Here is a 57,671-nt window from a genome sequence, read left to right as displayed (position 1 = left end):
GAGCAAGGTGTTGCGGATTTCTTTGCCACAACAACCGGTTGGGACGCGCCTATCCTGCATGACCGCACCGATCCGCAATACCCGCGTCATCGCGTGCTGACCAAAGACGAAACCGCGCTGGTGGATCACCACCTCGCCGCTCTGGACGCAAAGTACACCAGCTAAAAGGCCCGCCGCCATGCCCTCTATGATCTGGCACGACGACCAAACAGAGGACGGCAAGCAGGCCAACCGCAAGCTGCTAAGACAGCTTGATCAGTGGATCGCGGCAGACGACAAAGCGGCCTTGCTCGAAGCAATCGAAAACTGGCCCACCGCTGACACCTTGGCCGCCCTCACCCGCCTGCGCCCTGCTCGTGCCCGCGTGATGTTTGACTGGATCCCGGATGCGCTTGGCCTCAAGGTCATGGCCGAACTCGACCCGGATCTGCGCGCCGTTTTGTTCTCGGAAACCTCGCTCACCACCTTCTCCAACATCATCGCCATGATGGATGTGGATGAAGCCGTCGACACGCTGCTCGAACTGCCGCGCAGTTTCGCCGCACAACTCCTCGCGGCGCACCCAAAGGCCGAGGCCATCGCTGCCGTTTTGCAAGCCCGCGATGACAGCGCCGCCACCGTCATGCGCCTCGGCGTTTTGATGGCCCCGGCAGATTGGACCGTGGCGCAGCTCACTCAAGACATCCGTGCCCGCAGCCAGAACCTCGCCAAAATCGATATGATGTTTGTGGTGGACACCGCCCGCAAACCGCTGGGCTTCCTGCGCTTTCGTGAAGTACTCGCCGCGAGCGACACCGTGATCCTGCGCGACATCCTGCATCCGGAGCTTCTGTTGGTCAGCGCCGACTGGGATCGCGAAGACGTCCTCTCCATGGCCCGCGCCAAGAACCTGCACGCCATCGGGGTGATCGACAGCAGCGGCAAACTTGTCGGCGGCATCTCCCCGCGCGAACTGGCGGAAATTGTCCGCGAAGAGGCCGAAGAAGACATGCTGCGCATGGGTTCAGTCTCTCCAGCCACGACACAGTTTGACAGCCCCCTCACCATCTTGCGCCGACGTCTGCCTTGGCTGCTTGGCGGCCTCGGCGGCGCGGGCTTTGCTGCCGGTGTGATTGGCTCCTTTGAGGACGCGCTGGCCCAAGCCGCTGTGCTCGCCAGCTTCATCCCTGTGGTTATGGCCACCGCCGGTAACGCGGGCATTCAGGCCTCCACCGTGTCTGTGCAGTCCCTCACCTCCGGTGTGAACTGGAAGGGTGACTTTGGCGGCCGCATCCTGCGCGAGCTTTTGGGCGCCATGCTCAACGGGCTCTCAATCGGCAGCATCGCCGCGCTCATGGTTCTGCTGGTCAGCCTGTTCATCCCGCTGCACGCACCAGTCTATCTGGCCCTCACCGCGCTCTGTGCACTTACGCTTGTGACCACCATCGCAGGCACCATCGGCGCCGTTATTCCTTTTGTTTTGAAATCCCTACGGCTCGATCCCGCCGTGGCAACCGGCATTTTCATCACCACGACCAACGACGTGTTTGGGGTGCTGATCTTCTTCCTAGTCGCCTCGGTGCTGTATCTCTGAGCTACACAGCCAGATCGCTCAACGCACATTCAGGCAAATACCGTTCAAAATCCGGCTTCCGGCACAGCTCTCGCGCAGGCGTGGTCACCGCCGACGTCGCCGCCGTAGTGCCCCACTGCAAAGCGGTGGTCGCGTCTTTGCCCATGGCCAGCGCCAAGGCAAACGCCCCGACAAAACTGTCCCCGGCTCCTACCTTGCTGTCCACCGGCACATCCAGCCCAGAGGCATGCACACAGCCCTCCGCCGTCGCCAGAACCGACCCATCCGGCCCCCGTGCCACAATCACCGTCCGCGCTACACCCTTCGAGACCAAATCGCGCGCAAACCGTGCACTGTCTTCCCGGCTTGCCAATGGCCCACCTTCGATCTCTTCTGCTTCATCATGATCCATGCGCAGCAGCTCCAGCCCGCAGCCTTCATGCCCACACAGGTTGGCCAATGGCGCTCCGGAAATGTCACAAATCACCCTCGGCCCATCGGTCCCCAACCGCTGCATAATCCGGCGGATCACATCCACCGGCATGCCCGGCGCCAAACTTCCAGACAGCACAACAAGCCCCGACGGCGACACCATCGCGCAAAGATTATCGAGCATCAGCGCACAATCTGCCTCCCCCCAAGTTGGCCCCGGCATCACATAGCGATACTGATCCCCACTTTCGCCCTCAATCACCGCCACATTGGTGCGGGTCTCTCCCGGTGCTGGATAGGGAATGCGCGCAATGCCCTCTTCGGCCAATAAATCCCCGAGCTTCACACCGGCAGTCCCCCCAGCTGCCACAAACGCCCGCGAATGGCCGCCCAGAATGCGAATGGCGCGAGACACATTGATCCCGCCACCACCAGCACTAAAGACCGGCGCGTCGCACCGGAGCTTAGGCCCCGCGGTGACGGCAGGCGTCGCAGTGGACATGTCCACCGCCGGATTGAAAGTCACGGTCAAAATATCTTGCAACGGTCCGCCCTCCCAAAGGACTAAAACTCAAGTTACACACTTGTTCACAAACAGTGTTATCGCAAACAGGATTGGCAAAACCCTGTTTTAGATCAAACAATGCATCCTAATTTGGCGTGCGGTGCCAAACCAGTCTCATTTGCGTAGGCTCCCAAAAACCGCAACAGATATCTTGTCCACTCACCTCCATGAGGGCCACCCCATGAGCACCAACAAAACCACGCCCACAGGCATCAATCCGCGCGATTTTCTGAAGACGGTCTCCCCAGCCCGCCGCCAATCCGACGCCTTCGTCCTACTCGACCTCTTTGAACGCGTGTCGGGCTATCTCCCAGTGATGTGGGGACCGTCCATCATTGGCTTTGGCCAATACCACTACCGCTATGACAGCGGCCGCGAAGGCGACTTCCTCGCCACCGGCTTCAGCCCACGCAAAGCCAACCTCGTGCTCTACATCATGCCCGGCTATCAGGACTACAGCGCCATTCTCGACCGGCTTGGCAAACACAAGCTGGGCAAATCCTGCCTCTACATCAACACACTGGCTGACATCGATCTCACCGTACTCGAAGAGCTCATCAAAACCGGCCTCACGGATCTCAACGCCAAGTGGTCCGTAACAGATGGGCGCTCATAAAGGTTAGGAATACCCGCCTTGCTGCGACTGTCACGGCACGCTTAGATCAAAACGGCGCCTATTGTTTTCCCGCCGCCTGCATTTTTTCTAAGCATCGAGTTCCATTATGTCCTTTTACGATCCCGCGCAGTTTGAGCGCATGGGCCCTCGTGCCCGCAAAGCCTCCACCCTACTCAGCCTCTATTATCAAGCCGAATTGGCCGAAACCCTGCTGCGAGGCAAAGCTGGGCCACGCAGCTTCACCCAAGGGAATCGAAAGACCCAGGAGCAACAGGAACGCCATCCAAGCGTCTCTGCCGTCTTTGCCAAAATGGCCCAGGCCCTCTCGAAAGAGAAAAAAGCCAAGCTGGTGCAGCGCCTGCTGGAAACTGATCCCCACAGCGGCCGCCCTCTGTCAGCTGACGCCAAACGCCGTCTCAGCAAAATTGTCGACCCCGACAGCAAAACCCCGCTGTCAGAGCGTTTTCCCATCACAAAGGAACTGGCAGATATTTTGACACCTGAAGAGAACGCTCAAATCAAGACACCGGAGGATCTCCAGGCTCACAACCGAGGCATCCTCCAAGAGTTTTTTCCAGGCCAGCTTGCCACCATGCCGCAAAGCGGGACGAAAGCGGCTCCACCGGACCAAGATCAACCTTTGGACGACGCCCCCCCCACAATTCAGGACGCGCCGCCAGCAACAGTCTTTCCGGACCAAGCGATTGTAACCGGCGTCTCGGCTGTTGAATTTCTGGTGGATCGTGTCACCTGCATTCGCGAAACCCGCGGCGAAGCAGGCGCGGACGAAATTCGCTTTGCTGCTCTCGGCGCGGTAGGGCTTGTCGAAGCCTATGACGTGACAGAGGCCTCTGGCTATTTTGAGGTTCCCGGCATCCCCGCAGACCGCCAAGGTGATCAACCGGTCACCGACGAGTTTGACGCCGGCTCTTTCCGCACCTCCGACACTGCCGTGTTCGACCCGCCCATTGTCCCGATGCGTTTTGAAACCGGAACCATGTCCCTGCCCCTCGTTTTTGTGACCTTCTTTTCCATGGCAGAAACGGATCCACAGGGTGGGTTTACCGCTTATTTGTTTGAACTCGACACAGCGCTGCGAGCGGAGATAAATTATCTGACCAATGAAGCCACCATGACTGTCTATCTCGGCATGGCTAGCTTTATTGCGGCTTCTCTTATGGCCGGTTTCACCATTGGGTCGATTGGCGGTCCAATTGGCCTCTTGGTCGGCGCACTCATTGGCATTGCGGTGGGTATTCTAGGCGCCTTGGTGATCTGGCTTGGCGCAATGTTTGCCAACCGGGACGATATCTTTGACCTGCAAATCCGCGCCTTGGAGTTGTCCCCGGAAACACTCACCGGCTGGCCTTTTCACGGCAACACAACCAGCGTGCCACTGGAGTTTCGCACCCAAGGCGACGGCGGCACCTACGACGTGATCTACCGGTGGCGTTTGGTTGGACAACCTCAGATCGAGCGCAACCCTGATTTCATCCCGGATCAGGATCAGCTCTAACACTTTACGCACCTTGGTGGGCCAGTACTTAAACCGGCCCACCAAAGAGCCACATTTCTGGACAAACCGCGCAAGGTGTGGAATTGGGAACGCAACAGGAGATTCCCATGACGACCACCCGTTTTGCCCCTTCGCCAACCGGCTACATCCACGTTGGCAATCTGCGCACCGCGCTGATGAACTATCTGATCGCCCGCAAAGCTGGCGGCACCTTTGTGCTGCGCATTGACGACACCGATCCGGAGCGCAGCAAGCAGGAATATGTCGACGCCATTCAACAGGATCTCGAATGGCTTGGCCTGACCTGGGACCGCATCGAAACCCAGTCCTCCCGTCTGGACCGTTATGAAGACGCCGCACAAAAGCTGCGTGACATGGGCAGGTTCTACGAGTGCTTTGAGACCCCTACGGAGCTGGACCTAAAGCGTAAGAAACAGCTCAACATGGGCAAACCGCCGGTCTACGACCGCGCGGCCCTGAACCTGTCGGACGACGAGAAAGCCAACCTGCGCGCAGAGCGCGGCAACGGTCACTGGCGTTTCAAGCTGGATCACGAGCGCATCGAATGGACCGACGGCATCTTGGGCGACCGCTCGATTGACGCCGCCTCCGTGTCCGACCCGGTCCTGATCCGCGCCGATGGCCAATTCCTCTACACGCTGGCCTCCGTTTGCGACGACATCGACTACGGAATCACTGACGTTGTGCGCGGCTCCGACCACGTCACCAACACCGCCACTCAAATCCAGATCATCGAAGCGCTTGGCGGCGCGGTGCCAAACTTCGCGCACCACTCACTGCTGACCGGCCCACAGGGCGAAGCGCTCTCCAAACGCCTCGGCACCCTTGCCTTGCGTGATCTGCGCGAAGCGGGTGTACAGCCGATGGCGCTTTTGAGCCTAATGGCCCGTCTCGGCAGCTCCGACCCAATGGAGCTGCGCGCCAACCTCGAAGAGATCGCGGATGGTTTCGACATCACCAAATTTGGCGCAGCACCCACCAAGTTTGACGTCGAAGACCTCTACCCGCTCACCGCCAAGGTTCTGCAGGAAAAGCCTCTCGCAGAGGTGGCAGACGCCGTTGCCGCCGTTGGGCTGCCGGCCGACAAAGCAGAGCGTTTCTGGAACGTGACCCGCGACAACATCACCACGCTCAACGATCTGGGCAAATGGTGGGACCTCTACACCAATGGGGCCGAACCGGAGATCGACGACGAGGACAAAGAGTTCATCGCGGAAGCCATGAAGCTCCTGCCCGAAGGCCCGTTTGATGACGACACATGGTCCACCTGGACCGCGGCGGTGAAAGAAGCCACCGGCCGCAAAGGCCGCGGTCTGTTCATGCCGCTGCGCAAAGCGCTGACCGGTCAGAAAAACGGCCCCGACATGGCCTCCCTGATGCCACTACTGCAGGTCATCAAGGCGCGCGGTTAGGTCCCCCCAAAAACGAAAACGGCGCGTCCCAGGTTAGGACGCGCCGTTTTTTGGAGGCATGAGAACATTGCGGAGCATATAGAGCGGATGGCAGCTTTGAGGGACTTTGCAACATTTCGCTGCGGCTGCGCTAATGGCGGCTTTCGGAAATTTGTCGCGAATTACCGCCTACAGGTACTAATAAGGCAAATTATGTTAAATACGGCCTGAAATTCCAGATAACATATCAAGCCAAATTATTATCCGCAAAATTCCTTCATTTGGCTACGAGGTAAAGCTAGCCTGTGGTGAAACACCCATAGATAATTTCAGAGGTATTTTCGTCGTAGCCTCTTAATATCGCGGTTGTGTTTTCGTACGTCGCGCCCTGACCACCGAATTGCTGCGCACATATTGCACGAGCGGCTTCAACACAGTCTACACCCGCAGCTACATTTGCTCCTGTACAAAGGGATTTGATGTTTTTGAACGCGGGTACACCTCGTTGAGCGTCCCCGATGTAAGTCATATTTTGCGCCGCTGCTGGAATGGCAGAACACAATAAAAGGATGACAGAAATTGACCTAAACGGTTTCATCGAATGTTCCTTTCAAATTTCTGAAGTAATAATTCTCAGCCTATCCTCATGGATACGGGAAATTCAACCTTTACATGCATCATTTGAAGCTCGTTAATCGATATTACGAGAGATAGGATCGGCACAAGATTGATACACTAAGATCATCTAAAGCCTACCTTCGCGCACCCGCAGCACCGATGATTTTGGGCTCAAACTAGCCCTCCACTGACTGGGGTAGCGAGTCTGACGCTCATCCGCCTTCCCCCAACGACCCCTCAGCCCGCTTTCACAGCCGCCGTGACAATCACCTCAACCTTCAGCACATCCCGCGCCAATTTGGCTTCGCCACAGGCTCGCGCAGGCGCGTGGCCTTCGGGCACCCAGTCATCCCAAACCGCATTCATCTCGGCAAAATCAGCCATATCAGACAGCCAGACGATGGCCTGCAAGATATGCGCGCGATCCGATTCAGCCTCTTCCAGCAACGCATCCACGCGAGACAGGCAATCCCGCGTTTGCTCCGCAACGGTGTCCCCCGCGCCAACCTGTCCACACAGATACGCCACCTGATTATGGATGACAATTTTGGACATCCGTGTGCCCGTGTGTTTGCGCTCAATCATGTTCAAGCCCCTGCTTTATCTAGGTTAGTCGGCTGGCTCAGCTCGGATCGCGGAACCGGTTCACAATCGGATAGCGGCGATCCAGCCAAAACGCCTTCTTGCTCAACCGCGCGCCGGGCGCGGACTGGAAGCGTTTGTATTCGCTGATATAGACCAGATGCTCCACCCGCTTCACCGTCTCCCGCTCATAGCCAGCGGCGACACAATCGGCGACGGATTTGTCCTCATCCACCAACATGAACAGGATTGCATCCAACACGTCATAGGGCGGCAGGCTGTCTTCATCTTTCTGATCTGGTCGCAGCTCTGCTGACGGCGGCTTGTCGATGATATTCACCGGAATGACCTCGCCCGCAGGCCCGTTCATCCAATCCCGATGCACGCTATTGCGCCAGCGCGAGGTTTCAAACACGCGGGTTTTGTACATGTCTTTGATCGGATTATACCCACCCGCCATATCGCCATAGATCGTCGCATAACCCACCGCGACCTCAGATTTATTGCCCGTGGTCAGCAGCATCTCACCAAACTTGTTGGACAGCGCCATCAACAATAGCCCGCGCAGGCGGCTCTGAATGTTCTCTTCTGTCAGCCCCGGCTCGGTGCCTTCAAACAGCGGTGCCAGCGTGTTGGTGATCGCGGCACGTCCTTCGGCAATCGGCACATAATCGTAGTGCACGCCCAACCGCTTGGCGATGTCCTCCGCGTCATCCAGCGACTCCTGCGAGGTATACTCCGACGGCAGCATCACACAGCGCACGTTCTCTGCGCCCAGCGCATCCACCGCAATTGTGGCCACCAAGGCGCTATCAATCCCGCCTGACAGCCCCAGCAAGACCTTCTTGAAGCCCGTCTTCCCCATATAATCCCGCAGCGCTTCGACACTGACGCGGTAGTCCTGCTCTTCCCCCGCAGGCAAAAGCGCCTTTGGGCCATCCTTGCAGCGCCAGCCCGCCGCGGTGCGCTCAAATTCCACATGCGCCACCGCCTCGTCAAACACCGGCAATTGCATCGCCAATTGCCCGCCGGGGTTCAGCACAAAGGAGCCCCCGTCAAACACCTGGTCATCCTGACCGCCCACCATATTGAGGTAGACCAGCGGCAGTTCAGTCTCGATCACCCGCGCCACCATGTGGTTCATGCGGCGATCAAACTTGTCGCGGTAGTAAGGCGAGCCATTGGGCACCACGAGGATCTCCGCCCCGGTTTCCTCCAAAGTCTCCGGCACATCCTCAAACCAGGCATCTTCGCAAATTGGCGAGCCAACCCGCACCCCGTTCACATCATACGGACCGCCCATCGGCCCATGGGCAAACAGGCGTTCCTCATCAAACACCGTGTAGTTCGGCAAATGGTGCTTCAGCTGGGTATGCGCAATCTTCCCCCCCTTCAGGATGAAGTAAGCGTTATACAACGCGCCGTCCTGCACCAGCGGACCACCCACGGCCACAACCGGCCCCTCAGCACAATCGACAGCCAGTTGCTCAATCTCTGCTAATGCTGCCGCCTGCAACGCCGGCTTCAGGATCAAATCCTGCGCGTTGTAGCCCACAATAAACATTTCCGGGAACGCCACCATGTCGGACTGCGTCGCCTTGGCCTCAGCCCAGACTTCACGCACCTTGTTGGCGTTGCCCGCCAGATCCCCCATCACCGGATTGGCCTGCGCCAGTGTCAAACGGAATGTATCAGCCATCAATTTTCTTCCCGCACCGCGTTACTTGCGCAAAGATGTAGCAGACACAGCGCCAAGGAAAAGCGCAAACCACCGCCCCTAAGCCGTGCAAACCCGCCAAAACAGGTCAAACGTGCAAAACCGTTTGCTCCAAAGAAACCCTTGCCCTAAAATCAGTCAAAACACCGCAAGGTGATGGGGATGCTCCTTTGGGGCAACAGTGGGACTGGAAATTATGAGCAGAACTCAGGCACTTACCTTAGCCATCCTGTTGGCGGGCACTTCCGCCTTCGCACAGGACAGCCAGGTTCTGACAAAACAATATGACGACGGCGGTGTCTATGAGGGCACCTTCAAGAACGGGCTGCAACACGGCACCGGCATCTACCGTCTGCCCAACGGCTACGAATACGAAGGCGCCTGGGTCGAGGGTGAGATCGTTGGCGAAGGCATGGCCCGCTTCCCCAATGGCTCGGTTTATGTCGGCACCTTTGCCAAAGGCAAACCCCATGGATTTGGCAAAATCACCTTCACCGATGGCGGCACCTACGAAGGCGACTGGGCCGACGGCAAAATCACCGGGACAGGCGTGGCGATCTATGCCAACGGCGTACGTTATGAAGGCAGCTTCCAAAACGCCAACCACCACGGCAAAGGCGTGATGATCAGCCCGGCAGGCTACCGCTACGAAGGCGACTGGCTCAACGGCGTCAAAGAAGGCCTTGGCAAGATCACATATGCTGACGGCACCATCTATGACGGCGAAATCAAAGCGGGTGAACGCGCAGGCCAAGGCCGCCTGACCATGCCCGGCGGTTTGATCTACGAAGGCACCTGGGCCGCGGGCCAGATCGAAGGCGACGGCACGCTTACCCAACCCAATGGCGACATCTACGTTGGGCAGCTTGTTGGCGGCCAACGCCAAGGTAAAGGCATGGTGACCTACGCCAACGGCGACACCTATGAAGGCGACTTCCAGGCGGATCAACGCCACGGCCAGGGTACCTTCAAGGGTAGCGATGGCTACGTCTACGTGGGCACCTGGGTCAACGGTGACATCGAAGGCAACGGCGAAGTCGCTTACGCCGACGGCTCGGTTTATGTTGGCCAGTTCGCCAATGGCCTCGCTGATGGACAGGGCAAAATCACCTACACCGATGGCACCACCTATGAAGGCGACTGGAAGGCAGGCGTAAATGATGGCGTTGGCAAAGCGGTCTATGCCAACGGTCTGGTCTACGAAGGCGACTTCAAAAACGCTAAGAACCACGGACGCGGCGTAATGACCTACGCGGACGGCTACCGCTATGAAGGCGAATGGCAAGACGGCCAGCGCCACGGCATGGGGGTCGCCACCTACGCCGACGGCACCACCTACACCGGCCAGTTCTCTCTGGGCCAGCGCAACGGCATTGGCGAAATTGTCATGCCGGACGGCTTCAAATACGCGGGCGAATGGAAATCCGGCGAGATTGACGGGGTTGGTGTCGCCACCTATGCCAATGGCGACATTTATGAGGGCACCTTCAAAGGTGGCCAGCGTCAGGGCGAAGGCACCATGAAATACGCCTCCGGTGAAGAGCGCAAAGGCAACTGGGCCAATGGCACCTTGTCCGAAGCCGGCCCGGCCCAAAACGACGGTTAATCACACCGACAGCAAAAATCACAAAGCCGCGCCCAAAAGCGCGGTTTTTTCATTTCAGATCGGTGTGACCGCCCCACTACCGCCTTTCACAGTCCCCAAATATCCTGGGGAGTCATAGCCCCGCTGTGACCGGGCAAAGCCCCAGTCCCACCCTAGATAAAAATCCAAAACTTTTGCCCTTTTCATTTGACCTTCGGCATGTATAAATCTGCGCCATGACCACACGAGCCCATATCGCAACAGACGCGCGCCTTCCGGCGCCCTTTGCGCGTGGCCTCGACCTACTCCTAGTCCGCCTCTGAGCGTGACCCTGTTGGCGCGCGTGCTCAGAGGAGAATGTCTCGCGCCACATGTCTAACCGCCTCGCGGCAAACGACAGCAACAGGTAACTAGGAAAACACGATGCAAAAAATCAATCTCGCCGAAAAACTATCCATGTTCTCAAGCCATTGGGACCCGCATGTGGTTGCCAACTACAACGGCAACGACGTCATGGTGGTGAAATTTCAGGGCGAGTACCCGCTGCACAAACATGACAAAACCGATGACTTCTTTCTTGTGCTCGAAGGCGAAGTCACCATGGACTACGACAACGCCCCCTCTGTCACCTTTGGCGCAGGTGAGTTGTTGATTGTGCCTCAAGGCCAGGTCCACCGTCCCCGTGCCGAGAAAGAAGTGAAAGTGCTTCTGATCGAGCCCACCGGCGAACCCAATTCCGGAGACAGCGACCGCGCCCCGTCTCCTAAACCGCATATCTAAACTGGAACAAACCCATGTCCGACAACAAAGTCCTGATTTTTGACACCACCCTGCGCGACGGCGAACAATCCCCCGGCGCCACCATGACCCATGACGAGAAGCTGGAAATTGCCGGCATGCTCGACGACATGGGCGTGGACATCATCGAAGCCGGTTTCCCGATTGCTTCTGAGGGTGACTTCGCCGCGGTTTCCGAGATCGCCAAGAACTCCGTGAACTCCCGCATCTGCGGTCTGGCACGTGCCAACTTCGCCGACATCGACCGCTGTTGGGAGGCGGTGAAACACGCCAAGCAGAACCGCATCCACACGTTTATCGGCACGTCACCGCTGCACCGCGCCATTCCGAACCTCACCCAGGACGAAATGGCCGACAAGATCCACCAGACCGTGACCCACGCGCGCAACCTCTGTGACAACGTGCAATGGTCGCCCATGGATGCCACCCGCACCGAGTGGGACTACCTCTGCCGCGTGATCGAAATCGCCATCAAAGCGGGCGCCACCACCATCAACATCCCCGACACCGTGGGCTACACCGCCCCGGCCGAAAGCGCCGATCTGATCAAACGCCTGATCAAAACCGTGCCGGGTGCGGATGACGTGATCTTCGCCACCCACTGCCACAACGACCTGGGCATGGCGACCGCCAACTCCCTCGCCGCCGTCGCAGGCGGCGCGCGTCAAATCGAATGCACCATCAACGGTCTGGGCGAACGGGCTGGTAATACTGCGCTTGAAGAAGTGGTCATGGCGCTGAAAACCCGCCACGACATCATGCCTTGGACCACCGGCATCGACACGACCAAAATCATGGCGATCTCCCGCCGTGTCTCCACCGTGTCCGGCTTCCTGGTGCAGCCCAACAAAGCCATCGTTGGCAAAAACGCCTTTGCCCATGAAAGCGGCATCCACCAGGACGGCATGCTGAAGAACCGCGAGAACTTCGAGATCATGCGTCCCGAAGACGTGGGCCTCTCCGGCACCTCGCTGCCTCTGGGCAAACACTCCGGCCGCGCCGCCCTGCGCGACAAGTTGGAGCAGCTCGGCTTTGAAGTGGGCGACAACCAGCTCAAAGACATCTTTGTGCGCTTCAAGGAGCTGGCCGACCGCAAGAAAGAGGTGTTTGACGACGACGTGGTCGCACTCGTGCGCGCCGACAGCGGTGAAGACGAAGACGACCGTCTGCAGCTCGTGTCCATGAAAGTGGTCTGCGGCACCGGCGGTCCGGCCGAAAGCACCATCGAGATGGAAGTGGACGGCAAAGACATGTCGGCCACGTCCGAGGGCGACGGCCCAGTAGACGCCACCTTCAAAGCGATCCGCCAGATCCACCCCAACACCGCCCGCCTGCAACTCTATCAGGTGAGCGCCGTGACCGAAGGCACCGACGCGCAGGCGACCGTTTCCGTGCGTCTTGAAGAAGACGGCGTCATCGCCACTGGCCAGTCGGCCAACACCGACACGGTGGTCGCCTCCGCCAAGGCCTACATCCACGCGCTCAACCGTCTTCTAGTGCGCCGTGACAAAGTGGGCGAAGGCGCGGATGCCAAAGAAGTGTCCTATAAGGACCTCGCTTAAGTAGAGGAAAGGCTGCCTCCTCCGAGGCAGCCTTTTTTGTGTCTCGCACAACATGTTTCACCATCTCCAAGCAGCGCTTGAATCGTTTCAATGCTCGCTACAAAACACCTCGATATTTTCCGGCGTCACATAGCTTTCCCCATAAGCAACGGACGCAATATCAAGCGCAGCTAGGCATCCCTGAAAGTCCACGCTGCGCGAAGTCTTAGCCAAGTTGTTCACCTGCACCCGAAGCGATTGTCCATTTTGAAGGTCAACGGAAACCCGAACCAGTGGATTTGGGCTCGCCTCGACCGCTTCGACAACTTGAAGTGCTATTTCAGGCAACGCCATCCGATCTTCGTCAGACGAAATGAACAGCACCCATGCGTTCACTTCCGAAGGTTCAAACCAAGTCGCACTTGGCAGAACAATACGGTTCTCGTCATCTATGGCGGAAAGTGTCGCGGAAAAACTCGCTGGGGTGTGGAATAACCCAACCTTCAATTTATCTTTATTTTCAGAAGCATGCACAGGCAGTGTGAATACCGTGACAAACAGAATTATTGCTCGAAGCATGTTCATATGTTCGATTTTCCAATCATCGTATTTTCCAATCCCACAAGCCCTAGGGAACAATCAGCCCAAGAGCAACAAATCTGGCACGAAGCAGCGTAGTAGGCGCCCTTCCGCAGCACCCACCTCACCCAATCACCATGTCGCCAGCCAGCCCAAGCGCAAACCCGGCCACCGCTCCCAATGCCGGCGAATAAGCCCCGCTCTCATGCGCTTCCGGCGCGATGTCCTGAAACACCAGATATAAAATCCCACCGGCGGCAAAAATCGTGATCGCCCCCAGCGTCTCCGGATCATCCGCCAAAAACGCAAAGCCAAGCAGCGCACAGAGCGGCCCCAAGCCAGCCAGCGCGACAAACACCAAAAGCACTTTGGCCGCGGGCAACTTCCCCTGCACCCAAATCTCCCGGAACGCGGCAAACCCTTCCGGCAGGTTCTGCAGAAACATCATCGCCGCCAACAACTTCGCCGTTGCTGCCTCTGTCACCAACAACGCCCCAAGCGCCATGGCTTCCGGCAGGAAATCCAACAGCATCGCCAGCACAATTGCCCCGCTGCCACCCGCCTTCGCCAAGGCCGCATCCACCAGCGCAAAACACACGCCCCCGGCCACCAACAACCCAACGGCCAGCGCAACGGTCAGCACCTCCGCGCCCTTGGGCACCAGCACCAACGCCACCGCCGAGAGCAACGCCCCGCCGCCAAAAGCTGTGATGGATTTCAGAAACCGCGCCTCCACCGCACGGTTGGAGATATGCTCCACCCGCGCCAGAACGCCCCCCAACGGGATCGCCAGACCGGCAAACAAGGATAACAACAGCGCGTAATGAATGGGTCCCATGGCGAGATGCTACTACGCGGCAGCCACAGAGCAATCCTTTTGTGACATCAGCGCGTTAGCTGCGCCCCAGATCCTCCAAGATCGGACAATCCGGCCGCCCGTCACCGGCGCAATTGGCCACCAGATGGCTCAAAGTGCCCCGCATCGCCTGCAAATCCGCAATCTTGCGGTCAATCTCACTCAAGTTCTTCTGCGCCACCCGCTTCACATCCGCACTGGCCCGCCCCTGATCCTCATACAGCGCCAACAACGTCCGGCAGTCCTCAATCGAAAACCCAAGCCCCCTCGCCCGGCCCAGAAACACCAGCTTGTGCTGATCCTTCTCGCTGAAACTGCGATAGCCATTGTCGCCCCGCGCCGGGGTCACAAAACCGATGTCCTCATAGTAGCGAATGGTCTTTGCCGGCAGTCCGGTGTTCTTGGAAACTTCCCCGATATTCATCACACACCTTCTTTCTTGCTGGCCTGAAAGGCTGGCTGGATGCGCCGCAACCGCAGCGCGTTGGACAGGACAAACACGCTGGAGAGCGCCATCGCCCCGGCGCCCAACATCGGTGACAGCGCGGGCCCGCCAAAGGGCACCAAAATGCCCGCCGCCACAGGGATCAGCGCCACGTTGTAGCCAAACGCCCAGAACAGGTTCTCTTTGATATTACGCATCACCCGGCGGCTCAGGTCAAACCCGGTCACAACGCCCCCCACGTCGCCCGCCATCAACACCACATCCGCCGCTTCAATCGCCACATCCGTGCCTGTGCCAATGGCGATACCCACATCCGCCGCCGCCAGGGCGGGCGCGTCGTTTATGCCATCGCCGACAAAGGCCACCTTGCCAACGGTGTCGCGCAACTGCTCCAGCGCCGCAACCTTACCGTCTGGTAAGACCTCTGCGACCACGTGATCCACGCCCAATTCCCGCGCCAAAGCCTGCGCCGTGCGTTCTGTGTCACCGGAGATCATCGCCACGGTCTTGCCCATGCCATGAAGGGCTTTGATTGCTGCTGCCGAGTTTGGTTTCACCGCATCCGCCACCGCAATCACAGCGGCCAATGTGCCGTCCACCGACACATAGATCGGCGTCTTGCCTGCCTCGGCAAACGCAACCGCCAGCGCTTCAAACCCACCCAAAGGCACCTCCAGTGCCAACATCAACCGCGCCGCGCCTACGGCCACCTGTGCGCCATCCACAGTGCCAATCAGCCCGTGCCCAACCCGCACCTCAAGCTCCGTACACGCTGCCACGTCCAGCCCACGTTCTTGAGCTTCAGCAACCATCGCCCGCGCCAACGGATGCTCGGATTGCCCCTCAACCGACGCCACCCGCGCCAACACATCATCCTCGTCAAAACCTTCCGCCAATGCCACATCGGTCACTGATGGCGCCCCTTGGGTCAGCGTGCCCGTCTTGTCAAACGCCACCACATCGCAGTCCCGCAAACCCTGCAGCGCGTCACCTTTGCGAAACAAAACGCCCAACTGCGCCGCCCGTCCCGTCCCGACCATAATCGAGGTTGGCGTGGCCAATCCCATGGCGCAGGGGCAAGCGATAATGAGTACCGCCACCGCCGCCACCAGCGAATAGCCCAGGCGCGGCTCCGGCCCCACAAACATCCAGACCACAAAGGTCGCCGCCGCAATCGCCATCACCACCGGCACAAACACCGCCGTGATCCGGTCCACCAGGTTCTGGATCGGCAACTTTGCCCCTTGCGCCTGACGCACCATGTCGATGATCTGCGCCAGCATCGTGTCGCGCCCCACCTGCTCCGCCTCATAGCGCAGGACACCGGCGCCATTCACCGTGCCCGCTATCACCGCATCGCCTGCGGATTTCTCCACTGGCACCGGCTCACCGGAAATCATCGCCTCATCCACAAAGGAGTTGCCATCCAGCACACGCCCATCCACAGCCACACGCTCCCCGGGCCGCAGATGCAGCACATCGCCCACCGCCACCTCTTCGATCGCCACCTCGGATACTTTGCCTTTACGCTCCACCTGCGCCACGCGCGGCTGCAAGCCGACAAGCTCGGCAATCGCCGCCCCGGTGCGCCCCTTGGCCCGCGCTTCCATCCAGCGCCCCGCCAGGATCAGCACTACAATCACCGCCGCCGCTTCAAAATACACATTGGCGGTGCCCGCAGGCAGCAGCCCCGGCGCAAAGGTCGACACGACGGAGAACAGATAAGCCGCCCCCGTGCCCAAGGCGACCAGCGAGTTCATCTCCGGCGCGCCTTTCAGTAGCGCAGGAATACCCTTGGCGTAAAACTCCCGCCCTGGCCCGACCAACAGGATCGAGGTCAGCACAAACTGAAACAGATAGCTGTTTTGCATCCCCACATTGGCCATCAGCCAATGATGAAACGCGGGCACCATATGTCCGCCCATTTCGATGCAAAACACCGGAAACGCCAGCACCACCGCCAGCAGCACCCGCCGCTTGGCCGCCTTGGCCTCTTCCTCTTTCCGATCTGCGATGTCTTCTGGCACGCCCTCCTCCGGCACCCGCGCCGGATAGCCCGCCCGCGTGCTCAACGCGGCAATCTGGTTGGCCGTGATCGCGCCTTCCAGATAACGCACGGTTGCGCTCTCGCTGGCAAAGTTGATCTCCGCCGTCAGCACGCCCTCGCCCGCCGCCATCGCGGCCTCCGCGCGGCGGACACAGCCTGCACAGGTCATGCCCCCCACATCCAGCGTCACCGTAGCCTCCCGCGCCGGATAGCCCGCCGACTTCAGCGCCGCAATCACACCGTCGCGCACGGTGTCATCCTCAAACGCCACCCGCGCCGAGGTGTCCGCCAAGTTCACACTTGCGTCCTGCACCCCTTCCACAGCGGCCATCGCCTTCTGCGCGCGGTTCACGCAGCCCGCACAGCTCAGCCCGTCCAGCTGGAAATTCAACACATGCGCCGTCATCGACTCGCCTCGTTCTCAAACATCGTTCGACTACATCACATAAAGGTTCCAGTCACAGGAGGGTCAAGCGCTCACTCGCAATTTTCTTCTGTCGCGCCCAATAGACGACGAACTCTTTGTTTACATTCGATTTTTCGAAAAAAACACTTATCTCCACCATCCACGCTCCAGTGGAAAAATCTTCGAGTAGGCAATTTCTAGTTTGATCCTCAAATTAATTTGAGGCACAAATTAAGTATGTAGACTTGAGGAGGAACCCCCATGTTTGTGGGATTGGATCTGGGCACGTCTGGAGTACGCGCCCTGCTGATTGACGCGTCCCAATGTGTGATCGGCGCAAAAGAGGCCGCCGTGGACACGGCGCGACCGCATTCAGGGTGGAGCGAACAGCTGCAATCGGACTGGATCACGGCCACCAAAGCGGTCTTTGCCGCGCTAAAGGCCGACCACCCTACTGAGGTCGCCGCTATCAAAGGCATCGGCGTGTCCGGTCACATGCACGGCGCCAATTTGCTGGACAAAAACGGCGCCCCCTTGCGCCCCTGCATGATGTGGAACGACACCCGCTCCGCCGCGCAAGCCGCCAAGTTCGACACCACCGAACAGGTGCGAGACCTGTCCGGCAACATCGTCTTCCCTGGCTTCACCGCCCCCAAAGTGGCCTGGGTCGCCGAAAACGAGCCGGACATATTTGCCAAAACCGCCAAAGTCCTGCTGCCCAAAGACTTCCTGAACTTCTGGCTCACCGGTGTCTATGCCTCTGACATGTCCGACTCCGCTGGCACCAGTTGGCTTGACGTTGGCACCCGCGACTGGTCTGACACCTTGCTCACCGCCTCCGGCGTGCGCCGTGATCAGATGCCGGACCTGTTTGAAGGCTCCGACGCCATTGGCACCGTGCGCGATGACATCGCCGCCGAACTAGGCCTGCCCAAAGGCGTGATTGTCGCCGCAGGTGCCGGAGACAACGCCGCCGCCGCGTGTGGGATCGGCGCGCTCAACGAGGGAGACGGCTTTGTCTCGCTAGGCACCTCCGGCGTGCTGCTCACTGGCCGCGACGCCTACGCCCCCAAACCGGAAAGCGCCGTGCATACCTTCTGCCACGCCGTTCCCAATCGCTGGTATCAGATGGGCGTGATCCTTGCCGCCACCGACAGCCTCAACTGGCTCTCCCGCAACCTGCAAGAAAGCCCAGCCAACCTGACCAAGCTCTTGGGCGACAGCATCAACGGCCCCGGCGCCATGCGCTTCCTGCCCTATCTGTCCGGCGAGCGCACCCCACACAACGACGCCACCATGCGCGGCGCCTTCCTGAACATCGACATCGACACCGGCCCCGCCGCCCTCACCCAAGCCGTGCTAGAAGGTGTGAGTTTCGCTCTACGCGATAATCTCGAAGCGTTGAAATCCACCGGCGCGGACCTGCAAAGCCTGATTGCCATCGGCGGCGGCAGCCAGTCACCCTATTGGGTCGAGCTCATCGCCACGCTGCTGAACCTGCCCATTTCCCTGCCCAAAGCAGGCGAATTTGGCGCGGCCCTTGGCGCCGCCCGGCTGGCCATTTGCGCCGCCACCAAAGCCGATCCTGAGACCGTCATGACCCGGCCAGAGATCGCCACAACCGTTTCCCCCCGCAGTGATCTGCGCGACGCCTACGAAGAGGCCTACGCCCACTTCGTCACCCTGTACCCCGGCATAAAGGCCCTGACACAATGACCGATTTCTTCAAAAACATCGCCCCCGCCCAATATGAAGGGCCGGAAAGCACCAACCCGATGGCCTTCCACCACTACAACCCTGATGAGGTTGTCATGGGCAAACGCATGGAAGACCACCTGCGCTTTGCCGTGGCCTATTGGCACAGCTTTGCCTGGGAAGGCGGCGACCCCTTTGGCGGCCAAACCTTTGAGCGCCCGTGGCACCCGCAAACCCGCATGGACATGGCCAAAGTCAAAGCCGACGCTGCCTTTGAAATGTTTGACATCCTGCAACAACCTTACTTCTGCTGGCACGACGCCGATGTGCGCCCTGAGGGTGACAGCTTTGCCGAAAGCCTGAAGAACTTCGAAGAGATCATTGATTACTTTGAAGAAAAAATGAGCACACGCGCCGTGAAATTGCTCTGGGGTACCGCCAATATGTTCAGCCACCGCCGCTGGATGAGTGGTGCGTCCACCAACCCGGACCCGGAAGTCTTCGCCTATTCCGCCGCCACCGTGAAAACCTGCATGGACGCCACCAAACGTTTGGGCGGCGAAAACTACGTGCTCTGGGGCGGCCGCGAGGGTTATGAAACCCTGCTCAACACCGACATGGGCCGTGAACTCGACAACATGGGCCGCTTCCTAAACATGGTGGTGGACTACAAACACAAGATTGGCTTCGAAGGCACCATCTTGGTGGAGCCAAAACCGCAAGAACCCTCCAAGCATCAATACGACTTTGACGCCGCCACCTGCTATGGCTTCCTCAAGAAGTACGGCTTGGAAAACGAGGTCAAACTCAACCTCGAGCAGGGCCACGCCATCCTCGCCGGTCACAGCTTTGAACATGAGATCGCCACCGCTGCCGCCCTTGGTGTGCTCGGCTCGATCGACATGAACCGCAACGACTACCAATCCGGCTGGGACACCGACCAGTTCCCGAACTCGGTGCCCGAAGTTGCGCTGGCCTACTACCACATCCTCAAAGACGGCGGCCTGAAAACCGGCGGCACCAACTTTGACGCCAAACTGCGCCGCCAGTCCTTGGACGCCGAAGACCTGATCGCAGGCCACATCGGCGCCATGGACGTCTGCGCCCGCGGCCTGAAAGCCGCCGCCGCAATGATCGAGGACGGTGGTCTCGAAGATGCCCTGGCCGAGCGCTACGCCGGTTGGGACACAGACGCGGCCAAAGCCATGCTAGCCGGCGATTTGGACGGCACATTCGACGACGTGATGAGCGGAAAGATCAACCCGGCACCCAAATCCGGCCGTCAGGAGATTTTGGAAAACTACGTGAACCGCTTTGTGTAATATCTTGTTTCAAAATCGTTATTGAGCCAAGATACACTGGCCCTTCGCGCATATTCTCCTGCGCGGAGGGCTTTTCTAAATGAAAGACCCGCCATGCGCCCCTTGATGCTCACAGCCGCTTTCCTGCCCGCCATTCTGGCAACCGGTGCCAGCGCCTCACCGCTGCCCAAGGCGGACGCCATCTTCCCGGCGCAGGACGTGACGGAGGTCGAGCTGGGCTGGCAACTGTTCTACGATCCGATCCTGTCCGGCAACCGCAGCGTCGCCTGCGCCACTTGCCACCACCCCGATCTGGGCACGTCGGATGGCGTCTCCCTCGGCCTTGGCGACGGCGCCACCGGCCTCGGGCTAGAGCGCAAAATCGACACCTCAAACCCGCCCGAAAACCGCATCCCCCGCAACGCCCCCGCGCTGTGGAACCTCGGCGCCACCGAATTCACAGTCTTTTTCCACGATGGCCGCCTCGAAGACGACCCCTCCCGCCCCTCCGGCATCCGCACCCCTTTAGGAAGCGAGATGGAGATGGGCTTTGACAACGCCCTTGCCGCACAAGCCATGTTCCCGGTGCTCTCTGGCGACGAAATGGCCGGTCACTATTCCGAAAACGACGTCTCGCAAGCCGTGCGTCTCGGCCAACTCACCGGCGAAGGCGGCGCATGGGACATCCTTGCCAAACGGGTCGAAGCCATCCCCGCCTACCGCGCTGCCTTTGACGATGTGATTGGCGCAGAGGAACCCATCAAGTTCCACCACATCGCCAACGCATTGGCCGCCTTCATTGCCTTTGAATGGCGCGCGGATGCCTCCGCCTTTGACGCGTACCTGCGCGACGGCACGCCACTCACCGCTGATGCCGCCGCTGGCCTGGACCTTTTCTACGGCAAAGCCCAATGCGGCACCTGCCATTCCGGCCAATTCCAGACCAACCACGGCTTCCACGCCATCGCGCTGCCACAGATCGGCCCGGGCAAAGCGGCACCGTTTGAAAACCACAACCGCGACGTCGGCCGTGGCCGCGTCACCGGCCAAGACGAAGACTTCTACCGCTTTCGCACGCCCTCCCTGCGCAACATCACGCAGACCGCGCCTTATGGCCATAACGGGGCCTACACCTCCCTGGAAGCCATGGTCAGGCATCACCTCGATCCGGTGGCCTCGCTCAAAGCCTATGTAGCGGCCCACACCACCTATTCCGATGGAAAATTTGATACAGATTTCAAATTGATGACGGACGAACCTGAAGTGATCGAAATCGCAGCCGCCAACGAACTTTCGCCGACTGACCTCACCGATAAGGAGGTCGCGCAGATCCTCGCCTTCCTCGAAAGCCTCACGGACTACGACGCCATTCAAGGCCGCCTTGGAGTGCCAGAGTCGGTACCCTCCGGACTGCCCATGGATCAGCTGTCCAACTGATCCACGCGGCTTTTTCAGTACGCCGACAGCACCGTCACCGGCCCTTCGGACCACACCCGCCAGCTGCCATTTACCGGCACCTCGATCCAATCGCCCTGCGTGCCATCCGGCCAGCGCACGCGCACTTCAACGGTCTCCGCATCGCCCAGCCCAAAATGCTGCGGCCCGGATACACCTCCGGCGTGACCGCCACCCACGGTGATTTCCCGTAGGTGCACTTGGTCGCCCACTTTCACCTCAATAAAGGCCCCCACGGCCTGACTGTTGGCCTCTTTCCCCATCAAGGTCAAAGCCACCCAATTTCCCGTGCTTTCAGTGACGTTTTGATAAACCTCCAACGGTGCCCGTCGGTTTACCACTGCCAGGTCCAGCAACCCATCGTGGTTCATATCCACCAACGCTGCCCCACGGCTGCGCGCCAATGTGGCGATCCCAGCTACGTCGCCCAGCTCAGCAAATGTTCCGTCGGCCTGCTGAATCAACAGATTGTTGGGGTCTTCCATCGCCGCGCCCGGCATTTGCTGCACATTGCCTTTGGATATGAACACATCATCCAGCCCGTCGTTGTCCACATCGCCAAAACTGATGTGCCAGCCGGTTGAGGGCCGCCCGTCGCCACCGGTGTATGGCCGATGCGCCGAGGTGCCCATCTCAAAAGGCACATCTTCAAACGTCGGGGCCTCCGCGCTCACACGTTTCATCAACCGCTGATCGCCCATCGACGACAAAAACACCTCCGCCTTGCCGTCAAAGTCCAGATCACGCTGCGCAATGCCCATGCCCCACAACATATGCGTGGCCCAGCCATCCGCCTCCCCATAAAGCCGCGGCGTCGCCTCCATCGCCCAAAGCTGCTCCGCGCCACCTTTCACATAGTAATGGCGGTCATTGCTCATCCGTAAATCCGAACGGCCCAAGCGGCCCCAGTCGGAAAACAAGATCGACAACGGGCAAAACCCCGGCGTCAACGTGGCATGCGCATACCCCTCGCCAGAGGCCCGGAACAAATCATTCTCGTCACAAGCCTCAAACGGCCCTTTGGGATCGTCACGATCCACGTAATTGCCAAACGCCAATGTCGGCAGCGCATCCTGCCGCTCCCAAGTGGCAGAAAACGCCGTGGTCCAAGCATTGCCCCCGTCAAACCCCGGCACATCCATAGGCTCAAAACGACACTCTTCGCCACCTTTCAGAAGGCGGTTCTCCCCCACACGCAACGCAACAAGATCGAGCCGGTCGTCGCCATCAATATCAAGCGGGTAAAACCCCGTAGTATCGGGCATCATCAAGGCATCGGGCGTGTCCTCCTCAAAGGTCACCGCCCCGCCATGGGAACTCTGGTTGCGCAGCAGCATCGGCGGGTTTTCCCCGCCCGCCACCACCAGCTCCGGCAAGCCATCACCGCTGCAATCAAACGCTGCCACACCACCGCCGACGTAAAATTCCCAGCCGCCGTCATAAACATGCTCCGCAACGTCCACTGATGCAAATCGCACTTCTGCCTGCGCATTACTTGCCATCAATAGTGCCAATGCACTTGCGCCCTTAAGCCACATTATCCGCCAACTCCACGAGCGCATTTTCCGACACATTTTCAAGTGCATAGGCCGCTGCTCCTCGGGCCCACATCAGGTTGCCCCACTTGTGTACCACCACCTCCGGCGGGGCTTTGTCGACCTGCACAATCAGCTTGCGCATACCGTCAATCACCTCTTCCGCATAAAGGTGGCTGGCCTGCATTTGTTCGCCCGCCAAAATGATCAACTCAGGGTCAAAAATGTTCACGATGTTGGCCAGCCCCATGGAAAACATCCGCCCGGCCCGGTTCACAATAGACGCAGCCACGGCTTCGCCCTCTTTGGCCGTGCGCAAAATATCCTCAACTTGCCGCTCGGCGGCTTCGCCACTGGCCAACATGGCTTCACGCGTCAGCGCGTAGTCCGCCACATAGGCCTCCAGGCACCCTCGCTGCCCACAACGACAAAGCGCCCCCTCTAGATGCACTTTGGTGTGACCAAATTCTGCGCCACAGCCCCGCGTCCCCCGGTAAATCTCATTATTGATTACGATGCCCATACCGACACCACTCTCAATGGTCACCACAATAAAATCGCTGTGCCCCTGTCCAAGACCAAAGCTCTTCTCGGCCATCGCCACAAGGTTGGCATCGTTGTCCAAAAACACCGGAATGCCCAGCACCCGCTCCAGCACGTCACCAAACTGCACGTTGCGGCTGGTCAAAGACGGCGACCAATGCACAAAACCGCGCGGCGCATCGACCACACCAGCGATACCCAAACCAAACCCCGCCACATCTGCCCGCGACAGGCCAATCTTGCGCGCCAACGTCTCGACAAGTCCGGACAGTACTTCCGCCATGTCTTCGGCAGGCAAGACCGCCGTCTCCAGATCCGCTTCATGGGCGGCCAATTGTGTACCTTCAAAATCGAGCAGCACCAAAGACACCGTCTTGTTGGAGATTTTTGCCCCTGCGATCAGCCGCGCCGCACCGCGAATCTTCAGATCCACCTTGGGACGTCCCCGCTTCGAATCTTTCTCGCCAAGGTCGCTTGTGACTTCTTCAATCAACCCTTCGCGGAGCAACTCGGCGGTGATGGTTGTCACGGTTGCGCGGCTGATTCCGGTCAGCTCGCTCAGGTCAATGCGCGGGACACGCTGCTGCCTGCGAATTTCTGCCAGCAGCTTACGCCGCCCAATTTCTCGTTGATTCACAGACATATACTAGCTCCTTCTTCACCAGACACGGTCCGCAACCAAAACACAAGCTGCCCTTACCCGGCGTCAAAACCATGCCGATGTTTGTTGGATCAATGCAAGGTTAGTTGATTTAATTTGATTTACAAATTTATTACGCTACCATTGGTCACACCCGGCCTGAGCCGACTCACTTCGGCCAAAGACCGGGACGAACATTTGGGAGGACACCATGAAACTTTTTGCATCCGCGACGGCTGTTATCGCCGGCGCTTTCCTAAGCACCGCAGTCTGGGCAGACGATCTGGTCATCGGCGTAAGCTGGTCCAACTTCCAGGAAGAGCGCTGGAAAACTGACGAAGCCGCCATCAAAGGCGCGCTGGACGCCGCTGGCGCCAAATACATCTCCGCTGACGCGCAGAGCTCCTCAGCCAAGCAGCTTTCCGACATCGAAAGCCTGATCGCTCAAGGCGCCGACGCGCTGATCATTCTGGCACAGGACGCCTCCGCTGTTGGCCCAGCCGTACAGGCAGCCGCCGACGAAGAAATCCCTGTGATCGCCTATGACCGCCTCATTGAGGACAGCCGCGCGTTTTACCTGACCTTTGACAACGTCGAAGTGGGCCGCATGCAAGCCCGCGCCGTTCTGGCAGCAATGCCAAAAGGCAATTACGTGATGATCAAAGGCTCCCCAACCGATCCAAACGCAGACTTCCTGCGCGGTGGTCAGCAGGAAATCATCCAGGCCGCGATTGACGCAGGCGACATCAAAATTGTCGGCGAAGCCTACACCGATGGCTGGGTTCCGGCCAACGCCCAGCGCAACATGGAGCAGATCCTGACCGCGGCTGACAACAAAGTTGACGCTGTGATTGCGTCTAACGACGGCACCGCCGGTGGTGTTGTTGCTGCTCTGACCGCACAGGGCATGGAAGGCATTCCAGTGTCTGGTCAAGACGGTGACCACGCTGCGCTGAACCGTGTGGCCATGGGCACGCAGACTGTTTCCGTTTGGAAAGATGCGCGCGCTCTGGGTGCTGCGGCCGGCGAAATCGCCGTCGCCCTGGCCTCCGGCAACGCCGTGGAAGGCTCCGCTGAGTGGACCTCCCCAGCAGGCACCACGTTGAACTCCATGTTCTTGGCACCAGTGCCGGTGACAGCCGACAATCTGAACACAGTTCTGGACGCAGGCTGGATCGAGAAAGACGTGCTCTGCGCGGGCTCTTCCAACGCGGCGTGTCAGTAAACACACCTGCCCTTCCGCCACTGGCGGGGGGGCACCCAATTTCCCCACTCCCCTAAGATTTGAGCACCTTTGACTGAAGCGGCCTCCACCGCGCAGACTGGGTGAGGTGTCTCAATCCGCGCGAACCAAAAAGGGACCGCACAATGCAAAACCAAGCCAAAACCCTGATCAACAAGCTGGGCCTCGACCCGCGCCTGCTTGGCATGATCGGCGCGCTTGTGGTGATCTGGATTGTCTTTGGCGTCTTCACCGACGGCCGCTTCCTCTCCCCTCGAAACTTTTTCAACGTCTCGGTGCAAACTGCCTCTGTTGCCGTCATGGCCACTGGCATGGTGTTTGTCATTGTGACCCGCCACATCGACCTCTCCGTTGGGTCAATGCTCGGCTTCATCGGCATGACCACCGCCGCCCTGCAAGTGCAATGGCTGCCAGACGTGGTGGGCCTTGGCCACTGGTCGATCTGGATCATCGCCGTGATCTTCGCCATTTTCATGGGCGCCGTGCTTGGCGCCTTCCAAGGCTACATCATCGGCTACCTGACCGTGCCCGCCTTCATCGTGACCCTCGGTGGCTTCCTTGTCTATCGCGGCGCCATGTGGTGGGTCACCAAGGGCCAAACCCAAGCCCCACTGGACCCAACTTTCCGACTACTGGGCGGCGGCGCTGAGGGTACATTGGGCGAAACACTCAGCTGGGTCTTTGGCATCATTGCCGCCCTGGTCGCTGTGGGCTTCATGCTGCTCAGCCGCCGCAACAAAGCTTCCCATGGTTTTGCGGTGAAACCCGCCTGGGCCGAGGGCATCCTCATGGCCATCGCCGCCGGCGGCATCCTTCTGTTTGTGTCGATCATGAACAGCTACCCAATCCCCAAAGGCGCGATGAAACGCATCACCAAGGCCCAAGGCATCGAATACACCGACGGCATGGTCTGGAACCACGGTGTGGCCATCCCGGTGGTGATCCTGCTGGCCGTCGCGATTGTGATGACCATCATCGCCCGTCGCACCCGTTTTGGCCGCTACATCTACGCCACCGGCGGCAACCCTGAGGCCGCAGAGCTCTCCGGCATCAACACGCGCTTCTTGACCGTGAAAATCTTCGCGCTGATGGGCGCTTTGACCGGCATCGCCTCGATCATCGCCTCCGCCCGCCTGAATGCGGTGGATGTGGGTCTCGGCACGTTGGACGAACTGCGCGTGATCGCTGCTGCCGTGATTGGCGGTACCGCGCTCTCTGGCGGTGCTGGCACCATCTATGGCGCCGTGATTGGCGCGCTGATCATGCAATCTTTGCAATCCGGCATGGCCTCCGTGGGTGTTGACGCGCCGCTGCAAAACATCGTTGTGGGTGTGGTTCTGGTCTTCGCGGTCTGGGTCGACATCGTCTACCGCCGCCGCACCGGCGCATAAGGAGAAACATCATGGACAAGCAAACCCCTCTCGTGGAAATGCGCGACATCCACATCTCCTTTGGCGGGATCAAAGCGGTGGACCATGTCTCCGTCGATCTCATGCCAGGCGAAGTGGTCGGCCTTCTGGGCCACAATGGCGCGGGCAAATCCACCCTGATCAAGATCCTCTCCGGCGCCTATCAGGGTGACGGCGGCGAGATCTACATCAACGGTGAAAAGGCGGAGATCAACAACCCGCGCGACGCCCGCAAATACAACATCGAGACCATCTACCAGACACTTGCGCTGGCCGATAACCTTGATGCGGCGTCCAACCTCTTCCTGGGTCGAGAACTCACCACACCTCTGGGCACGGTTAACGACGACGCCATGGAAGCCGAGACGCGCAAAATCATGGGCAAGCTCAACCCGAACTTCCAAAAGTTCGCCGAGCCAGTCTCTGCGCTTTCGGGCGGTCAGCGCCAGTCCGTAGCCATTGCCCGCGCCGTGTATTTCGACGCCAAGATCCTGATCATGGACGAACCCACCGCCGCCCTCGGCCCGCATGAGACCCAAATGGTCTCCGAGCTCATTCAGCAGCTCAAAGCCCAAGGCATCGGCATTTTCCTGATCAGCCACGACATCCACGATGTCATGGAACTCTGCGATCGCGCCTCGGTGATGAAGAACGGTCAACTGGTTGGCACCGTGGATGTGAACGACGTCACCGACGACGATTTGCTGAGCATGATCATCCTTGGCAAAAAGCCCGAAGGCGTGCCTGTTCAAACCTGAATTAATTCGATAGACGAACCAACGAATTGACTCAGAAGAAGAAAGTTGCGGTTTATGACGTACTTAGTAGGTGACATCGGTGGCACAAACACACGCCTGGCTCTGGCGGATGCCACAGGTGTGCGCATTGAAAGTGTGATGCGCGCCTCCAATGATGACTACGATAGCTTTGACGCCGTGCTTGCTGCTTATCTTGAAAAAACCATCCCCGGCGACCTCGCCGGGGTGTGCATCGCTATCGCCGGTCCCGTGCATTCCGGCGAAGGCGAGTTGACCAACCGCGACTGGTTCCTCAGCGTGGAAAACCTGCGCAATCAAACCGGCGCGCCCCATGCAGAGTTGATCAACGATCTCTCCGCTCTGGGCTACGCGCTGGCGCGCATTTCAACCGATCCGGTCTGCGGCACCAAACACGAACCGACAAATGGTCAAGCGCTGGTGGCTGGCATGGGCACCGGCTTCAACGTCAGCCCCACCCGCCGCAACGCCCGTGGCGGTCTAACCGCCATGGAGGCCGAACTTGGCCACGCCGAACTGCCCTACTCCGTTGGCAAACTGCTGCGCGATGAGCTTGGCGACGGCGCTGACGTCTTTGTCACCTACGAAGACTGCTTCTGCGGCCGTGGTCTGGAACGCCTGCATCAGGTGGTCAGCGGTCAACGCAAGGGCGGCAAAGACATCGTTGACGGCTTTGCCAACGGCTGCAACGACGCCACCCGCACTGTGCGCCTTTTTGCCCGCGCCTTGGGCCGCCTGACGCAAGCCATGATCCTGCAATATATGCCGCGCGACGGCGTGGCCTTTGCCGGCTCCGCCTCCCGCGGCGTGCTGACCTCCGCGGCCTTGCCTGACTTTATGGAAGAGCTCACCCGCGACGCCCATGGCATCGTGGACCCGGCAACCTTTCCGATCAGCTTGATCACCGACGATGCCGCCGCGCTCGAAGGCTGCCTGCAATATCTGGAGCAGACCTCCTAAGCGGCAACCGGGTTCACCGCATATCTCTCAAGCGCTCGCCAGAACGCCTCAAGTGCTGGCGAGCTCTCACCACGCTTGCGCACAGCGCAGATGTTCCAGGTAATCGGAGCCTTGAGCGGGATTTTTTTGAACCACCCCAAAGCCAACGGTTCCTCAAAGGTTTCCTCAACCGCGCCCACAATGAACTGCCCGTCTCGCGCCAACCCTGTCAGGAAGTGATAATCGTCACTTTCGATCTGCGGCAACAGGCTAACCTTATCCGCAGCTGCCTGATCTCCGCCCAACAGCTTGGTAAAAGTCGCACGCCAGTGTTTGTGCAAATGCCCAGACGCCAGCGGGAACTGCAACACATCCGCCAACGAACATGTGCCCAGCGCATGCACAGGATGATCCGGGTGGGCGACAAACATCACGGGGCGTTTTTCCATCACCACGATCTCCACGCCTTCCGCCTCCGGCGTGTGTGTCAGATCACCGATAAAAATATCCATCTCCCCGCTGAGCACTTTCTCCAGTGGCGCCATGCGTGCGTTGACCTCCAGATGCAACCGCATCTCCGGCAGCTCCCGCAGGACCGCCTGTGTCACCGGCGCCACCAGGGCCCGCGGCACCAAAGGCCCGCACGCCACGCGCAACTGCTGCCCACCGCCCTCTCTCAAAACATCCACCTGACGGGAAAACCGCCGCAGATCCTGTTCCAACCGCTGCGCCAGGGGAAAGAATTCTAGACCAACTCTAGTCAGCTTACAGTTGTTTCGAGTCCGTAAAAACAGCGCCACCCCCGCCTCTTCCTCCGCCTGCGCGATGTAGCGGGTCAGGGACGCGTTGGAGACACCCATCCGCCGCGCAGCTTCTTGAAAACTAGACGTTTCAGCCAAATGGAAAAACGCGGACAATGAAGCTTCAGTCAACATATTTGGTCTCAATTTCAAGTTTCGACCCAAAGCTTTCAGATTGCGAAACTAATGTAAACCTCCGTTGCCAGCTCACCTCACTCAACTCTACTTTGCACGCAGGAACAGGTGTTCATAAAAACGCGCAAGAATTTAGGAGGTGATTTCGTGTCAAAACTCCCTGCAATGATGGTATCGATGACAACAACCATCGCGGCTTTGGGCTTCGCCGCGCAAGGCGCCTTCGCCGAAACCGAGCAACCCAATATTCTGGTGATCATGGCGGATGATGTCGGCTGGGCCAGCCTCGGCAGCTACCACCAAGGTGTGAAAAGCATCGAGACACCCAACCTCGACCAACTCGCCGCCGAAGGTGCACGTTTCACGATTACTACGCCCAGCCAAGCTGCACCGCCGGCCGTTCCGCCTTCATCACCGGGCAGTTTCCGGTACGCACCGGCATGCACACCGTGGGCCTGCCCGGCGACCCTGTCGGCCTGAACGAAAACGACCCGACCTTGGCCAACATGCTCAAGGGGCTGGGCCAAACCACCGGCCAATTTGGCAAAAACCACCTTGGCGACCTGAACCAATTCCTGCCCACCAACAAGGGCTTTGATGAATATTGGGGCTGGCTCTACCACCTCAACGCCATGGAATATACCACCGACCCTGACTGGCCGGATGATCCCGAATTCAACAACCAGTTTGGCCCTCGCAACATCATTCACAGCTACGCCACCGACACCGTGGACGAGACAGTTGATCCGCGCTGGGGCCTGGTCGGCAAACAACGCATCGATGATGACGGCGAAGCCCCGCCCGAACGTCAGAAAACACTCGACGACGAAGTCACCACTCACACCCTGGACTTCATCGACCGCGCCGTGGACGCAGACACGCCCTTCTTTGTCTGGATGGCCCCTGCCCGCGCCCATGTCTGGACTCACCTGAGCCCGGAATATGAAGCCATGCTCGGGGATGGGCGTGGCCTTCAAGACGTGGTCATGAAGGAACTGGACGACAACGTCGGCAAAGTGCTCGCCCATCTGGACGCGCGCGGGATCAGCGACAACACCATTGTGTTGTTCACCTCTGACAACGGCCCTGAAACCATGACCTGGCCCGATGGCTGCACCACGCCGTTCCACAGCGAGAAAGGCACCACTTGGGAAGGTGGCTTCCGCGTGCCTGCCGTGGTGCGCTGGCCCGGCCAGATCGCCGAAGGCCAGGTTTTGAACGGCATCTTCGACGCTATGGACTGGATGCCTACCTTGGTTGCCGCCGCCGGTGGCCCGGACGACCTGCCCGCTTCCCTACTGGAGGGCCATGAAGGCTACCAGGTGCATTTGGACGGCTACAATCAGCTCTCCTATCTGCGCGGCGAAACAGGCAGCAACCGCAAGGAAATCATCTACTATGAAGGCACCGTTCTTCAGGCCGTGCGCTACAACGATTGGAAAGCCCACTTTGTGATCCAGGAAAAGGGCTGGGCTGGCCCCAAAGAAGAGTTGAACGCCCCGCTGCTCTTCAACCTGCGCCGTGATCCGTATGAGAAAGCCGCTGAGGAATCCGGCATGTACACCCTCTGGATGGGCAACAAGATGTGGGCCTTTGGGCCGGCCGCACGTTTGGTCCAAAAGCACCTGACCACCTTTGCGGACTTCCCGCCACGCGGCAAAGCCGTCGGTAACGAGGAACACGTCAAAGAACAGGTCGCTAGTGAAGGTGGCATGTCCCAGTAAAGGCATATTGGGACACTCTCTCCCGCCTCTTACTTTGCCATCCCAAAGGCGCAGCCCCTCGGCTGCGCCTTTTTTGCACCCAACCCTTCCTGAAAGCGACTTGCCATCCCATGTCACAGGTCTTAGTGCACATACATGTTATGTTATAACATGATTCCTGAGTGAAAATTGGAAACCCTATGCAAAACACTGTTCTCAAACACCTCACCGCCCTCTCCATTGGAGCGTTGGTCGCATTTTCATCCCAGGCAGTGGCGCAATCCGCCACAACCGACACCAAAACCAAAGAGCACAAGCACGCGCATAAGCATGACCAGAAAAAGGCCGAGCCAAAGCTGATCGACGACTCCAAAGTGCAAGCCCGCGCCTTGTCTGACTGGGAAAACGACTGGCAATCCGTCTACCCCTTCCTGCAGGATGGAACCCTTGATCCGGTGCTGGAGCACAAAGCCGAAAGCGGCAAAAAAACCGCCGAGGAATACCGCGCCTACTATGAAACGGGTTTCAAAACCGACGTCGACCGCATTCAAATCTCCGGCGACACCGTGGCCTTCTTCAAAGATGGCAAACCGGTGCAAGGCACTTACCAAGCGGACGGCTATGAAATCCTGACCTATAAATCCGGCAATCAGGGCATCCGCTTCGTTTATGAAAAATCCGGTGGCGACGCCGCCGCGCCGCAGTTCATCCAGTTCAGCGATCATGAAATGGTGCCCACCAAGGTGGACCACTACCACCTCTACTGGGGCAACGACCGTGCCGCTCTGCTCGAAGAAGTCACCAACTGGCCGACCTACTTCCCCGCCGCATGGAGCGGAGCGGACATTGTGAAGAACATGACCGGCCACTGACTGGTGTAAACAACCCCACGTAAAAAAGGCCCCCACCATCTCTGGTGAGGGCCAGCTTTTCCGATCAAAAGTTTCTTAGTGCTTGAACCGCCTGATCTCACCGCTTTCAAGCTTCGCCCGATAAGCCTGCATCTCGCGTTTCACCACGGGAGCAAGGAAGTAGAGCCCCAGGATGTTTGGCACACAGATCAGGAACACCAGCGCATCCGAAATATCCAGGATCGGACCCAGCTGCACAACACAGCCCAAAGCCACAAACGCACAGAAGATCAGTTTGTAGACTGTTTGCAGCGCCTGATCTTCACCAAACAGATAGGTCCATCCCTTCAGCCCATAGTAGGACCAAGAGATCATGGTTGAGAAGGCAAAGAGCAGAGCCCCAAACGCCAGAGGCACCGGGAACCAGCCAATCTGCCGCTCAAACGCAGCTGAAGTCATCGCAACGCCAGTTGCCTCCCCCGCGAAGTTGGGATCAGCCACTTGGCTTGTGCCAATCACAAGCGCGGTGATGGTACAGATCACAATGGTGTCGATGAAGGGTTCGAGCAACGACACGTAGCCTTCTGTCACCGGCTCATCTGTCCGCACAGCCGCGTGGGCAATCGACGCGGAGCCAATGCCCGCCTCGTTGGAGAAGACCGCCCGTTGGAAGCCAATGATCAACGCGCCCAAGGCCCCGCCGGTCACGCCTTCACCGGTGAAAGCGCCGGAGAAGATGTTGCCAATCGCCGCCGGGATCGAGCTGAAATTCATCAGGATCACAATGATCGCAAACACGCAGTAGAAGACAGCCATAAACGGCACAACTTTTTCGGTCACACGGGCGATGGATTTGATGCCGCCAATGATGACCGCAAAAACAACCCCTGCAAGGATCAGGCCAACCAGCCAACCGTAGCCATCCAGCGCACCACCTGCCACGGTGTTCAATTGCACGTAGGCCTGATTGGACTGGAACATATTCCCAATGCCCAGAGCGCCGATAAAAATACCGATGGCATAGAACGTGCCCATGAACTTGCCAAAGCCCACCATGCCACGTTCTTCAAACCCTTTGGTCAGATAGTACATCGGGCCACCCGATACGGATCCATCCGGGTTTTCGTTCCGGTATTTCACACCCAGCGTACATTCAACAAACTTGGTGGACATGCCCAGAAACCCCGCAACGATCAGCCAGAACGTCGCCCCGGCGCCGCCAACAGTCACAGCAACCGCAACCCCGCCGATGTTACCGATGCCAACCGTACCAGACACCGCCGTGGCAAGCGCTTGGAAGTGCGACACCTCACCTGCGCTGTTGGGATCGGCGTAATCTCCGCGGACAAGCGCAATGGCGTGTTTGAAACCACGTAGGTTGATGAAGCCCATATAGAACGTGAAAAACACGGCCCCAACGACCAACCACAGCACAACAAGCGGAAGATTGGCCCCGGCAACCGGGATCTTAAAAAACACAACAGAGCCAATAAACGAGGCAATGGGTGCCGTGAAATTGTTGATGGTTTCATCAATGCCAGCTTGGGCTGGCCCAGCGATCAAAAGCGCTGCAAACAGAAAAAACAGGATGCGAGTCATAATGCTCCTCCGGAAACTTAAAGTCAAAATCAAGGAACGACGACAACTGGCACAGGCGCGGTCTGGATCAGGTTGCCTGCGACACTGCCAAACAGCAGCGACTTCAATCCGCTGTGACCACGACGCCCGATCAAAATCTGAGCAGCGCCACATTCTTTGGCAATTTCAATCAATGTCTCTGCGGGATGACCATGACGCACAACGCCGTCACAGGCCAACCCTTCCCCCTCGATCCGCTTGAGCGCAGGGGTGACAATCTCGGTAGTGGCCCGCTCAATTTCGGTTTCCCGACGCTTGTGGCGCGTCGCGTTTTCTTCCGGTGTGTTAAACGAATACGGCGACCATTCGATCACATAGGCGACCATCACTTTGGCCCCGCCTTGCTTCGCTCTGGCGATGGCATGGTCCAGCGCACGGTCAGACCCGTCACTCCCATCGACCGCCAATAGTACAACATTTTCCATAACTTACTCCCTATTGAACATACATCTAGGCGTGTCGATCTTGCGCCGCTCCCGCCTAAATTGACTGACCCTAGGTCAAGCCGACACCGCTCAATAGGGCCAGTTCTCTCAACAAATGAGTCCTGTTTTCCAAATACGCCAGAGAATTCCCCTGAAAACGCTGACGATCAGCCCCCAAAGAGGAACCGCCTCCAGGCGGATTTCGTGAGGCCACGTCCTTCATGGAAGCCGGAAAATCACAACGTAGCGGACCACTTACTGTCCTAACGTGGTCGCACTGGCCTGCCATAGATCCGCGGAGTGCGACACCCCTCCAGCAATCAAATGTTGCCACTTTGTTCTACGCCCTATAAGTATTCAAATCACGTACGGCCGATTTCAATTTCAAGCAATTCTACACCCTCAAGGCCTTCTCATGACAAAAATCGATTTCAAGAAAACCCTCAAACATCTCTATGTGCCCTCCGCCAAAGACTTTTCCCTTGTCGAAGTTCCCGGGATGACCTTTGTGAAAATCGACGGCCACGGTGCCCCGGGCAACGACACCTATCAACACGCCCTGTCCTGGCTATACCCGATCAGCTACGGACTAAAGTTCTACTCTAAACAGACCTTGGACAAAGACTACGTTGTACCTCCCCTCGAAGGCCTCTGGTGGGCCGACGACATGACCGCCTACACCAACGACCGGCGCGAGGAATGGCATTGGACCATGATGATCATGCTACCGGACTGGCTCGATAACGCGGCCTTCACCGCCAGCGTCGAAAAGGCATCCAAGAAACTCGGCGACCCTCCCGCCACCCTACGGCGCGAAGCCTTGAACGAAGGTCTCTGCGCTCAGATCATGCACATCGGCCCTTATAGCGAAGAAGGCCCCACCATCGCCAAATTGCACAAGGAGTTCCTCCCGCGAAACGGCTTGACGGAAAACGGCCACCACCATGAAATCTACCTTGGCGACCCGCGCAAAACCGCCCCCGAAAAACTACGCACCGTTCTGCGCCATCCGGTGCGCAAGCGCTAGCCCGCCAACGTCAGATTGCCGCAAGATCCGCAATTTTTCGTGCAAGACAAAACGCTTATGTTAGTCTTACCCCAACAGGATTTTGCGGAGCGCAGCTATGCCCAAAGCCATTGTTCTTGGCGGCTATGGCCTCATTGGCGCGGCCTGCATGGCGGCAGTGACCGAGGCAGGATATGACGTCACCGGCGTGGGCCGCAATGCCAAAGCCACCGCCCGCTTTCCACAATACCGCTGGAAACACCTCGATCTCACGTCCTTGCGCACGGATCAATGGGCTGCCTTGTTGCAAGACGTCGACGTGGTGGTGAACGCCTCGGGCGCGTTGCAGGATGGCGCGCACGACAGCCTCTGCCAAATTCACGTCGACGTGGTCCGCCACCTCGCAAATGCTGCCGCTCAAACCCAAACCCGCGTGATCCAGATCTCCGCCGCAGGTGTATCGCAAGAGGCCAACACCGCCTTCTTCCGCACCAAGGCCGAAGGTGATGCCATCCTTTCCAACTCGCAAGCCAATCACGTTATTCTGCGGCCCACGCTTGTACTGGGGCGCGAGTCTTATGGCGGCAGCGCACTTCTGCGGGCCCTCGCGGCCCTACCAGTCATCGTGCCGCGTGTCTTTCAGAGCAGCCAAATACAAACCGTTGCCCTTGCCGATGTCGCCCATGCAGTGGCTTTGTCCTGCGATCTCAAAGTGCCTTCAGGCACCATTGCTGACATCACGGAACCCAACGCCCAGAACTTTGACACCCTCCTGCTGCGCACGCGCACTTGGCTCGGTGTTTCTCCTCCGATTTGGCGCCCTACTCTGCCACGCTGGTCCCTGTCTCTCACCGCGCGTTGCGCAGATGCTCTCAGCTGGCTTGGCTGGCGCGCCCCTTTGCGCAGCACGTCGTTGGCGGTCCTTGACACAGGCATCACTGGCGACCCTCTGCCTTGGCATGCCCTGACCAATCACACCTGCCACCCGCTTGCAGAAACCTTGGAAAGCCATCCTGCAACAGCTCAGGACCGCACCGCCGCCCGAGTCTATCTAGCTCTGCCACTTGCCATCGCCACGCTCTCTCTGTTCTGGCTGCTCTCCGGCCTGATTGGCCTCATCCAAACACCCGCTGCCACAAGCGTTCTGACCGAAGCCGGCACCCGACCCAGTTTTGCAGCCTTTGCTGTCATCGGCGGCGGCATCGCTGACATAATCCTAGGAGCCACCATTCTCATCCGGCGCCATACCCGCAAAGCCGCCATCGGCATGATCCTTCTGTCTGGCGCCTACCTTCTCGGTGCGGCGCTGCTAACACCTGCCCTCTACGCTGATCCGCTTGGCCCGATGGTCAAAGTCCTGCCCGGCATGACACTCGCCGCTTTTGTAGCCTTTTTGATGGACGACCGATGATCGAAGACCTTCTCCGTTTTGCCCATGTCCTTGGCGCCACGGTCCTCTTAGGCACCGGCGCGGGCATCGCCTTCTTTATGGTCCTGTCCCACCGCAGCCGCGATCCCGCCCTGATCGCCCATGTCGCAGGCATTGTGGTGATCGCCGACACTGTCTTCACCGCCACTGCCGCAATCCTGCAACCGATCACCGGAACGCTCCTCGCATGGCACCTCGGCTGGTCCCTCTTGGAGCTCTGGCTGCTGATTTCGCTGATCCTCTATGTCGTGGTTGGTGCGTTCTGGCTGCCTGTTGTCTGGATCCAGCTTCAAATGCGCAACCTCGCCCGTACCGCCCGCGACACGCAAATCCCCTTGCCAAGCCGCTACTTCACGCTCTACCGCATCTGGTTTGCCTGCGGCTTCCCTGCCTTTTTTGCGGTCATGGGGATCGTCTGGCTCATGCTGATGAAACCCTCATTCTAATGCAAAAAGGCGCGACCTCCGCCGCGCCTTTCTCTTTCACTTTGCTCGGGTCACTTCAGATCAAACCGATCCGCATCCATGACCTTGCACCAGGCGGCGACAAAGTCGTCGACCAGCTTGGCTGCACCATCCGCCTGACCATAGACTTCGGCCAGCGCCCGCAGCTGCGAGTTGGAGCCAAACACCAGGTCAACCCGTGTCGCAGTCCACTTTACGCCGCCGCTGGCACGATCCTTGCCCTCATAAACGCCGTCACCCGCGTCTGACCAAGTGGTGCTCATGTCCAGCACATTCACAAAAAAGTCGTTGCTCAACTGCCCAACCCGATCCGTGAACACACCATGCGCCGCACCGCCATGGTTGGCACCCAGGACACGCAGACCTCCAACAAGCGCGGTCATCTCCGGCGCGGTCAGCGTCAGCAACTGCGCCTTATCAACCAACAGCTCTTCCGGTGACACGGTGAACTGCGCTTTGGCATAATTGCGGAAACCATCCGCCTGCGGCTCTAACATACCCACGCTCTCCACGTCGGTCATCTCTTGCGTCGCATCACCCCGGCCCAGCGTGACCGGCACAGTGACAGCGTGCCCCGCCGCGGATGCCGCCGCTTCCACAGCCGCAGCGCCACCGATCACAACCAGGTCCGCCAGACTTACTGGCTTACCAAAACCGGCTTTTACCGCCTCCAGAGCAGAAAGCACCCGCGCCAGCTCTTCTGGCTCATTGGCATCCCAATCTTTCATCGGCGCCAGCGCAACCCGCGCCCCGTTGGCACCCCCTCGCATATCGCTGCCCCGGAAGGTGGAGGCACTCGCCCAAGCGGTTTTCACCAGATCGCTCACCGACAGATCAGACGCCATCACCGCGGCCTTCAGCGCTGCCACATCCGCGTCAGACAAATCCGTCTCAGACGCCGGAATGACATCCTGCCAGATCAGTTCCTCGCTGGGCACTTCTTCGCCAAGATAGCGCGCCCGTGGCCCCATATCGCGGTGTGTCAGCTTAAACCACGCCCGCGCAAAGGCATCCTGAAACTCCTCTGGGTTCTCATGGAATCGTTTGGAAATCGCGCCATAAGCCGGGTCCAGACGCATCGCCATATCGGCGGTGGTCATCATGGTTTTGACCTTCTTGCTGGGATCATGCGCCGCTGGGGCCATGTCGTCCTCAGACGGATCAACAGGCTCCCAAATCCACGCACCGGAAGGGCTCTTGGTCAGGTTCCACTCATAGCCAAACAACAGGTCAAAATAGCCGTTGTCCCACTGGATTGGATTGGCTGTCCATGCGCCCTCGATACCAGAGGTCGTGGTGTCATCGCCCTTGCCGGTGCCATGGCCGTTGATCCAACCAAAGCCCATGGCCTCGATTGGCGCCGCTTCCGGCTCAGGCCCCACCAGGTCAGGATCACCAGCCCCATGCGCCTTGCCAAAGGTGTGCCCCCCAGCGACCAACGCCACAGTTTCCTCATCGTTCATCGCCATCCGCGCAAAGGTCTCGCGAATGTCACGCCCAGAGGCCAGCACATCCGGCTGCCCATCCGGGCCTTCCGGGTTCACATAGATCAGCCCCATCTGCACCGCCGCCAGCGGGTTCTCCAGGTCTCGATCCCCGGAATAGCGTGATTTCTCACCACCGGACGCCTCCAGCCATTCAGCTTCCGCGCCCCAATAGACATCCTCCTCCGGCTCCCACACATCCGGGCGACCACCGGCAAAGCCGAATGTCTTGCCGCCCATGCTTTCAATCGCCGCATTGCCCGCGAGGATATAGAGGTCCGCCCAGCTGATGGCGTTGCCATACTTCTGCTTGATCGGCCACAACAGCCGCCGTGCTTTATCCAGATTGCCGTTGTCCGGCCAAGAATTCAGCGGCGCAAACCGCTGCTGACCTGTGCCGCCACCGCCGCGACCATCCGCCGTGCGATACGTCCCGGCAGAGTGCCACGCCATGCGGATGAACAACCCGCCATAATGGCCATAGTCCGCCGGCCACCAGTCCTGGCTGTCCGTCATCAGCGCATAAAGGTCATCTTTGAGAGCCTTGTAATCCAGCTTGGCAAACTCTTCCGCATAATCAAAATCCTGCCCCATTGGATCGGACTTGGCCGAATTCTGATGCAAAATCCGCAGGTTCAGCTGGTTCGGCCACCAATCGCGATTGCCCCGCGCCTGCTGCGTTACCGCGCCATGCATCACCGGGCAGCCACCTGATTTCATGTCTCCGTCCATGTCGTTCTCCTGTCGATTGATGGGTCACATTCTGTCTGGAACCATTCTAAGCACAGGATTTTCATTTAACGAAGTTGCATTTTCCAATCGTATTGATAACTACAGACTATGAATAATCTCACACTGCGCCAACTCCGCTATTTTGATGCCCTCGCCGAACACGGCCACTTTGGTCGCGCAGCGGATGTATGCGCCATCTCACAGCCAGCCTTATCCGTGCAAATCAAAGAGTTGGAGGAAAGCTTCGGCGCGCCCCTGCTGGAGCGTACCACCCGCCGCGTGCGCCTCACATCTTTTGGCGAAGACGTGCTTGTGCGCGTGCGCGAAATCCTGCGCAGCGTCGACGAACTTGGTGACATGGCCCGCGCCGCCCAATCCGGTCTCAGCGGACGTTTGCGCCTTGGGGTGATTCCCACCATAGCGCCCTATTTGCTGCCCGCCTTGCTGCGGCAGGTAAAAACCACTTTTCCCGACATGTCTCTCATGGTGCGCGAGACCATGACCGCGAACCTTTTGACAGAACTGCACGCGGGCCGCATCGACACCGCAATTGTCGCCCTGCCCGTCTCTGAGCCGTCTTTCACCGAAGTGCCACTCTGGTCCGAAGAGTTTGTGCTCGTCCGCCCCGATTCTGAGGCCGCTGCCCCCGTGCCCGCACCAGACACCTTGGAACGTGAACGCCTGCTCTTGCTTGAGGAAGGCCACTGTTTCCGCGATCAGGCGTTGTCGTTTTGCTCCCTGCCCACGATGCGCCCCCACGAGGGACTAGACGGCTCTTCGCTCTCCACGCTGGTGCAGATGGTCGGCGCTGGACTGGGCGTCACAGTGATTCCCGAAATGGCCATTCCAGTCGACACCCCCGCCGCTGCCGTGAACGTCGCCCGCTTTGCCGGCGCACAGCCCGCCCGCACCATTGGCATGATTTGGCGCAAGAGCAGCCCATTGGCCACACAGCTGCAAGAACTGGCCGATGTGGTGCGGTCTGTGGGAGAATCACTCTAGCGCAACGCACGCTGCGTTAAGCTGATAGAGCCTGCTCACCCCCGCACCTCCGCAAAACAGCCGTGATACTGACACGATACCGACGTGGAAATCCGTGGTTAATGCCCCGAATTTCCGCCGCAACACTCATTCCTCGGTGACGTCGTGCAGATAGATCCAGTCAAACTGCCCCATCATCTTCTTTGGCGCCAAAGTGGACGCCATGCGAATCCCCATATGCGCCGCCATACGCAGCGGCCCATTGCTCAGGTGATACTTCCAGGCATTCTTGCTCGCCGTGTCCACAACCTTGGTCACACGATGCTTGCGCCGATCCTGATACGCGACCAAGCCGCCCTCAAAATCTTCCGCCTTTTCAAGGGCATCACCAAGCACCCAGGCATCTTCCATCGCCATCACAGCGCCCTGCGCCATAAACGGCAACGTGGGATGCGCCGCATCCCCCAATAGCGCGCAGTGACCTTTGTGCCAGACCGGAGCCACCGGATGGCGAAACAGCCCCCATTTACGCACATCACTGACTTCTGCCAGCATCCGCCGCACAGCACCGCCAAAATCATTAAATGTTTTCTGTAGGTTGGCGGGATCATCCGGGATGTGCCAACCTTCTTCCGCCCAGCCCACTTGCTCCTGCACAGCGACAATATTGACCAACTCCCCACCGCGCAGCGGATAGCTCACCACATGGCGCTTCGGCCCCATATGCACCTGCACCACATCCGGATGTGCCATGGTATTGGGCACCGTCGCGCGCCACGCCGTCTGCCGCGTGAAAAACGGCGCAACAGTGCCGTTGAGAACAGGTCGCATCTTGGAATGCAGCCCATCCGCACCCACAATCAGATCCGCGGTCATCTCCGCGCCATTGGCCATCACGACTTTTGGCCGGTCGCCAGGCACAACAGTGTCAACCTGCTGAAGCAAAAGCACTTTTATACCTGCATCTCGCACCGCTTGCGCCAGCACATCAATCAGATCCGCCCGATGTACAAAGTAATATTCCGTTGGCCGCAGCGGATCGTTTTCAGAAATCAATCCAAGGTCGAGCCGACTCACCAACCGCCCGGCGGCATAGTCGCGCAGCTCCACCGCATCGGCCCGAACGGCACGTTTTTTCAACGCACTATCCACGCCCAATGCCTTGAGCACCGCCATACCATTGGGACTAACCTGCAAACCTGCACCAACTTCTTTGATGGCCTCGGCTTGCTCCAACACATGTACATTTGCCCCGCGCTGCTTAAGCGCCAGCGCAGCGGTCAGCCCGCCAATCCCCGCGCCAATCACGGTGATCTTTTTACCTTGCAAATCCATGGCTTAACCCTAATGAAAAAACGCCGAAGCAAAAGCCCCGGCGTCTTTTTTTCTGGTCCAAACCCTGCGATTTACCGTCACAGGGCAGATCAAATTTAATCGTCGCGATGCACTTTTTCGCGGCGCTCGTGACGTTCTTGCGCTTCAAGGCTCATGGTGGCGATTGGACGTGCGTCCAGACGTTTGAGCGAAATAGGCTCCCCCGTCACTTCGCAGTACCCATATTCGCCTTCGTCAATCCGACGAATGGCGCTATCGATTTTTGCGACCAATTTGCGCTGGCGGTCCCGGGTGCGAAGCTCAAGCGCGCGATCAGTCTCCTCACTGGCGCGGTCGGCTACGTCCGGAATATTGCGGGTGCCGTCTTGCAGACCCTCGATCGTGTCGCGGGTGTCCGCAAGCAGATCTTCTTTCCAGTTCAATAGTTTACGTCGAAAGTACTCAACCTGCCGTTCATTCATGAACGGCTCATCTTCTGCGGGACGATAGTCGTCGGGCAGGAAAGTTTCGGCTTTCATTTCTGCTCCCTCATCGCGGTTCACGTCCATCGTGGAATTCAATTCAGACATGTAACCCCCCTTCTCTCCGTGCCAGCCAATACTCCCTTGGCTGGGGAATGTCACTACCTGTTAACCGCACATTGCGGACAAAATATGTTCACGATAGGGTGCGCGCCGAAATAGGCGAACCGGCGGAGAATTTTTATGCAGTTTTCGGGCACCAAAGACTACGTGGCCACAGACGATCTGACGGTTGCGGTTAACGCCGCCGTGGCACTCGAACGCCCCCTGCTCGTCAAAGGTGAGCCCGGCACCGGCAAGACCGAACTGGCGATGCAAGTCGCCCGCGGCTTGGGGCTGAAAATGATTGAGTGGAATGTGAAATCCACCACCAAGGCACAGCAGGGTCTCTACGAGTATGACGCGGTTTCCCGCTTGCGCGATAGCCAACTGGGCGACGAACGCGTGCACGACATCAGCAACTACATCAAACGCGGCAAGCTCTGGGAAGCCTTTGATTCCGAAGAAAAAGTCGTCCTTTTGATCGACGAGATCGACAAGGCCGACATCGAGTTCCCAAACGACCTTCTGCAAGAACTCGATAAGATGGAGTTCCACGTTTATGAGACCGGCGAGACCATCAAGGCCAAGCACCGCCCGATCATCATCATCACGTCGAACAACGAAAAAGAGCTGCCGGACGCCTTCCTGCGCCGCTGCTTCTTCCACTACATCCGCTTCCCGGAAATGGAGACACTGAAGAAGATTGTCGAGGTCCATCACCCCGGCATCAAAGAGGCGCTGCTGACCACTGCGCTGACCCAGTTCTTCGAAATCCGCGAAACCGCTGGCCTGAAGAAAAAACCGTCCACATCTGAGGTGATTGACTGGCTGAAACTGCTTTTGGCCGAAGACTTGTCACCCGAAGACCTGAAACGAGATGGCGCCAACGCCCTGCCCAAGCTGCACGGAGCACTGCTCAAAAACGAACAGGACGTGCATCTGTTTGAGCGACTCGCCTTTATGGCCCGCTCCGGACGCTAGGCTTCTATCAAACCAGGAAGGGCCTGCCCCCCGCGTGGGCCTTTCAATTTCACCGCAGTCACCGCAATCTTGCCCAAGTTATTGCGCATGTTACGATCCAATTAAGGCCTGATTTCGTAGAAGGAATCGGCATATGACCGGAGTCCCCCCCATGTCCCAGCCTGACGTCCTGATCCGCCCCCTGACCGAAGCCGACCACGCAGAGTGGCGTCGTCTCTGGACCAACTATATCACCTTCTATGAAAGCACCGTGTCGGAAGAGGTCTACACTTCCACCTTTGCCCGCCTTCTGGGCGATGATCCACAGGATTACTCCTGCCTCGTGGCTGAACTCGACGGCAAACTCATTGGCCTGACCCACTACCTGTTCCACAGACACGCTTGGAAGGTTGAAAACGTCTGCTACCTGCAAGACCTCTATGCCGATCCGGAGGTACGCGGCACCGGTGTGGGCCGCAAACTGATTGAAGCCGTGTATCAGGCAGCTGATGACGCCGGTGCGCCAAGCGTGTATTGGATGACCCAGGAATTTAACACCAACGCCCGCAAGCTATATGACCGCATTGGGCAGTTGACCCCGTTTATTAAGTATCAAAGGCCCTGACTTTGCGCTCTTTTCTGTCCTCACTGATCCCTTTGGCATTTGCCGTGGCGGCCTGTACGCCCATCGGCGGCAACGGCGTGCCAACCCGCGCCGCAGTGAGCGACACCACCCTGCCACCGGTGAAGGCTTTCTCCACCCCGCGCCCCATTCCACCAAACAGATCGAACCGTGACATCGCCCGCGACTTCCTTGATCTGAGTTTTGAGCTGGAAAGCGGCCGCAGTCTCGACCGCCTCACCAGGTTTGAAGGCCCGATCACTGTGCGCGTCACCGGCGCGCCTCCTGCCGGCATGATGCCGGACCTCAAGGCGCTGCTGCAACGCCTGCGCAACGAGGCGCACATCGACATCACGTTGACTCAATCGCCGTCCGCCAACATCACCATTCAGGCCGTCTCGCGCCGCGATATCCGCAAAGCCCTGCCACAGGCCGCCTGTTTTGTGGTGCCCAACATCTCCGCTCTGTCGCAGTATCGCTCTGCCCGACGCAACGGAGCCGCCAACTGGGCGCTACTGGAAAACCGCGACAAGATTGCGATCTTCCTGCCCAACGATACCAGCCCACAAGAAACCCGCGACTGCCTGCACGAAGAGCTGGCGCAGGCGCTTGGTCCGCTCAATGACCTCTACCGCCTGCCAGACAGCGTGTTTAACGACGACAACATTCACGCGGTCCTCACTGGCTTTGATATGACAGTCCTGCGGGCCTACTACGACCCAACCCTGCGCAACGGCATGACCCGTGGCGAGGTGGCCGCTCGTCTGCCGTCGATCCTGTCGCGCATCAATCCCCGTGGCGATCAACTGTCCAGCAATCCACTGCCGGAAACCCCACGCGCTTGGATCAACGCGGTGCAAACCGCGCTCGGCCCCGGCACCTCGCCTGCCAACCGGCGCGCAGCCGCCCGCCAAGCACTTGTGATTGCTCAAAACAACGGCTGGCAAGATCACCGGCTTGGGTTTGCCCATTACGCCTTGGGCCGCCTGTTGCAGTCGCAAGATATTGCCGCCGCGCACACACATTTCAAAGCTGCTGATCGCGCCTACCGCTTCGCAGAACGCTTTGGCCCGCACCGCGCCTTTGTCGCCACGCAGCTCTCTGCCTACGCCATCAGCGCCGGACAAAGCCGCGAAGCTCTCACCATTCTTAACCCGCAAATTGCCCCCGCAGGCCAGTTTGAAAACGCCGCCCTCTTGTCCACCCTCATGCTGCTGCAAGCAGAAGCGCTGGAGATGGAAGGCAAGCTTGAGGATGCCGGCGCCCTTCGGCTGGACAGTCTTGGCTGGGCACGCTACGGCTTCGGCCCGGACTGGGCCGTACGTGCCAAACTGCGCGAGATCACGGCGCTCAGCCCGATCAAAGGGAGATCATAAGACACCATGTTTGTACTTCTCGGCGCTGTGCTTGGCGCGATCACCGGTGGCACATTGGCCAAGAAACGCGGCGGCAAGGGAGCCGACATCCTGCAATATGGCTTTGTTTACGCCATGATTTTTGCGATCATCGGCCTGTTTATCACGCTGATCATCCACCGCATGGCGCTCTGACCCATGTTCCTGCCCTTCTTTGAAAACCTGCGTGACGCCCGTGTGCCGGTCTCGCTGCGCGAGTTTCTCGGCTTTCTAGAAGGGCTGAAGGCAGGACTGGCCACCTATGACGTAGAGAGTTTCTACTACCTCGCCCGCACCATCATGGTGAAAGACGAGCGCAACATCGACAAATTTGACCGCGCCTTTGCGGCCACCTTTGATGGACTGGGCGAAATCTCCGCCCAAGACGTGCTTGAAGCGGTCGATATCCCCGAAGAGTGGCTGCGCAAGATGGCCGAAAAGCACCTCTCTGCGGAAGAAATGGCCGAGATCGAGGCCCTGGGCGGCTTTGACAAGCTCATGGAAACGTTACAGGAACGCCTTAAGGAGCAAGAAGGTCGCCACCAGGGGGGCAACAAGTGGATTGGCACCGCAGGCACCTCCCCGTTTGGCGCTTATGGCTATAACCCCGAAGGCGTGCGCATTGGCCAAAAAGAAAGCCGACACCAACGTGCGGTGAAAGTCTGGGACAAGCGCGAGTTCAAAAACTTCGACGGCTCCGTGGAACTGGGCACCCGCAACATCAAAGTCGCACTCAAACGCCTGCGCCGTTGGGCCCGCGAAGGCGCCGCCGAAGAGCTGGATCTCAACGGCACCATCAAGGCCACGGCTGAGCATGGCTACCTTGACGTCAAAACCCGCCCCGAGCGCCACAACGCCGTAAAAGTCCTGCTATTTCTGGATGTTGGCGGCTCTATGGATCCGCACATCAAAATGGTCGAAGAACTGTTCTCTGCCGCCCGAACAGAATTCAAACACCTCGAATACTACTACTTCCACAACTGCCTCTACGAAGGTGTGTGGCGCGACAACAAACGCCGCTGGAACGATCAGACCCCCACCCACGAAGTGCTGCGCACCTATGGGCCGGACTACAAATGCATCTTTGTTGGCGACGCCTCTATGTCGCCTTACGAGATTGCCTACCCGGGCGGTGCAAACGAGCACTGGAACCAAGAGGCCGGTCAAGTTTGGCTGGAACGTGCCCGTGACCAATGGACGTCCAATCTTTGGATCAACCCATTGCCAGAGGCGCATTGGCAATACACCCATTCGATAGGCATGATCCGCGAAATTTTTGAGAACCGCATGGTGCCCATGACCCTTGAAGGTCTCGAGCGCGGCATGCGGGAATTGACACGCTGACGTGAGCGTGGGTTGAAGCCGCCCACGGCTTGCCTCATATCTCTACCATGATCAAACTGATGCCCATCCTCATCGCGGTCGTCTACGGCTTGCTGATGATGCGTTTCTCCGCCTGGCGCACCGCGCGTGAACTGGATGCAAAATCCACGGAACTGGCCGATCCGCGCCTCAATCCGCTGATCAAAGACATGGCCAAAGCTTTGGATTTGCCCCGCATCCGGGTGCACATCTACGAAATCGAGCCGGTCAATGGCCTCGCCGCCCCGGACGGGCGCATTTTCCTGACCCGAGGTTTTTACAACCGCTACCGCGATGGAGACGTCACTGCAGAGGAACTCGCCTCAGTCGTGGCCCATGAGTTGGGCCACGTCGCCTTGGGCCACTCCCGCCGGCGCATGATCGATTTTTCTGGTCAAAACGCCCTGCGCACAGCCCTCGCCATGGTGCTCAATCGCTTCTTACCCGGCATCGGCCCTTTGGTGGCCAACACCGCCACCACCTTGCTCTCTGCACGCCTGTCACGCGGCGATGAATACGAAGCTGACGAATACGCCGCAGCCCTTCTGGTGAAATCCGGCATTGGCACAGCCCCGCAAAAATCCCTGTTTGAGAAACTCGGCCAACTTACCGGCGCCCGTGGCGCCAGCACGCCGGCTTGGCTGCTCAGTCACCCAAAAACCGGGGAGCGTATTCAAGCCATCGAAAAACTTGAGCACAAATGGGGCCTTAGCAAAGCCTAACCCCTTCTTCTTGCCATAAATATCCCGGGGAGTCGCAGCCAGGCTGTGACGGGGCAAAGCCTCCTACGTGCTCACCGCTTTTGCAAGTTTCGGAAGCCGCGCCTTCTTCAGAAGCTTGCGCATCTCCCACGGCTGCCCACTCAACCGCTCGGCCTCCTGACGTACCGTTTCACACACCGCAGCAACGCCGTCCGGATCATTGTCCCAACAGCCACGCAGCAATTCATCTGGCGCTATCCGTTCCAGCCCTTCTTCCGCCAAAATATGGCGCGGAAAATCTTTGGCATTCACCGTGACAATTGCATCTGCCGATCCGGAAATCGCCGCCGCCAGCACATGCACGTCATGCTCATCTGGCAAATACAGGCGATCTTCCAACGAGGGCTTCCAGGTGACCACCGCCTTAGGCCATCCCGCCTGCAGAAAAGCAATCTCACCCCGCGCCTGCGGCTCACCGGTTGGGCCCAGCTTTCGTGCCGCCCGCGCCCATTCTTCCAAAATCCGCTCTGACCACTGCGGCTCAAACGCGCCGGTCTTGGCCACGCCCAGCAACACCTCCCGCATCACCGTTGGATACAGAACGCAAGTATCAAGCAGCAAACGTTTCACAGGCGGAAGAACATAGACTTGAGGTATCCGCTCTCAGCCAACTGCGGCATCAATGGATGGTCCGGTCCCGCAAACCCTGTGTGAATAAGCTGTGCATGACGACCAGCCCGGCCAATCCCGCGCACCGAAGCGCCCCTGAACCGTGCTAAATCAGCGGCGTGAGAACAGGAGCACAGACCCAGATAGCCACCTTCCGCCACCAAAGGCGCCGCCAGCCGCGCCACGCGCTCATAGGCCCGCAGGCCTTTCTCAAGCGCCGGTTTAGACGGGGCAAACGCAGGCGGGTCACAGATCACCACATCAAACTTCGCGCCCTCTTCGCCCAGCGCGGTCAACACCTCAAAGGCATCGCCTTTTCGGGTCGCAAACCGATCCGCCACGCCAGCGGCGTCAGCCCCGGCCCGCGCCAATTCCAACGCTGCGGCGGAGCCATCCACCGCTGTGGCATGGCTGGCACCACCAGCCAAAGCCGCCAGCGAAAAACCTCCCACATGGGAAAACACATCCAGCACCTTTGCATCTTTGCAAAGCCCGGCGGCAAATCCATGATTGGGACGTTGATCGTAGAAAAGCCCGGTTTTCTGACCGCCGGTCAAATCCGCCATATAGGTGGCCCCATTCATCACCACCGGCACCGGCGCCTCGGGTGCAGCCCCTGCCATGACAGCGCTGTGTTCTTCCAGGCCTTCCAACACCCGCGCCCGGCCGGAGCCATTTTTCAGCACATTGGTCACACCCGTCACTGTCATCAGCGCCGCCACCAGCGGCTCCAACAATGTCTCAGCCCAAGCGGCATTGGGTTGCACCACAGCCGTGTCGCCAAACCGATCGACAACCACGCCAGGCAGCCCATCCGCCTCCGCATGGATCAACCGGTAAAACGGAGCATCAAACAGACGTTCGCGCATCGCGAAAGCACGGGCAAATTTTGCTTCAAACCAGGCTTGGTCAATCACCGTTTCAGGATCACGATCCAACATGCGGCAGAAAATCTTGCTCTGGCTGTTGGTCGCCACCAGCCCCAACGGCTGACGCTTATCATCTTCCAGCACCGCCAGAGTGCCGGGCACAAGCGCCTTGGTGCGCCGGTCTGTGACCAGCTCATTATCATAGGCCCAGGGAAATCCATGACGGATCGCACGGGCATTGGCTTTGGGTTTCATGCGCACAACAGGGCGCGCAGACGGAGGGGAGGACGACATAGACATGCCGCCCTCCTACTTGTTTCTAACGGGTGTGAAAACCCTTCTCTGCGCTTGGCGATGTTACTCCGCCGCCGCCACCTCAACCGCGGCCGGAGCCAAAGGCTGGATGCGCTGTGTCACGCCACGCTGCGGGGCCACAAACCCTTCTGCTTTGGTCAACTCATCATGCACCACACGCGCCAGATGCTGGGTGATGCGATATTTTTGGGTCAGGCCACGCGCCTCGGCCTCAAATGCCATCTGTCCGCCATAGCCAACAAGGCTTGCTTTGATGGGTTTTGGTCCCCGTAGAACCGCACCACTTTGGGGTTCAATGATGGTCATCACAAACTCGATCGAGTGCACGCCACCCACGGTATAGCGGGTTTTCTCAGTCAGCGCGTGGAATCGGGTCACTTCAATTTCCACCCGCACCGGCATCGCCCCATCCAACGAACGGGTGCCCAAACGTACACTCTCGTCAAAAATCGCTTTGACCTGCTCATAGCGGTTGCCCCGTGCATCCCCACGCCAAACGATGTCGCCAGGGGGGTAATACAGGTTGGCTTCAGATACTTTGAGCGAAGTCGGAACTGATACGTCAAAGCTCTCAAGCGCATAAGACGGCGCTGGTGCGGCCATATCAGTTGGCACAGTGTCGTATGGCGCGTTCCGGCTTGCGGTGTCTACTGTTGCACAGGCGCTTGCACCAATAGCCAGTACCAGTGCTGCAATAATTTTACCCATCGACATGTTCAACTCCTCGGGCGGTTTTCGCCTCTGCTGCTCCACATAAATGTGCGCGTCAAATGGGGCGCGATTGCGACGCACCACAGGCGTTTCCAAGGAATTGATTAAAAATTTAGTCAGGAGCAAAACGGCCTAAACCGTCACCCCCGCGGTCGCGACCGCCATCCGCCGCGCCGCTTTGGCGCGCGCATTTCCACGCTGCCTTCTTCCAAAACTGCGGTCATTGGATGGCCCGGAAAACGGCTGCTCAAATGCACAATCAACACTTCAATTGCGTCCCGCGTATCCACCCCCTCGGGTAGTGACAGCGCCCAATCCAAAAAGATCGACCGACACTCGGAAGCCGCGATTCCTTCCATCCGGTAGCTCTCGTGAATCAACCCCTTGGGATCGCAATGCGAAATGTCCATGTCACACCTTTCCTGTGGACGCCAATGCCGTGGTGACCGTCTCTGCGGCCTTTTGGGTGGCCTCTGTCAACGTGTCTACCACAGATTCGATATCGTCTGCGCCGGTTTCCCGCAACAAAAACGCCCGTCCGCCTTCGCCAATCTCATCCGGCACAATGGTGCTGCCGGACAATAACTTGGACGCCAATTGCACCTGCCAACAAAGCCGATAGGTACTGGCAAGGTCTGATGCATCTGAGGCAGAAAGCCAGCCAATTGCGACACCCGCCTGTAAACCTTGCGCAACCGTGCGGCGGGCCGACCCCGCCAGCAACGCCCCGGTTTGGCTCAACAGCTCGATGTCCTGCAACCGACCTGCGCCAATCTTCGCGTCCCACGGCCCGTCCGGAGCTTTCGCCGCGGCAATCCGCGCGCGCATCTCTTGCACGTCTTTGCCAATCGCCGCCTTGTCTCTCTCCGCCGCCAATACCTCTTGTCGGAAGCCTTCCACCTCCGCCATCAACTCCGGCGCGCCGGTCACAGGCCGCGCCCGTGTTAGCGCCAGATGCTCCCAGGTCCAGGCCTCATCCCTCTGGTAGTTCTTAAACGAGGCCAACGACGTGGCCACCGGCCCCTGCGTTCCGGACGGGCGCAACCGCATGTCCACCTCATAGAGCCGCCCTTGCGACATCGGCGCGCTTAAGGCCGTGACCAAAGCTTGTGTGAACCGCGCGTAATACGGACGCGCTGCCAAAGGCCGCCGCCCTTCAGATGCCTCCACCCCATCCGCGTCATAGATCACAATCAGATCAAGGTCCGACGTAGCATTGAGCCTCTGCGCCCCCAGAGAGCCCATGCCCAGCACAATCGCGCCTCTCCCTGGCATCGGCCCATGTTTGGCGGCAAAGTGATCCGCCACCGGCTGCCACAACCCGGCCAAAACCGCTTCGGCCAAATCCGCGTATTGCCGCCCAGCTTCCTCCGCACCAATCAGACCACGCAGATGATGCACACCTATGCGGAACTGCCACTCCTTGGACCACCGCCGCGTGCCATCTAGCTGCGCCTCATAATCCGCGTCCCGCGCTAAACGCTCTTGCAACTCGTCGGTCAGCCCACGCACGCCCGGCCAGTCGGTGAAAAAGCTGCCGCCAATCACCGCATCAAACACCCCGGAATTACGCGACAAGTGCTGCGCCAACGCAGGTGCAGTGCCCACCACATCCACCAGCAAGTCAATTAACTGCGGATTGGCCTCAAACAGCGAAAACAATTGCACCCCCGCGGGCAAGCCACGCAAAAAACCGTCTAAAGCCAAAAGCGCTTCATCTGGTTTCGGGGCCTGTGCCATACGCCGCAAGATCTCTGGCCGCACGCGATTGAAAATCTCGACCGCCCGCACACTGCGCATCGCCGGATAGCTCTCCCACCGCGCGATCACGTCCTCATCAAACGTGTGGGGAATTTCAACGCCGCCTTCCACTGGAGCTGCATCCGGCGCAAAGAAGCCCTCGGTCATCTCATGTACTTCTGTCAGCCGGTCATGCAGGTCCGCACGAATGTCTGCCTCGTCGCGCCCCATCAACCCGGCAATCTTACCCCAGCCTTCTTCGCTCTTTGGCAACAGGTGGGTCTGCGCATCCGCAACCATCTGCACCCGGTGCTCGACCTCGCGATGGAACCGATAGTGGTCAGACAGCGCCTCCGCCACATCCTCCGGCACCCAGCCTTTGGACGCCAGTTTGCGCAGCCCCGGCACAGTATGACGGTCCCGCAGATACGGATCTCTCCCACCTGCAATCAGCTGACGTGTCTGGGTAAAAAACTCGATCTCGCGAATGCCGCCACGCCCGAGCTTCATATTGTGGCCATCCAACGTGATCTCGCCGCCCAGCCCTTTGTGCTCGCGAATACGCAACCGCATGTCATGCGCGTCCTGAATAGCAGCAAAGTCCAGATGTTTGCGCCACACAAACGGCGTCAACGTATCAAGAAACTTCTGTCCCGCCGCCAGATCGCCAGCCGAGGGCCGCGCCTTGATGTAAGCCGCCCGCTCCCAGGTCCGCCCAAGGCTCTCATAGTAGCGCTCCGCCGCCTCCATCGCGAGGCACACCGGGGTTACCGCCGGATCAGGCCGCAGCCTCAGGTCTGTGCGAAACACATAACCGTCGCCGGTGATGTCATTAAGCATCGCCGCCATTTTGCGCGTTGCCCGAATGAAACTCGCCCGCGCATCATGATAATCATCCGCATCAAACCGGCTTTCATCAAACAGACAAATCAGATCAATGTCTGAGCTGTAGTTCAACTCACGTGCGCCCATCTTGCCCATGGCAATTGACACCATGCCACCTGCCGTTGGAATGTCGTCTTCTGTTGCGCCCGGCAGCTTCTTACGCCGTATTTCCGCGCCAATCGTCGCCTCCAAGGCCAGCTGGCTCGCCAAATCGGCAAAATCCGTCAACGTGCCAGTCACTTTTTCAAGCGACCACGCCCCGGCCAAATCCGCCAATGCTGTGAGCAGCGCCACCTTACGTTTCGCCGCCCGCAAGGTCGTTGCCCGCTGATCCGGTGCCCCGGCCCGCAACTCCGCAAACAGCTGTGCCAAAGCCGCGTCCGCATCCTGCAACGCCTCTGGCACCCAGTCCGCTTCCTTGTGGATCAAGCTCTTGAGATAGGGACTTGACCCGGCCGTGCCTTCGATCAGCTTGGCCAGATCGCCGGACAACGCAGGCACCGCCGCCCGTGCCTCCGCACCAAGTTCAGGATCAAAAGGTCGAGGCAGGCGGGTGATTTGTGATTCAAACAACATGGGCGCGACTTTGAAACCGCGCCCCGCCAAGGTCAATCCGCTGCACTGCCGCAGGGCGGGATTAGGGCACTCCTTCCCCGGTCAACGGAGTGTCCTGACTGAAGCTGTTGACCCAGCCCTCATTGCGCTGCTCCCACAAGGAACTCACCAACATGACCTCCCAATCCGTCCTGCCAACCCGCAGGTAGTCCGCGCGATAGATCAGCAACCCGCAGTCTGCGCCAGGGGCCCGCACTTGCACCGCGCTCAACCGGTACTCGGTCACGGTTGCGCCGCTGTCCAATTGGCCAGTATGCGCGTCTTTTCCGGCAAACCCATCTGGATAGACGCCAATAAAGTCTTCCGTTAAAAGCGCCCCATCCGCGTCGCTGTCCCCGGAAACCAATGCATCCCAAACCCGGGCCTCCAACGCCAGCAATGTCTCTTTCAAATCATTTGTTTTTTCCATGCTGGCACCCTGCGGCGCGCCATGGCAGAAATCAACCCGAGGACGAGGAGACACCACTTGAGCAAAAGTTTGAAACGCGTGCGTGCCGCGTTGGAAGCAGCGGGCAAGAACATCGACATCCGGGAGACCGACGGGGCACGCACCGCGCAGATGGCAGCCGACGCTGTGGGCTGCGAAGTCGATCAAATCGCCAAATCCATTGTCTTTCAAAAGGCCGACAGTGGCGAGGTCGTGCTTTTTCTCACCGCCGGTGGCCGTCAGGTCGACACCAAAACCGCCGAAGCCCTTCTAGGGGCCCAAATTACCCGTGCGGATGCCACAGTTGTGCGCAAACAAACCGGCTTTGCGATTGGCGGGGTAAGCCCGGTGGGTCACCTCTCCCCTATTAAAGCGTTCATGGACACCCGCCTGACCGAATTTACTGAAATCTGGGCTGCTGCTGGCACGCCCAACCATGTTTTTTGTGTATCTCCCGAAGACCTTCAGCAAATCTCCGGCGCAAAAGTCGGCAGTTTCAGCACCTAGACCCACAAAAATTGCAACTATTTTCGAAACGATTACAAATACATAGCCCGAAAATGTAAAAACCTTTCACATTTTTTCTTGCAATCCCCTCCTGCACTCCCAATCTCTGTAATGTGAAAGCGATTTACATACCGCCTCACAAAGACACAACAAAACAAACTCGGAGACAGTTATGACCCCTGCCGCAACCGCCCATACCGCCGACACCCAGCACCTCAGCTGGTTTGGCAAGAGCGAGGCCTGGCTGGACAGCAAAGGCAAAGGTGCCTGGATTGCCGCCATGGTTCTTGGCTTCGTGTTCTTCTGGCCTGTTGGCCTGGCCCTTCTGTTCTACATGATCTGGAGCAAAGATATGTTCAAGAAATCCTCCCGCAATCGCAGCTGCTCGCGTCGCATGCATGTGATGGCCTCCTCCGGCAACAGCGCCTTTGACAGCTACCGTGACGAGACCCTGCGCCGCCTGGAAGATGAGCAGAAAAACTTCGAAGACTTCCTGGAGCGTCTGCGCGCTGCCAAAGACAAATCGGAGTTTGACCAGTTCATGGACGAGCGTGCCACCAAGGCCACCGAGGAACGTCGCGAAACCGAAGACGCCTAAGCGCGCCCTATCTGAGCAGTCACGGCGCGGAAGCCCCCTTCCGCGCCGTTTTCTATAAAGTACCGGCATCAACCCAATTGAGAGAGACATGAACCACCACAGTTTTGCCCTACCCGATCCGGACACCCAGTCCGAGTTTTACGAAGACGTGACCTTCAAGCGCTTTCTGGCGTGGCTGATCGACACCGGCCTGATCTTTGTGCTCTGCGTGCTGGTGCTGCCATTTACAGCCTTCACCGGTCTCTTCTTCTTTGGTGCGTTGCTGTTTGTGTTTGGCTTTGCTTACCGCGTGGTCACCATTGCGACAGGTTCTGCCACCTGGGGCATGCGCCTGATGTCGATCGAACTGCGCCAATCCGACGGCAGCCGCTTTGACCTTGGCTCAGCCTTCCTGCACACATTGGGCTTCACCGTGTCGGTGATGTTCCCAATCTTGCAGATCATATCGGTGGTCCTGATGATCACCACGGCGCGCAAACAGGGCCTCACCGACCACGTCATGGGCTCCGTCGCCATCAACCGGGCAGCGCGGTACTGACTTTGATCTTTCAGCGCCTCGATCTCAAGCGTGACCGAGGCACGCCGCCTGCCGTTGCCAATCTCCCATTTGATTAGCTCCCTAATAAAAACTATCCGTTTTGGGAAAACCGGAGACTGACACAAGCGCTTTCCCCTTGAACCTACGGCAAGGTTTAAGGTGTATTTCATGTATGAAAACTCTAAGAGATATCCTGTGTTCGACCATTAACTGGCAGGCGCGATTGATAAGATGGAACCCAATAATCGGCGCAGCATATTTAGTTATCGCTTCGGTCGTGCTTGTTTTTTGGCTACCCATAAAACTCTATAATTTGGCTGGACTGTCCATTGCCGTATCTATCCCGGCGATGTTTTTTCTTCACGCAATTCAAGTTTTTGCGGTGTTCCGGAAGGTTCGGTTTTAGAGGATCACAGATCACGAGCCGTCGAAGGTTTAGGTGACTTGTCAACATCAACCTCAACGATAACAGCTCAGCTCCCCCTTCCTAACACCCAACACCTCAAACGAAAACGGGGGCCAGGTGGCCCCCGTTTCTTTTTGTCTATCACACTTTGGATCAGTTCCCGATCAGATCCGGCAGGATCGTCACAATCGATGGCACAAACCACAGGATCGCAAGGCCAAGCACCTGAATGAGCACAAAGGGAATGATGCCCTTGTAGATGTGCCCGGTTGTCACCTCTTTTGGTGCCACCCCTCTGAGGTAGAAGAGCGCAAAGCCAAACGGAGGCGTCAGGAACGAGGTCTGCAGGTTCACCGCGATCATGATGGTCACCCACTTCGGATCAAAGGTACCGCCATAGATAACCGGGCCGACAATCGGGATCACGATGTAGATGATCTCGAGGAAGTCGAGCACAAAGCCCATCACAAACAGCACCAGCATCACGATCAGGAAGACTTTGAACTCGTTGTCAAACGACTTCAGGAAGCCCTGAATATAATGCTCACCACCAAAGCTGATCACCACAAGGTTCAAGAGCTGCGAGCCGATCAAGATGGTGAATACCATCGAGGTCACTTTTGCAGTTTCCCGAACAATCGGAGACAACACCTTGCCGCGGAACAACACCCAGCAGCCGTAAAGCAAGCCAAACATCGCAAACAGATAGGTGCCTTTGGCCACAAAGAACGCAATCAGGTTCTCGGTGGAGACAACTTCCTGGTTGATCCGCAGGTCAAAGTTCACGCCCACAAGGATCATGATGATCACCGCAAAGGTCGACCAGATGATGATCCCGCCAGAGCGACCTTCATCGTGCAAGCGACGATACGCCGCCAACATGATCGCCCCGCCCGCACCCAGCGCAGCGGCCGGAGTTGGGTTGGTGATCCCGCCAAGGATCGAGCCCAGCACAGCAATGATCAGAACCAGCGGTGGGAACACCACGCGCAGCAACTCATTTTTGCCCAGCAGCCCCGCGCCGAAGCGCACGCCATAAAGGGTCATCGCCAAAGGCAACGCCAGGAAGATCAATGTCCAGCCAGGCGTGGTCACCGGCGTGATCAGGATCGCATCCACAGCCAGCGCCAGCACGATACCCGCGCCACCAATCAACAACGGACGGGTGTCCGCGCTTGGCGCAACGCCGCGTGCAGTGGTCAGGATCAGAGCCAACAGCAGGTAACCAATTGCCAGACCGGAGCCAATTGGGGCAGCAGCCGCAATTTTCTCGACACGCAGCTCGGCACGCTCCTCGACGGACAGCGCCCGCGCTTCGGCAACACCACCAGCGTCGTCAATCTTGGTCTGCTCTGCAACCGCCTGATCCCAGGCCAGTTGACCATGCAGATCGATCATAGAAGCTTTACACTGTTCACCAACATTGGTGCGCAAGCTGGCTGTTTGACCCGCGTCCGAGAAACTGTCGACGGTCACATCCTGAGAGCCAATCACATTGACCTGCCCCAGAAGGATAACACCTGCGATCAGAGCAGCCGGCACACCGAGGAACCAAGTCAGACCTTCACCACGGGTGATCGCCTCACCGTTGGATGCTTCCATTTCCACCGCAGGGGCTTCCTTGGGGTTAAACATCGCGTAGCCAAAGGCATAGAGACCGTAGAGCACCGCCAGCATGATGCCGGGGATCAGCGCCGCCTGGAACAATGTACCAACGGAGACAACCGCAGGCTCGCCCAGGAAGGTCAGCGCATCAGAACAGCCAGCCACCTGCGCACGGTTTTCCTGTGCCGCAGAGTAGAGGTCCCCCGCCAGCGTGCCGAGAAGAACGATCACGATTGAAGGTGGGATGATCTGACCCAGCGTCCCAGACGCCGCAATCACACCAGTTGCCAGCTTCGGGTTGTACCCGTGCTTCAGCATGGTTGGCAGCGACAGCAGGCCCATGGTCACAACGGTTGCGCCCACGATACCGGTGGAGGCCGCCAGGAAGGCACCCACAA

General features: G+C 58.7%; 52 protein-coding genes (2 of these 52 running past the window's edge). 30 read left to right on the top strand and 22 right to left on the bottom strand.

Features of this window, described 5'->3' with window-relative positions:
• A protein-coding gene (locus Q0955_RS12235; RefSeq protein WP_299424603.1) for a gamma-glutamylcyclotransferase family protein crosses the window boundary here: on the top strand, positions 1–165 show its end. 399 nt of this gene lie to the left of the window's left edge; only the last 165 of its 564 coding nucleotides appear in the window; its start codon lies beyond the left edge, outside the window; its stop codon occupies positions 163–165.
• Between the two features lie 13 nt (positions 166–178).
• A complete protein-coding gene (gene mgtE, locus Q0955_RS12230; protein ID WP_299424602.1) occupies positions 179–1,573 on the top strand; it encodes a magnesium transporter in 1,395 nt (464 codons plus the stop codon).
• A gap of 1 nt (position 1,574) precedes the next feature.
• On the opposite strand, the gene Q0955_RS12225 is transcribed toward mgtE, so the two are convergent.
• Complete coding sequence (locus Q0955_RS12225) at positions 1,575–2,528, bottom strand: 1-phosphofructokinase family hexose kinase (RefSeq protein ID WP_299424600.1); 954 nt, start codon at positions 2,526–2,528, stop codon at positions 1,575–1,577.
• 202 nt (positions 2,529–2,730) lie between these two features.
• Between Q0955_RS12225 and Q0955_RS12220 the strand changes: the two genes are divergently transcribed.
• The 3 genes from Q0955_RS12220 to gltX all read left to right on the top strand — a co-directional run bounded on the left by Q0955_RS12220 (position 2,731) and on the right by gltX (position 6,114).
• Positions 2,731–3,165, top strand: a complete 435-nt coding sequence (locus tag Q0955_RS12220) for a DUF1801 domain-containing protein (RefSeq protein ID WP_299424599.1) — start codon at positions 2,731–2,733, stop codon at positions 3,163–3,165.
• A gap of 106 nt (positions 3,166–3,271) precedes the next feature.
• Positions 3,272–4,681, top strand: coding sequence for a hypothetical protein (locus Q0955_RS12215; protein WP_299424597.1), 1,410 nt, complete (start codon positions 3,272–3,274; stop codon positions 4,679–4,681).
• A gap of 107 nt (positions 4,682–4,788) precedes the next feature.
• Positions 4,789–6,114: a glutamate--tRNA ligase gene (gltX, locus tag Q0955_RS12210; protein WP_299424596.1), complete on the top strand. Its 1,326-nt coding sequence runs from the start codon at positions 4,789–4,791 to the stop codon at positions 6,112–6,114.
• Positions 6,115–6,948: 834 nt separating this feature from the next.
• Here the strand turns inward: gltX and Q0955_RS12205 are convergent.
• Positions 6,949–7,296, bottom strand: coding sequence for a RidA family protein (locus Q0955_RS12205; protein WP_299424594.1), 348 nt, complete (start codon positions 7,294–7,296; stop codon positions 6,949–6,951).
• A gap of 37 nt (positions 7,297–7,333) precedes the next feature.
• Positions 7,334–8,992 (bottom strand): NAD+ synthase, encoded by a 1,659-nt coding sequence (locus Q0955_RS12200; RefSeq protein WP_299424593.1) that lies wholly within the window; start codon positions 8,990–8,992, stop codon positions 7,334–7,336.
• A gap of 214 nt (positions 8,993–9,206) precedes the next feature.
• Here Q0955_RS12200 and Q0955_RS12195 point away from each other — a divergent pair, with 214 nt between their 5' ends.
• From Q0955_RS12195 to Q0955_RS12185, 3 genes are all read left to right on the top strand, one after another.
• On the top strand, positions 9,207–10,616 hold the full coding sequence (locus Q0955_RS12195; RefSeq protein ID WP_299424591.1) for a 2-isopropylmalate synthase: 1,410 nt from the start codon (positions 9,207–9,209) through the stop codon (positions 10,614–10,616).
• A gap of 402 nt (positions 10,617–11,018) precedes the next feature.
• Positions 11,019–11,375 carry a cupin domain-containing protein gene (locus Q0955_RS12190; protein WP_299424590.1) on the top strand — a complete coding sequence of 119 codons (357 nt, stop codon included), beginning with the start codon at positions 11,019–11,021 and terminating at the stop codon, positions 11,373–11,375.
• Positions 11,376–11,389: 14 nt separating this feature from the next.
• Positions 11,390–12,955 carry a 2-isopropylmalate synthase gene (locus tag Q0955_RS12185; RefSeq protein WP_299424589.1) on the top strand — a complete coding sequence of 522 codons (1,566 nt, stop codon included), beginning with the start codon at positions 11,390–11,392 and terminating at the stop codon, positions 12,953–12,955.
• Positions 12,956–13,042: 87 nt separating this feature from the next.
• On the opposite strand, the gene Q0955_RS12180 is transcribed toward Q0955_RS12185, so the two are convergent.
• The 4 genes from Q0955_RS12180 to Q0955_RS12165 form a co-directional block, all read right to left on the bottom strand.
• The gene (locus Q0955_RS12180; protein WP_299424588.1) at positions 13,043–13,519 is read right to left on the bottom strand and encodes a hypothetical protein; all 477 of its coding nucleotides are present in this window, start codon (positions 13,517–13,519) and stop codon (positions 13,043–13,045) included.
• Between the two features lie 118 nt (positions 13,520–13,637).
• A complete protein-coding gene (locus Q0955_RS12175) occupies positions 13,638–14,351 on the bottom strand; it encodes a divalent cation transporter (protein ID WP_299424586.1) in 714 nt (237 codons plus the stop codon).
• Between the two features lie 55 nt (positions 14,352–14,406).
• Positions 14,407–14,793 carry a Cu(I)-responsive transcriptional regulator gene (gene cueR, locus Q0955_RS12170; protein ID WP_294113548.1) on the bottom strand — a complete coding sequence of 129 codons (387 nt, stop codon included), beginning with the start codon at positions 14,791–14,793 and terminating at the stop codon, positions 14,407–14,409.
• Positions 14,793–17,267: a heavy metal translocating P-type ATPase gene (locus Q0955_RS12165; protein WP_299424584.1), complete on the bottom strand. Its 2,475-nt coding sequence runs from the start codon at positions 17,265–17,267 to the stop codon at positions 14,793–14,795. Before Q0955_RS12165 ends, cueR begins: the two co-directional genes overlap by 1 nt.
• Before the next feature lie 261 nt (positions 17,268–17,528).
• Here Q0955_RS12165 and xylB point away from each other — a divergent pair, with 261 nt between their 5' ends.
• The 3 genes from xylB (at position 17,529) to Q0955_RS12150 (ending at position 21,700) form a co-directional block, all read left to right on the top strand.
• Positions 17,529–18,983: a xylulokinase gene (xylB, locus tag Q0955_RS12160; protein ID WP_299424583.1), complete on the top strand. Its 1,455-nt coding sequence runs from the start codon at positions 17,529–17,531 to the stop codon at positions 18,981–18,983.
• Positions 18,980–20,284, top strand: coding sequence for a xylose isomerase (gene xylA / locus Q0955_RS12155; protein WP_299424581.1), 1,305 nt, complete (start codon positions 18,980–18,982; stop codon positions 20,282–20,284). Before xylB ends, xylA begins: the two co-directional genes overlap by 4 nt.
• Positions 20,285–20,377: 93 nt before the next feature.
• Entirely contained in the window at positions 20,378–21,700 is a 1,323-nt protein-coding gene (locus Q0955_RS12150; RefSeq protein WP_299424580.1) for a cytochrome c peroxidase, read from the top strand.
• Between the two features lie 14 nt (positions 21,701–21,714).
• On the opposite strand, the gene Q0955_RS12145 is transcribed toward Q0955_RS12150, so the two are convergent.
• Both Q0955_RS12145 and Q0955_RS12140 read right to left on the bottom strand, forming a co-directional pair.
• A complete protein-coding gene (locus Q0955_RS12145; RefSeq protein WP_299424578.1) occupies positions 21,715–23,220 on the bottom strand; it encodes a CRTAC1 family protein in 1,506 nt (501 codons plus the stop codon).
• Between the two features lie 25 nt (positions 23,221–23,245).
• The gene (locus Q0955_RS12140) at positions 23,246–24,439 is read right to left on the bottom strand and encodes an ROK family transcriptional regulator (protein ID WP_299424576.1); all 1,194 of its coding nucleotides are present in this window, start codon (positions 24,437–24,439) and stop codon (positions 23,246–23,248) included.
• A 208-nt stretch (positions 24,440–24,647) separates the two neighbouring features.
• Here Q0955_RS12140 and xylF point away from each other — a divergent pair, with 208 nt between their 5' ends.
• From xylF to Q0955_RS12120, 4 genes are all read left to right on the top strand, one after another.
• The gene (xylF, locus tag Q0955_RS12135; RefSeq protein WP_299424575.1) at positions 24,648–25,661 is read left to right on the top strand and encodes a D-xylose ABC transporter substrate-binding protein; all 1,014 of its coding nucleotides are present in this window, start codon (positions 24,648–24,650) and stop codon (positions 25,659–25,661) included.
• A 143-nt stretch (positions 25,662–25,804) separates the two neighbouring features.
• Positions 25,805–27,070 carry a sugar ABC transporter permease gene (locus tag Q0955_RS12130; RefSeq protein ID WP_299424573.1) on the top strand — a complete coding sequence of 422 codons (1,266 nt, stop codon included), beginning with the start codon at positions 25,805–25,807 and terminating at the stop codon, positions 27,068–27,070.
• An 11-nt stretch (positions 27,071–27,081) separates the two neighbouring features.
• The gene (locus tag Q0955_RS12125; RefSeq protein ID WP_283426240.1) at positions 27,082–27,846 is read left to right on the top strand and encodes an ATP-binding cassette domain-containing protein; all 765 of its coding nucleotides are present in this window, start codon (positions 27,082–27,084) and stop codon (positions 27,844–27,846) included.
• 54 nt (positions 27,847–27,900) lie between these two features.
• Positions 27,901–28,824: an ROK family protein gene (locus Q0955_RS12120; RefSeq protein ID WP_299424571.1), complete on the top strand. Its 924-nt coding sequence runs from the start codon at positions 27,901–27,903 to the stop codon at positions 28,822–28,824.
• On the opposite strand, the gene Q0955_RS12115 is transcribed toward Q0955_RS12120, so the two are convergent.
• Positions 28,821–29,738 carry a LysR family transcriptional regulator gene (locus Q0955_RS12115; RefSeq protein WP_299424569.1) on the bottom strand — a complete coding sequence of 306 codons (918 nt, stop codon included), beginning with the start codon at positions 29,736–29,738 and terminating at the stop codon, positions 28,821–28,823. The two genes, Q0955_RS12120 and Q0955_RS12115, sit on opposite strands and share 4 nt — an antisense overlap.
• A 275-nt stretch (positions 29,739–30,013) precedes the next feature.
• On the opposite strand from Q0955_RS12115, the gene Q0955_RS20885 reads away from it, so the two are divergent.
• Complete coding sequence (locus Q0955_RS20885; RefSeq protein WP_366140683.1) at positions 30,014–31,462, top strand: sulfatase-like hydrolase/transferase; 1,449 nt, start codon at positions 30,014–30,016, stop codon at positions 31,460–31,462.
• A gap of 179 nt (positions 31,463–31,641) precedes the next feature.
• Positions 31,642–32,313: a metal-binding protein ZinT gene (locus tag Q0955_RS12095; RefSeq protein ID WP_299424568.1), complete on the top strand. Its 672-nt coding sequence runs from the start codon at positions 31,642–31,644 to the stop codon at positions 32,311–32,313.
• 75 nt (positions 32,314–32,388) lie between these two features.
• On the opposite strand, the gene Q0955_RS12090 is transcribed toward Q0955_RS12095, so the two are convergent.
• Both Q0955_RS12090 and Q0955_RS12085 read right to left on the bottom strand, forming a co-directional pair.
• Entirely contained in the window at positions 32,389–33,891 is a 1,503-nt protein-coding gene (locus Q0955_RS12090; protein WP_299424566.1) for an alanine/glycine:cation symporter family protein, read from the bottom strand.
• A gap of 29 nt (positions 33,892–33,920) precedes the next feature.
• Entirely contained in the window at positions 33,921–34,355 is a 435-nt protein-coding gene (locus Q0955_RS12085) for a universal stress protein (protein WP_299424565.1), read from the bottom strand.
• A gap of 415 nt (positions 34,356–34,770) precedes the next feature.
• On the opposite strand from Q0955_RS12085, the gene Q0955_RS12080 reads away from it, so the two are divergent.
• From Q0955_RS12080 to Q0955_RS12070, 3 genes are all read left to right on the top strand, one after another.
• The gene (locus tag Q0955_RS12080) at positions 34,771–35,382 is read left to right on the top strand and encodes a GyrI-like domain-containing protein (RefSeq protein ID WP_299424563.1); all 612 of its coding nucleotides are present in this window, start codon (positions 34,771–34,773) and stop codon (positions 35,380–35,382) included.
• 97 nt (positions 35,383–35,479) lie between these two features.
• On the top strand, positions 35,480–36,772 hold the full coding sequence (locus tag Q0955_RS12075) for an SDR family oxidoreductase (RefSeq protein ID WP_299424562.1): 1,293 nt from the start codon (positions 35,480–35,482) through the stop codon (positions 36,770–36,772).
• Entirely contained in the window at positions 36,769–37,236 is a 468-nt protein-coding gene (locus Q0955_RS12070; RefSeq protein ID WP_299424560.1) for a DUF2269 domain-containing protein, read from the top strand. The genes Q0955_RS12075 and Q0955_RS12070 overlap by 4 nt, the downstream gene beginning before the upstream one ends.
• Positions 37,237–37,286: 50 nt before the next feature.
• Here Q0955_RS12070 and katG read toward each other — a convergent pair whose 3' ends face one another.
• The gene (gene katG, locus Q0955_RS12065; RefSeq protein WP_299424559.1) at positions 37,287–39,470 is read right to left on the bottom strand and encodes a catalase/peroxidase HPI; all 2,184 of its coding nucleotides are present in this window, start codon (positions 39,468–39,470) and stop codon (positions 37,287–37,289) included.
• A 108-nt stretch (positions 39,471–39,578) separates the two neighbouring features.
• On the opposite strand from katG, the gene Q0955_RS12060 reads away from it, so the two are divergent.
• Positions 39,579–40,472 (top strand): LysR substrate-binding domain-containing protein, encoded by an 894-nt coding sequence (locus Q0955_RS12060; protein ID WP_299424557.1) that lies wholly within the window; start codon positions 39,579–39,581, stop codon positions 40,470–40,472.
• A gap of 126 nt (positions 40,473–40,598) precedes the next feature.
• On the opposite strand, the gene Q0955_RS12055 is transcribed toward Q0955_RS12060, so the two are convergent.
• Positions 40,599–41,786: an FAD-dependent monooxygenase gene (locus Q0955_RS12055; RefSeq protein WP_299424556.1), complete on the bottom strand. Its 1,188-nt coding sequence runs from the start codon at positions 41,784–41,786 to the stop codon at positions 40,599–40,601.
• Between the two features lie 95 nt (positions 41,787–41,881).
• Complete coding sequence (dksA, locus tag Q0955_RS12050) at positions 41,882–42,304, bottom strand: RNA polymerase-binding protein DksA (protein WP_299424812.1); 423 nt, start codon at positions 42,302–42,304, stop codon at positions 41,882–41,884.
• Between the two features lie 186 nt (positions 42,305–42,490).
• Here dksA and Q0955_RS12045 point away from each other — a divergent pair, with 186 nt between their 5' ends.
• The 6 genes from Q0955_RS12045 (at position 42,491) to Q0955_RS12020 (ending at position 47,409) form a co-directional block, all read left to right on the top strand.
• Entirely contained in the window at positions 42,491–43,330 is an 840-nt protein-coding gene (locus Q0955_RS12045) for a MoxR family ATPase (protein ID WP_299424554.1), read from the top strand.
• Positions 43,331–43,481: 151 nt separating this feature from the next.
• The gene (locus Q0955_RS12040; RefSeq protein ID WP_299424553.1) at positions 43,482–43,934 is read left to right on the top strand and encodes a GNAT family N-acetyltransferase; all 453 of its coding nucleotides are present in this window, start codon (positions 43,482–43,484) and stop codon (positions 43,932–43,934) included.
• Between the two features lie 2 nt (positions 43,935–43,936).
• Positions 43,937–45,307, top strand: coding sequence for a DUF2927 domain-containing protein (locus Q0955_RS12035; RefSeq protein ID WP_299424551.1), 1,371 nt, complete (start codon positions 43,937–43,939; stop codon positions 45,305–45,307).
• A 6-nt stretch (positions 45,308–45,313) separates the two neighbouring features.
• Positions 45,314–45,481 (top strand): hypothetical protein, encoded by a 168-nt coding sequence (locus Q0955_RS12030; RefSeq protein ID WP_299424550.1) that lies wholly within the window; start codon positions 45,314–45,316, stop codon positions 45,479–45,481.
• Between the two features lie 3 nt (positions 45,482–45,484).
• Positions 45,485–46,669, top strand: a complete 1,185-nt coding sequence (locus Q0955_RS12025) for a VWA domain-containing protein (protein ID WP_299424548.1) — start codon at positions 45,485–45,487, stop codon at positions 46,667–46,669.
• Between the two features lie 47 nt (positions 46,670–46,716).
• A complete protein-coding gene (locus Q0955_RS12020) occupies positions 46,717–47,409 on the top strand; it encodes a M48 family metallopeptidase (protein ID WP_299424547.1) in 693 nt (230 codons plus the stop codon).
• 63 nt (positions 47,410–47,472) lie between these two features.
• Here Q0955_RS12020 and Q0955_RS12015 read toward each other — a convergent pair whose 3' ends face one another.
• The 6 genes from Q0955_RS12015 to Q0955_RS11990 form a co-directional block, all read right to left on the bottom strand.
• Positions 47,473–48,018, bottom strand: a complete 546-nt coding sequence (locus tag Q0955_RS12015) for an RSP_2648 family PIN domain-containing protein (protein ID WP_299424545.1) — start codon at positions 48,016–48,018, stop codon at positions 47,473–47,475.
• Positions 48,015–49,226: an RSP_2647 family RNA methyltransferase gene (locus Q0955_RS12010; RefSeq protein WP_299424544.1), complete on the bottom strand. Its 1,212-nt coding sequence runs from the start codon at positions 49,224–49,226 to the stop codon at positions 48,015–48,017. Before Q0955_RS12010 ends, Q0955_RS12015 begins: the two co-directional genes overlap by 4 nt.
• A 57-nt stretch (positions 49,227–49,283) precedes the next feature.
• The gene (locus Q0955_RS12005) at positions 49,284–49,955 is read right to left on the bottom strand and encodes a DUF6778 family protein (protein WP_299424542.1); all 672 of its coding nucleotides are present in this window, start codon (positions 49,953–49,955) and stop codon (positions 49,284–49,286) included.
• Positions 49,956–50,092: 137 nt separating this feature from the next.
• Positions 50,093–50,362, bottom strand: coding sequence for a hypothetical protein (locus Q0955_RS12000; protein WP_299424541.1), 270 nt, complete (start codon positions 50,360–50,362; stop codon positions 50,093–50,095).
• A gap of 1 nt (position 50,363) precedes the next feature.
• On the bottom strand, positions 50,364–53,153 hold the full coding sequence (locus tag Q0955_RS11995; RefSeq protein ID WP_299424539.1) for a glutamine-synthetase adenylyltransferase: 2,790 nt from the start codon (positions 53,151–53,153) through the stop codon (positions 50,364–50,366).
• Positions 53,154–53,214: 61 nt separating this feature from the next.
• The gene (locus Q0955_RS11990) at positions 53,215–53,601 is read right to left on the bottom strand and encodes a nuclear transport factor 2 family protein (RefSeq protein WP_299424538.1); all 387 of its coding nucleotides are present in this window, start codon (positions 53,599–53,601) and stop codon (positions 53,215–53,217) included.
• Between the two features lie 57 nt (positions 53,602–53,658).
• Between Q0955_RS11990 and Q0955_RS11985 the strand changes: the two genes are divergently transcribed.
• From Q0955_RS11985 to Q0955_RS11975, 3 genes are all read left to right on the top strand, one after another.
• Positions 53,659–54,126 carry a YbaK/EbsC family protein gene (locus Q0955_RS11985; protein ID WP_299424536.1) on the top strand — a complete coding sequence of 156 codons (468 nt, stop codon included), beginning with the start codon at positions 53,659–53,661 and terminating at the stop codon, positions 54,124–54,126.
• A 172-nt stretch (positions 54,127–54,298) separates the two neighbouring features.
• On the top strand, positions 54,299–54,724 hold the full coding sequence (locus Q0955_RS11980) for a DUF2852 domain-containing protein (RefSeq protein ID WP_299424535.1): 426 nt from the start codon (positions 54,299–54,301) through the stop codon (positions 54,722–54,724).
• Positions 54,725–54,812: 88 nt separating this feature from the next.
• Positions 54,813–55,262 carry an RDD family protein gene (locus tag Q0955_RS11975; protein ID WP_299424533.1) on the top strand — a complete coding sequence of 150 codons (450 nt, stop codon included), beginning with the start codon at positions 54,813–54,815 and terminating at the stop codon, positions 55,260–55,262.
• Positions 55,263–55,821: 559 nt separating this feature from the next.
• Here the strand turns inward: Q0955_RS11975 and Q0955_RS11970 are convergent.
• Positions 55,822–57,671 carry the 3' portion of a TRAP transporter large permease subunit gene (locus tag Q0955_RS11970; RefSeq protein ID WP_299424531.1) on the bottom strand. Its footprint extends 505 nt past the window's final position, so 1,850 of the gene's 2,355 nt are visible here — the last part of the coding sequence; its start codon lies beyond the right edge, outside the window — the gene reads right to left on this strand; the stop codon is at positions 55,822–55,824.

Source organism: uncultured Shimia sp., assembly GCF_947493595.1.
Lineage (GTDB): Bacteria > Pseudomonadota > Alphaproteobacteria > Rhodobacterales > Rhodobacteraceae > Shimia.
The sequence above is the reverse complement of the archived record's forward strand: the minus strand, read 5'-3'. Positions and strand labels throughout refer to the sequence as shown.

Bases quoted from the DNA above. Each gene is read 5' to 3' on its own strand.
- mgtE (WP_299424602.1), top strand. From the start codon at position 179: ATGCCCTCTATGATCTGGCACGACGACCAAACAGAGGACGGCAAGCAG.
- Q0955_RS12220 (WP_299424599.1), top strand. From the start codon at position 2,731: ATGAGCACCAACAAAACCACGCCCACAGGCATCAATCCGCGCGATTTT.
- Q0955_RS12215 (WP_299424597.1), top strand. From the start codon at position 3,272: ATGTCCTTTTACGATCCCGCGCAGTTTGAGCGCATGGGCCCTCGTGCC.
- gltX (WP_299424596.1), top strand. From the start codon at position 4,789: ATGACGACCACCCGTTTTGCCCCTTCGCCAACCGGCTACATCCACGTT.
- Q0955_RS12205 (WP_299424594.1), bottom strand. From the start codon at position 7,296: ATGATTGAGCGCAAACACACGGGCACACGGATGTCCAAAATTGTCATC.
- Q0955_RS12200 (WP_299424593.1), bottom strand. From the start codon at position 8,992: ATGGCTGATACATTCCGTTTGACACTGGCGCAGGCCAATCCGGTGATG.
- Q0955_RS12195 (WP_299424591.1), top strand. From the start codon at position 9,207: ATGAGCAGAACTCAGGCACTTACCTTAGCCATCCTGTTGGCGGGCACT.
- Q0955_RS12190 (WP_299424590.1), top strand. From the start codon at position 11,019: ATGCAAAAAATCAATCTCGCCGAAAAACTATCCATGTTCTCAAGCCAT.
- Q0955_RS12185 (WP_299424589.1), top strand. From the start codon at position 11,390: ATGTCCGACAACAAAGTCCTGATTTTTGACACCACCCTGCGCGACGGC.
- Q0955_RS12180 (WP_299424588.1), bottom strand. From the start codon at position 13,519: ATGAACATGCTTCGAGCAATAATTCTGTTTGTCACGGTATTCACACTG.
- Q0955_RS12175 (WP_299424586.1), bottom strand. From the start codon at position 14,351: ATGGGACCCATTCATTACGCGCTGTTGTTATCCTTGTTTGCCGGTCTG.
- cueR (WP_294113548.1), bottom strand. From the start codon at position 14,793: ATGAATATCGGGGAAGTTTCCAAGAACACCGGACTGCCGGCAAAGACC.
- Q0955_RS12165 (WP_299424584.1), bottom strand. From the start codon at position 17,267: ATGACGGCGCATGTGTTGAATTTCCAGCTGGACGGGCTGAGCTGTGCG.
- xylB (WP_299424583.1), top strand. From the start codon at position 17,529: ATGTTTGTGGGATTGGATCTGGGCACGTCTGGAGTACGCGCCCTGCTG.
- xylA (WP_299424581.1), top strand. From the start codon at position 18,980: ATGACCGATTTCTTCAAAAACATCGCCCCCGCCCAATATGAAGGGCCG.
- Q0955_RS12150 (WP_299424580.1), top strand. From the start codon at position 20,378: ATGCGCCCCTTGATGCTCACAGCCGCTTTCCTGCCCGCCATTCTGGCA.
- Q0955_RS12145 (WP_299424578.1), bottom strand. From the start codon at position 23,220: ATGGCAAGTAATGCGCAGGCAGAAGTGCGATTTGCATCAGTGGACGTT.
- Q0955_RS12140 (WP_299424576.1), bottom strand. From the start codon at position 24,439: ATGTCTGTGAATCAACGAGAAATTGGGCGGCGTAAGCTGCTGGCAGAA.
- xylF (WP_299424575.1), top strand. From the start codon at position 24,648: ATGAAACTTTTTGCATCCGCGACGGCTGTTATCGCCGGCGCTTTCCTA.
- Q0955_RS12130 (WP_299424573.1), top strand. From the start codon at position 25,805: ATGCAAAACCAAGCCAAAACCCTGATCAACAAGCTGGGCCTCGACCCG.
- Q0955_RS12125 (WP_283426240.1), top strand. From the start codon at position 27,082: ATGGACAAGCAAACCCCTCTCGTGGAAATGCGCGACATCCACATCTCC.
- Q0955_RS12120 (WP_299424571.1), top strand. From the start codon at position 27,901: ATGACGTACTTAGTAGGTGACATCGGTGGCACAAACACACGCCTGGCT.
- Q0955_RS12115 (WP_299424569.1), bottom strand. From the start codon at position 29,738: ATGTTGACTGAAGCTTCATTGTCCGCGTTTTTCCATTTGGCTGAAACG.
- Q0955_RS12095 (WP_299424568.1), top strand. From the start codon at position 31,642: ATGCAAAACACTGTTCTCAAACACCTCACCGCCCTCTCCATTGGAGCG.
- Q0955_RS12090 (WP_299424566.1), bottom strand. From the start codon at position 33,891: ATGACTCGCATCCTGTTTTTTCTGTTTGCAGCGCTTTTGATCGCTGGG.
- Q0955_RS12085 (WP_299424565.1), bottom strand. From the start codon at position 34,355: ATGGAAAATGTTGTACTATTGGCGGTCGATGGGAGTGACGGGTCTGAC.
- Q0955_RS12080 (WP_299424563.1), top strand. From the start codon at position 34,771: ATGACAAAAATCGATTTCAAGAAAACCCTCAAACATCTCTATGTGCCC.
- Q0955_RS12075 (WP_299424562.1), top strand. From the start codon at position 35,480: ATGCCCAAAGCCATTGTTCTTGGCGGCTATGGCCTCATTGGCGCGGCC.
- Q0955_RS12070 (WP_299424560.1), top strand. From the start codon at position 36,769: ATGATCGAAGACCTTCTCCGTTTTGCCCATGTCCTTGGCGCCACGGTC.
- katG (WP_299424559.1), bottom strand. From the start codon at position 39,470: ATGGACGGAGACATGAAATCAGGTGGCTGCCCGGTGATGCATGGCGCG.
- Q0955_RS12060 (WP_299424557.1), top strand. From the start codon at position 39,579: ATGAATAATCTCACACTGCGCCAACTCCGCTATTTTGATGCCCTCGCC.
- Q0955_RS12055 (WP_299424556.1), bottom strand. From the start codon at position 41,786: ATGGATTTGCAAGGTAAAAAGATCACCGTGATTGGCGCGGGGATTGGC.
- dksA (WP_299424812.1), bottom strand. From the start codon at position 42,304: ATGAAAGCCGAAACTTTCCTGCCCGACGACTATCGTCCCGCAGAAGAT.
- Q0955_RS12045 (WP_299424554.1), top strand. From the start codon at position 42,491: ATGCAGTTTTCGGGCACCAAAGACTACGTGGCCACAGACGATCTGACG.
- Q0955_RS12040 (WP_299424553.1), top strand. From the start codon at position 43,482: ATGTCCCAGCCTGACGTCCTGATCCGCCCCCTGACCGAAGCCGACCAC.
- Q0955_RS12030 (WP_299424550.1), top strand. From the start codon at position 45,314: ATGTTTGTACTTCTCGGCGCTGTGCTTGGCGCGATCACCGGTGGCACA.
- Q0955_RS12025 (WP_299424548.1), top strand. From the start codon at position 45,485: ATGTTCCTGCCCTTCTTTGAAAACCTGCGTGACGCCCGTGTGCCGGTC.
- Q0955_RS12020 (WP_299424547.1), top strand. From the start codon at position 46,717: ATGATCAAACTGATGCCCATCCTCATCGCGGTCGTCTACGGCTTGCTG.
- Q0955_RS12010 (WP_299424544.1), bottom strand. From the start codon at position 49,226: ATGTCTATGTCGTCCTCCCCTCCGTCTGCGCGCCCTGTTGTGCGCATG.
- Q0955_RS12005 (WP_299424542.1), bottom strand. From the start codon at position 49,955: ATGTCGATGGGTAAAATTATTGCAGCACTGGTACTGGCTATTGGTGCA.
- Q0955_RS12000 (WP_299424541.1), bottom strand. From the start codon at position 50,362: ATGGACATTTCGCATTGCGATCCCAAGGGGTTGATTCACGAGAGCTAC.
- Q0955_RS11995 (WP_299424539.1), bottom strand. From the start codon at position 53,153: ATGTTGTTTGAATCACAAATCACCCGCCTGCCTCGACCTTTTGATCCT.
- Q0955_RS11990 (WP_299424538.1), bottom strand. From the start codon at position 53,601: ATGGAAAAAACAAATGATTTGAAAGAGACATTGCTGGCGTTGGAGGCC.
- Q0955_RS11980 (WP_299424535.1), top strand. From the start codon at position 54,299: ATGACCCCTGCCGCAACCGCCCATACCGCCGACACCCAGCACCTCAGC.
- Q0955_RS11975 (WP_299424533.1), top strand. From the start codon at position 54,813: ATGAACCACCACAGTTTTGCCCTACCCGATCCGGACACCCAGTCCGAG.